Annotated in this window: 27 protein-coding genes; 6 read left to right on the top strand and 21 right to left on the bottom strand. The window is 35.4% G+C overall.

What is annotated here, in order from left to right:
- Window positions 1-86: 86 nt before the first annotated feature.
- The 18 genes from KO493_RS00870 to tssD form a co-directional block, all read right to left on the bottom strand.
- On the bottom strand, window positions 87-1,067 hold the full coding sequence (locus tag KO493_RS00870) for a PorP/SprF family type IX secretion system membrane protein (protein ID WP_216066072.1): 981 nt from the start codon (window positions 1,065-1,067) through the stop codon (window positions 87-89).
- A 35-nt stretch (window positions 1,068-1,102) separates the two neighbouring features.
- Window positions 1,103-15,211 carry a T9SS type B sorting domain-containing protein gene (locus tag KO493_RS00865; RefSeq protein ID WP_216066071.1) on the bottom strand — a complete coding sequence of 4,703 codons (14,109 nt, stop codon included), beginning with the start codon at window positions 15,209-15,211 and terminating at the stop codon, window positions 1,103-1,105.
- 391 nt (window positions 15,212-15,602) lie between these two features.
- Window positions 15,603-18,491, bottom strand: coding sequence for a PorP/SprF family type IX secretion system membrane protein (locus KO493_RS00860; RefSeq protein ID WP_216066070.1), 2,889 nt, complete (start codon window positions 18,489-18,491; stop codon window positions 15,603-15,605).
- A gap of 1 nt (window position 18,492) precedes the next feature.
- Window positions 18,493-19,869 carry a gliding motility-associated C-terminal domain-containing protein gene (locus KO493_RS00855; protein ID WP_252723123.1) on the bottom strand — a complete coding sequence of 459 codons (1,377 nt, stop codon included), beginning with the start codon at window positions 19,867-19,869 and terminating at the stop codon, window positions 18,493-18,495.
- Between the two features lie 301 nt (window positions 19,870-20,170).
- Window positions 20,171-21,487: a hypothetical protein gene (locus tag KO493_RS00850; RefSeq protein WP_216066068.1), complete on the bottom strand. Its 1,317-nt coding sequence runs from the start codon at window positions 21,485-21,487 to the stop codon at window positions 20,171-20,173.
- A gap of 371 nt (window positions 21,488-21,858) precedes the next feature.
- On the bottom strand, window positions 21,859-22,302 hold the full coding sequence (locus tag KO493_RS00845) for a hypothetical protein (protein WP_216066067.1): 444 nt from the start codon (window positions 22,300-22,302) through the stop codon (window positions 21,859-21,861).
- Window positions 22,303-22,456: 154 nt separating this feature from the next.
- A complete protein-coding gene (gene ccsA, locus KO493_RS00840; RefSeq protein WP_216066066.1) occupies window positions 22,457-25,600 on the bottom strand; it encodes a cytochrome c biogenesis protein in 3,144 nt (1,047 codons plus the stop codon).
- Window positions 25,601-25,694: 94 nt separating this feature from the next.
- Window positions 25,695-27,191, bottom strand: a complete 1,497-nt coding sequence (gene nrfA, locus KO493_RS00835; RefSeq protein WP_216066065.1) for an ammonia-forming cytochrome c nitrite reductase — start codon at window positions 27,189-27,191, stop codon at window positions 25,695-25,697.
- A 14-nt stretch (window positions 27,192-27,205) separates the two neighbouring features.
- Entirely contained in the window at window positions 27,206-27,805 is a 600-nt protein-coding gene (gene nrfH, locus KO493_RS00830; protein ID WP_216066064.1) for a cytochrome c nitrite reductase small subunit, read from the bottom strand.
- A gap of 276 nt (window positions 27,806-28,081) precedes the next feature.
- On the bottom strand, window positions 28,082-29,908 hold the full coding sequence (locus KO493_RS00825; RefSeq protein ID WP_216066063.1) for a type VI secretion system Vgr family protein: 1,827 nt from the start codon (window positions 29,906-29,908) through the stop codon (window positions 28,082-28,084).
- Window positions 29,909-29,934: 26 nt separating this feature from the next.
- Window positions 29,935-30,444, bottom strand: coding sequence for a type VI secretion system TssO (gene tssO / locus KO493_RS00820; protein WP_216066062.1), 510 nt, complete (start codon window positions 30,442-30,444; stop codon window positions 29,935-29,937).
- Window positions 30,445-30,481: 37 nt separating this feature from the next.
- Window positions 30,482-31,630: a hypothetical protein gene (locus KO493_RS00815; RefSeq protein WP_216066061.1), complete on the bottom strand. Its 1,149-nt coding sequence runs from the start codon at window positions 31,628-31,630 to the stop codon at window positions 30,482-30,484.
- A gap of 2 nt (window positions 31,631-31,632) precedes the next feature.
- Window positions 31,633-32,622, bottom strand: coding sequence for a PKD domain-containing protein (locus KO493_RS00810; RefSeq protein WP_216066060.1), 990 nt, complete (start codon window positions 32,620-32,622; stop codon window positions 31,633-31,635).
- Complete coding sequence (locus KO493_RS00805; protein WP_216066059.1) at window positions 32,615-34,438, bottom strand: type VI secretion system baseplate subunit TssF; 1,824 nt, start codon at window positions 34,436-34,438, stop codon at window positions 32,615-32,617. Before KO493_RS00805 ends, KO493_RS00810 begins: the two co-directional genes overlap by 8 nt.
- Window positions 34,439-34,479: 41 nt before the next feature.
- On the bottom strand, window positions 34,480-34,911 hold the full coding sequence (locus KO493_RS00800) for a GPW/gp25 family protein (RefSeq protein WP_216066058.1): 432 nt from the start codon (window positions 34,909-34,911) through the stop codon (window positions 34,480-34,482).
- 108 nt (window positions 34,912-35,019) lie between these two features.
- Window positions 35,020-36,372, bottom strand: a complete 1,353-nt coding sequence (locus KO493_RS00795) for a DUF5458 family protein (RefSeq protein ID WP_216066057.1) — start codon at window positions 36,370-36,372, stop codon at window positions 35,020-35,022.
- A 13-nt stretch (window positions 36,373-36,385) separates the two neighbouring features.
- The gene (locus KO493_RS00790; RefSeq protein ID WP_216066056.1) at window positions 36,386-36,838 is read right to left on the bottom strand and encodes a hypothetical protein; all 453 of its coding nucleotides are present in this window, start codon (window positions 36,836-36,838) and stop codon (window positions 36,386-36,388) included.
- Window positions 36,839-36,990: 152 nt separating this feature from the next.
- Entirely contained in the window at window positions 36,991-37,380 is a 390-nt protein-coding gene (tssD, locus tag KO493_RS00785; RefSeq protein WP_216066055.1) for a type VI secretion system tube protein TssD, read from the bottom strand.
- 281 nt (window positions 37,381-37,661) lie between these two features.
- Between tssD and KO493_RS00780 the strand changes: the two genes are divergently transcribed.
- The 3 genes from KO493_RS00780 to KO493_RS00770 are packed head-to-tail and all read left to right on the top strand — an operon-like array spanning window position 37,662 to window position 44,730.
- Entirely contained in the window at window positions 37,662-40,112 is a 2,451-nt protein-coding gene (locus KO493_RS00780; protein ID WP_216066054.1) for an AAA family ATPase, read from the top strand.
- 37 nt (window positions 40,113-40,149) lie between these two features.
- Window positions 40,150-43,272 (top strand): carboxypeptidase regulatory-like domain-containing protein, encoded by a 3,123-nt coding sequence (locus KO493_RS00775; RefSeq protein ID WP_216066053.1) that lies wholly within the window; start codon window positions 40,150-40,152, stop codon window positions 43,270-43,272.
- Between the two features lie 12 nt (window positions 43,273-43,284).
- Window positions 43,285-44,730, top strand: coding sequence for a DUF5689 domain-containing protein (locus KO493_RS00770; protein WP_216066052.1), 1,446 nt, complete (start codon window positions 43,285-43,287; stop codon window positions 44,728-44,730).
- 92 nt (window positions 44,731-44,822) lie between these two features.
- Here KO493_RS00770 and KO493_RS00765 read toward each other — a convergent pair whose 3' ends face one another.
- Together KO493_RS00765 and KO493_RS00760 are read right to left on the bottom strand one after the other, a co-directional pair.
- Window positions 44,823-46,118: a DUF5458 family protein gene (locus KO493_RS00765; protein ID WP_216066051.1), complete on the bottom strand. Its 1,296-nt coding sequence runs from the start codon at window positions 46,116-46,118 to the stop codon at window positions 44,823-44,825.
- A gap of 1 nt (window position 46,119) precedes the next feature.
- Window positions 46,120-46,578, bottom strand: coding sequence for a type VI secretion system contractile sheath small subunit (locus KO493_RS00760; RefSeq protein WP_216066050.1), 459 nt, complete (start codon window positions 46,576-46,578; stop codon window positions 46,120-46,122).
- A gap of 599 nt (window positions 46,579-47,177) precedes the next feature.
- On the opposite strand from KO493_RS00760, the gene KO493_RS00755 reads away from it, so the two are divergent.
- The 3 genes from KO493_RS00755 to KO493_RS00745 all read left to right on the top strand — a co-directional run bounded on the left by KO493_RS00755 (window position 47,178) and on the right by KO493_RS00745 (window position 50,456).
- Window positions 47,178-48,599, top strand: a complete 1,422-nt coding sequence (locus KO493_RS00755) for an L-serine ammonia-lyase (protein ID WP_216066049.1) — start codon at window positions 47,178-47,180, stop codon at window positions 48,597-48,599.
- A gap of 167 nt (window positions 48,600-48,766) precedes the next feature.
- The gene (gene panB, locus KO493_RS00750) at window positions 48,767-49,585 is read left to right on the top strand and encodes a 3-methyl-2-oxobutanoate hydroxymethyltransferase (RefSeq protein ID WP_216066048.1); all 819 of its coding nucleotides are present in this window, start codon (window positions 48,767-48,769) and stop codon (window positions 49,583-49,585) included.
- A gap of 166 nt (window positions 49,586-49,751) precedes the next feature.
- Window positions 49,752-50,456 (top strand): RluA family pseudouridine synthase, encoded by a 705-nt coding sequence (locus KO493_RS00745; protein ID WP_216066047.1) that lies wholly within the window; start codon window positions 49,752-49,754, stop codon window positions 50,454-50,456.
- Window positions 50,457-50,618: 162 nt separating this feature from the next.
- Here the strand turns inward: KO493_RS00745 and KO493_RS00740 are convergent, their stop codons facing one another.
- A complete protein-coding gene (locus KO493_RS00740) occupies window positions 50,619-51,437 on the bottom strand; it encodes a sensor histidine kinase (RefSeq protein ID WP_216066046.1) in 819 nt (272 codons plus the stop codon).
- Between the last annotated feature and the right edge of the window lie 457 nt (window positions 51,438-51,894).

Genomic DNA, 51,894 nt, shown 5'->3' with positions numbered 1-51,894 from the left:
ATAAGTCATACCAACTTTTTTAGTTTATACTGCTCTAAGTACTTTTATTTCCTAAGCGTTAACTTTAACAACTCATTTATATAATACTAATAATGAATCGGACTTTGTGTACAAGGACAATTACTAATACCTTGTAAAAAGTTTATCCCCAAAGTGACTAAATGCGTTCCTGAGTTATAGGCTCCAATATCATTTGTAGTAACTTGATAGGCGTAAGCAAAATAAAACATACCTTTTTGAAAACCAGCCATTGGCCCTATACTTAATGGTTTTAAGAATTGATCATTTAAGAAGCGGTATGAAACACCAGCCCAAATGTAATCTTCCTTTCTGTTATAACTTCTAACTTTAAAGTTTACATCTGTACTTGAACGCTTATCTGAGCTAAACATCTGGTAATATACGGAAGGCTCATACTCTATTCTTCCATATTTTTTTCCTAAAGTAATACCTGTGTATATCTGATAGTTTAGAAGTAAACTTGGTTCTAGTGTTCGAATGGCCTCATCAATATTTTTAGGCAAAATATTATTGGCATTGAAACTTAAAAAATAGCCTTTGTTTCTATATAATAATCCGACATCAAAGTTATGATTTGTAGTACGCCTGTCATCTGTAACATACGAGTCTAAAATTGGATGTTCATAACCGCCATCAAAATTATCAATGTTAATTTTAAAACTATTCATGTTATATGAAAGTCCAAAAGAAAGGTATTGCTTAGAATAATAATCTAATATAATATGATGTGCAAAGGATATTTTTATACCCGACTGAAGCGTATTTCCATTTCTGTCATTATATAAGGTTAAACCTACCCCTGTTCTATCTGCAATTCTTACATCGCCATAAAAAGCCTGGTTGTCTGGAGCATTCTCAATACCCACCCATTGAGTTAAACCATTAAATCTAAGTTTTACATTATCACCAATTCCCGCGTATGTTGGCGAAATAACAAAAGGATTATCTGCTAAATATTGCGTGAATACAGGTAAATTTAACTCTTGGCCATAGCTTTTTACTACGACCAAAAGTACTAGATATATGATAAATTTTCTTATTTGCATAATTTTTAATTCAGCGGTTATTGCTACTAATTATTCTACCTGTAAAGTGTAAAGTGACCAACATAATCTTTATCATAAAGCGGATCATTAAGATTAATGACATACCAGTAATCACCAGAAGGTAACTCTTCATTATTATAGGTTCCGTCCCAAGTTTCATTCACGGCTAACTCTGCTAGTTTACGACCGTAGCGATCAAATACTTGTACAGTTAAATCTTTATATTGCGTTGCACAACCAGGTCCCCAACCGTCTAAAGTACCATCACCATTAGGCGTAAAGTAATTAGGAATACATACGTCGATAAACTCGAAGTAGCGTGTTCCAGAGGCTTCACATCCATAGAAATCCCTAACAGTAACGGTATAATCCCCTGACTCGTAAATCAAGAATTTATCAGTTCCGCTAAAGGCTCCACCATTTAATGAATATTCGTAAGGCGCTACACCTCCAGTTGCCGTAACAACAATTTGATTTAATACACCATCTTCTAAAAGCACTTGCATTTGTGTAATGTGATCAACATCAAATAATCTTGTTTGTTTAATACAACCATTAGCATGTCTCACATCAACAAATTGATCGAAACCTCCTGGTGCATCAATAAAAATATTACTAGCTTGATACGGACCACCATTAAGCGAGTATTCAACTTGAGTTAAATCTTGAATACTATCATCAACAGTAACAACCACTCTATTAGTAGATGTGTTGTTTAAACAATCGTATTCAACAACAACATGAGGGTCTAAGTTTACAGATTCCGGTAAATCAATATACCATTCCGATTCACAACCTTCTGCATCAACAACAAACACGGTATGGCTACCACCTGTTAGACCTGTAAAATCAAACTGTGTTTGTGTAGCACCACCTGTTACATAGCTACCGTTAATATCATCTAAGGTTACGCTGTAAGGTGCTGTTCCTCCAGTAATATTCACACTAAATTCACCGTTAAGATCACCTGCACAAAGTTCTGGTATTACCGAAGTTGGTATTTCAGTTAAAATTACAGGAGTAGGCTCACCAATTTGGAAATCAATAATCACAAAACAACCTGCTTCATCTTGTACAACCGCTTGATAATTTCCAACAGTTAAGTTAATAAAAGATCCAGAGTCAAAGAACTGATTCAATTGAGGTGAAATAGCATATTTAATAACCCCTGTACCACCAGTTGCGATAATTTCAATACTCCCATCGTCTCCACCATTACATGCGACATCAGTAACAATAAAAGGTGCCGTTAATGGAGCACTTGGCTCACTGATAGTTACTGGTAATGAGGTTACCTCGCAATCACCACTAGTTACAAATACTTTATAGTCTCCCGCAACAAGTTCTGTAAATACACCTGGGCTATTTTGAACAACTGGTGAGATGTCATTACCTAAATTATCTTGTAACGTATAAATATAGTTACCCAATCCACCTTGAGCTTTAGCAACAATAACACCTGTATTATCTCCATAACAGTTGATACTCGCGCTAGTCGCGTCGATAGCAACGGTTAATGTTGGTAACGGATCAATTCTTATCTCATTTGATATACCAGACGCACAATTATTCGCATCTTTTATGTAATACTGATAGGTTCCAGGATCTACATCAAAAGTAATCGAAGTAGTAAAACTACCTATTATGCTTCCGAAGTTTGGATCATCACTATATTCATAAGCTCCTGTTCCTCCTGTAGCACTAAGTGTCAATGATGTTTTATCAATACAGGTTTGTGTACTTGCGATTACTAAGTTACTTGTTATCGTTGTTGGTTCATTTATTACAATATCCGTAGAGGTTGCAGTACAGTTCCAACCGTCGGTAACAGTTACATTATAAGTGCCCGCACTTAATTCTGTAAAATTAGTAGCTATTTGAGGCCCTGTCTGACTTAAAACAGGGGCAATTTTATTTAAAGTATAAGTGTAATTAGAATTTTGACCACCAGTAGCAATAACATTAATGATTCCTGTTGCATCACCGTAACACAGTAAAGCAGACGCTGGATCTAATGTCGCAGTTATTGATATTGGTGTAGGATCAACTAATTGCACTAAGGTTGATGCAATACATCCACTAGAATCTCTAACGTTTACATTATAATCGCCAGCATCTAAATCTAGGAATGTAAACGTAGAACTAAATGCGGTTGTCGCACCTCCTATTTTTTCCAACTGATATTCATAACCTCCTGGCCATCCACCTGTAGCACTAGCAGCAATTGTACCGTTTGCTAAATCACATGTTATATCAGTATGCGTTTCTAGCGCTGTTAAGGCTGTGGTTGGCCCAGCAATAGTAAATGCTTTACTTACCTCACATTCTGGAGTGTTCGTTAAAACAGCTGTTAAAGTAAAGATTCCCGCTTCTAACCCTGTAATTGTTTCTGGTCCTGAACTAGCAACACTTCCAGTTAAAACGGTGTTTCCTAAAGCATCTTCAATAATATAACTAAAGGCTCCCGATTCATCTGTTGGTGTTGGTACACGATCGATAAAAGTTACATTAACTTCTCCATCATTATTACCAAAACAAGTAACGTTTATAACATTATCAATTGTTATATCGAAAGTATTAGGATCATCAACATAATGGAATTTTCTTAATGAACATCCGGTATTTGTGTTTCTAACCGTTACTAAATAGTTCGCAATATCTAACCCTGTGAAAATCCCAGAAGTATTTATTGCTGTAAATCCTCCTGATATTGGTGTACCATCAGATTCTACCTCGGCAATATCATATTGTAATGCTGGTGTTCCAGTACCTATAGGGTTTACAGAAACAGAAATATCTTCTCCAGAAACACATGTTATTGCATTGGTAACAGTAATATCCAAATCATCTATAGCTACAAATGGAGCTATCGTTGCAGAAGTACTTCCTACACAACCTTTATCATCGTATACATTAATTGTATATAGTCCACCAATGAGGTCTGTTTCAGTATATTCTGGGCTATTACTACTTTGCACCTTTGTTGTTCCACGGATAAACTCGTAAATAGCGTAATTCCCAGAACCACCAGACACGCCAGAAATTAATGAATTATCTATCGTAATTGTCGCATAATTAGATGTATTAGTATCTGTAATACAAGCATATTGAATTACAGTAGGAAGCGGTACTGAAATTTCAGGTGCTTCATTTACTATTATATCCTGAGTCACGACACAATTTCTTCCTGAAGTTACTTGAACCGTATATGTATCTGCTTCAAGACCGCTAAACACATTAGATGCCTGAGCTGGTACCATAGTTCCATTATTAAGTGAACCTATAATTTCGTAACTATAAATTGGATTATCTTGAGTAGCATCTAAGTTTACTGTTATTTGTCCATCGGTACCACCAAAACAAGTCACATCAATAACATCAGTGGTAAAGCTTACTGGGGTAGGCTCTTCTAAAGTCACTTTAGTATCTAAAGCACAACCTGTGTCATTATCAGTTACTGTAATTGTGTATTCAATAGTATGTGTTAAGCCTTCAAATCCAGTTGTCGTTTGTGTAATCCCTGCTGAAGGACTTATTGTATAAGTATAATTTGATGAACCGCCAGTAGCATTTACATCAATCACACCATCATTATCTAAACAAGTTGGATGTGAAACAATAGTTGCGTATAAGTCCAAGTTCTCATAAACAGTTACCGAAGTACTTGTTCCTTCACAACCATTAGCATCTTTAATAGTCACAGTATAAGTTCCAGCCGTTAATCCTGTAAAGGTAGGACTTGTTTGGAAACCGTTACCAATAGAATATTCGTAAGGTGCTACACCATCTGCTCCAGTCGCTGTAAACCCGTAAGTTCCACCAGCAGTAACACATGTTGCAATAGCAGGCGCCATTACTGTTGGCATGGTTTCTAGAATTACATTTACGGTTGTAAACTCGATACAACCATTGGCATCTTGAACGTATACATCCCAGTCTAAATCAGCGCCAGAATTTGTATCCACAACCAATACATTAGTATTTGGAGTAAATACAGTTGGTGCAGTAGCACCACTAGGCACAACCGCATAGCTATAACCTGGTGTACCATCTGCTGGAGTCACTGTAATTGTTGAATTGTATTCATTACAATGTACGTTGGTAGCAATTGCAGTCAGATTCAATGCTGCTGCTGGTTCTGTAATAGTCACATCGGTATCTGCTGTACAACCGGTATCATTATCTGTAATCGTAAGTATATAAGTAATAGCATCTAAACCTGTAACTGTTACTGTATTTCCTGAAACAGATACTGATTCTGTACCTACTAAAGGACTTGTAGAAGTTAAAACGGGAGTAAATGTTGTTGGTACGTTTGTCACTGTAAACACAGCTTCACCATTAGTTCCACTATAACAAGACACATCGCTAGTCACCGAACCAGAAACATTAATATCTACAGCAGGGTCAACAGTGAAACTTTCGTCATAATAACAACCATTAAAATCAATGACTCTAAACGCATAGGTATCTGGCAATAAACCAGTGAAAACGCCATTACTCGCACCTGTTACGTTTGAAGTTGCACTTGCTGGTGCTATAATTTCATAAGTAAATGGTCCAAAACCATCTATTATATTTGAAATCGTTACCTCACTAGTTAGATTATTACAAGTAACTATTGAACTTGAAATGTCCATATCACTAGGAGGTGTCAGGTTTGTTATCGTAAACGAATTATTATCTGTACAACCATTAGCATCTTTTACTGTTACGCTAACTACCCCTGCAATGTTAGTGCTATAGGTATCACTAGTAGTAAAAGGGCCACCATTGAAACTGTACAAGTAAGGTGCAGTACCATGGGTTGCTACTGCAGTAATTTCAGCACCTTGGGTGGTATTATTTACACCACATTGAAGAGGGCTTGAACTTACCAAATCAACATCTAATAATACTGGCTCTGTAATAGTAACTGTTATTGGCAATGAAACACAGCTTTTGCTATCGCGAACAAACACATCATAATCTCCTGCTATAAGTCCATTAAAGATATTTGAAGGTTGATAAACTATTCCTGATCCATCATCAATACCATATTCAAACGGTGCAACACCATCTCCTGCGGTCACCACAATTTGTCCGTCATTACCTGTAGTACAGGTTACATCTGTATGAACTTCAGTGAGTGTTGGTGTAACGGTTGGCGCTACTATTATTTCTGAAGATACAGCTTCGCAACCTGCACCATCAGTAACTCTAAAAATATAGTTTCCTGGAGTACTTGTAGTATACCCTGTTGTTATTGGAAAATAAATAGAACCTCCATTTGTACTTACTTCATAACTACCATAAGTACCATCACCACCATTAGGTGTAAATGTGAAACTTGCATCTGTAGGAACACAGTCTAATTCTGTTCCAATAACATCTAACGTTAATTGAGCATTTACAATATAAGTAGTCGTAGCAACACAGTCATTGGCATCTTTAATAAAAAGATCATAAGTTCCTGCGGCGGTTATTGAAAAAGTATCATTTGTGGTATAGGCTCCTGCTGCACCACCTGTACCTATCGCATAGGTTGCGTTTGTATCAAAAGTAGTACCTGATAATGTTATATCAAACGAGGTGCCATCAAAACATTGTTGCGCAACAGCATTGATTGTTGGCTCAGCATCTTTTACCACTGAAACATCTACTTCTTTAATACATCCATAGGCATCTTTTACGTAAACCGTATAATCTCCCTCAGCACGCTCATATGTAGAAGCGGCATCCCATCCTGTAGTTGAAGCAACTGGTGTAGAGGCTGTATTTACTAACACTAAATACTCATAAGGCGCTGTACCATGTTGCGCTGCCGCGGAAATAATACCCAACTCATTACAGTTTTCATTTCTTGTTGAAGACGCTGTGAGGACTAATTCGATTGCTGATTCTGAAATATTAAATGGTAAATCAGTAACACTACAACCAGCATTTGGGGCTCCTATTGCTTCTTCAACAATAATGATATAATTTCCAAAGTCTAGAAGACCTAAATTAGTAATAGATAATGTACCATTTGAAGGAACTGTTCCTGTACCTGAAACACCTGTTGACACTAGTGAAAGCGCATCAAATACTTCATAAGATACATTGGCATCAGTTCCGTATGTACTTACAATATCAAAACTTACACTACCATCTGCACTGCCTGTACAAGTAATATTATTTGGCGTAAGATTATCTATGGCCAAAGTAGAATCTGAAGGAGTTGGCGTATCAGCCACTTCATAATAATAACACCCAGTAACTGTATCGTAAACAACAAAGGTATAAGTGATTCCAGAAATTAAACCTGTAAATGTCGCTGATACTGGAGAACCTGTACCTAATATCCAATCAGGATCACCAACAATATATTCTGTAGAAGGTCCAGTGTACACAGCAAAATAGAAAGGACCAGCACCTGTGATAGTAGACGAGGTTCCAATACTAACATCTACAGTAGCACCTAAGGCACAACTACTAGCAGCGGCATCAATAGCAATATCTAAATCATCTGGTGGTGAAGCTACAAGAACATCTTGTTGTAAAACTGAACATCCATTATCATCTGTAATGATAATTTCATAAAGACCAAAGTCAACAACTTCAAACACTGCAGTTGAACCATCTTGACCTGTAATAGACTTATCAAAACCATTACCTGTTACGTGGTAAGTATATGAACCAGTACCTCCGGAAACAGAGTTAATAATCACTTCTCCTAAAGAAACATTTGTTCCAGTACCAGTTCCATCATCCACACATCTCACAGGCGTCGTATCATGAACCAAAACCAATGGATCAGGCTCACCTATAATAATTGTTTCAGTATCTGTACAGCCTTTAGCATCGGTTACTGTAATCGTATAATCACCAGCAGCTAAACCAGAAGTTTGTGTGCCATAATCAGTGCCTGTAGTTGTATTTGTAACGTTAAATACAAAAGGCGCTAAACCTAATGAAGGATCATGAGTGATATCAATCGCCGCCGTTTCTTCTCCATGACAATTAATAAATTGTGTTTGGAAAACATTTGTAATATTAGGAAGCACAGTAGGATTTACAGTAATGACCTCTGTTATAACCTCACAATTATTAGCATCAATAAACTTAAATTGATAATCCCCTGCTAAACTTGTTGAATATGTTGAAGTTACAGTAATATTAGAATAAGTTAAACCTCCATCAGTCGAAACTTGGTATACATAAGGTGCACTAGTATCTCCTCCCGAAACAGAAAGTTCTATTGTCGCATCTGATGGTACCGAGCAAGTTAAATCTTTAGTTAAACTAGCACTACCAGTCAATATAGGGTTTAAAGTAGTCGTCGCTGAAGCGATACAACCATTAGCATCTCTAATTGTTACGGTTTGAAGTCCGTCAGTATTTACAGTAAATACAGGATTCGTTGTATAAGCGCCTCCGTTTAAGCTATATTCAAAAGGTGCTACTCCTCCTAATGACGAATCTGGAATAGCTTCAATTTCGAAAGGTAATGTACATCCATTATTAACAGCGATAGAAAGTGCAGGTGTACCATCACTATCCACTGTAACTTGAATAACTTCTGTACAATCATTAGCATCTTTCACATAAACATCCCAAACCGTAGCTGTTGATGGATTTAGGTTAGCTATAGCACTAGATGTATAATCACCAGTGGTTGGGCTTACACCAACTTGAACAAAGGCATAGGTATAATTTGGTGTTCCACCTGTTGCTTCAACAGTTACCTGTGCTTCTGCATTATCGCAATTGGCATTTACATTATTAATTTCTGCTAAGCCTAATGCCGCCGTTGGCTCACCAACAGTCACATCATCTGTGGCAGTACATCCTGTAACGTCATCAGTGACTGTAACAGAATAAGTTCCCGCCGCATAATTTAGTAAATCGATAGTTGCCGCTGATTGACCTGTTATAGGAGTACCTAAATCTACTGAATAACTATATGTTCCTGAAAACCCAGAAACTTCTAATTGAATAGCTCCTGTAGTGCCACCAAAACACAATACATCACTAGTTACTCTAGCAACAAGAGCTATTGGTGTCACCGATCCTATGGTATAGGCTTCAGAATAAGAACAACCATTAGCATCGGTCACTTTAAAGATATAAGTATCTGGACCTAATCCGGTAAAGTTCCCATCCGTATTAGATACTGCTGAACCAGTTGGATCAATAATTTCAAAAGTTAATGGCATAACTCCTCCAACAGCTGTAACAGAAACTCCAGTTGCAGGTGCTGTACAAGTTAATGCATTAGAGGAAAAGCTTAAATCTGTAGGTGAGTCTAAAGGATCAACTGTCACGCTACCTCCTAATGTACATCCGTTAGCATCTCTAACCGAGTAGTTAATAGTTTGTGTTGTTCCGTCATCAAAAACATCTAAGGTTCTTGTATTACTAAAGTTCGTACCATCAAAACTATATTGGTATGGTGCAGTTCCTGTTGTAGGTATATCAATAGTTACTACCGCAGGTTGTTCTACATTACTTGTATCACAAGATAAATCTGTAACGCTTGCATTTACTATTAATTCGGTTGGTTCACTTAATGTTATATCACCAGAGAATTCACATTGATTAGCATCACGAACACTATAATTATATGTTACACCAGCCGATAAGCCTGAGTAACTCGCATTATTTGTAAATACGCTACCATCAAAACTGTATTCATATGGCGTTGCTCCTCCAACCGCATTTATAACCACAGAACCATTTGTATCACCAAAACAACTTGGGTTGGTATCTGTAGTTGTTGCCGTTGGGTTACTAATGGTGCTCACTGTAATCTCTGGAGATAAACTTGTACAACCTTCGGCATCGGTTACCTCAAATTGATAAGTTCCAGCATTAGCCGTTTCTAAAGTAAATGTTGAACCCGTTAAATTCACAGTTCCTGTACCTTGAGCTAATGTCACGGTGTAAGGCGCATAACCAGCAGTAATTGTCCCTGAAATTTCCGCATCTGGTGAAGCAGAACAATCTAGTCCTTTATCTAATTGTGCAGAAACTCCTATTCCTCCAGCAATTATGTGAGTCCCTAAATTCGCCTCACAATTATTAGCATCAATCATCCAAACCACATAAGAACCTGGAGCTAAACCAGTAAGTTCTTGACTTGCTTGGTAAGTTATGTTACCATTGGTACTATCATATCTATAGCGGAATGGTCTTTTACCATCAATAGGGTCAATTCTTATCGTTGCTCCCGTGCCTAAATCTAGACAAGGCTTTGTGATGTCAATATCTGCAGTCGGTGTACCAACAGATTCAATCTTTACATCAAACGTTCCGGTAGGTGTACAACTATTAGCGTCTGTTACACGCACTGAATAATCTCCTACAGCTACATTACTTAAAATGCCACTATTAGGAAAAGTATTTACTACTACACCCGCGGTATCTAATAGCTCCATTGTGTAAGGCGGTGTTCCTCCTGTAACAACTGCCTCTATACTAGCTCCTGTAGTACAGGTTGCTTGCGTGGGCGTTAGACTTAACTGGATTTCACTCGGCTCACTAATCGTTTGAGGTATAGAAACCTCACAACCTGTTGAAACAGCATCGTAACGAATTTGTACGTTGTATGGATTTCCGCCATTATCATCTAAACCTGTAATGTCATACGGTGATGTGGTAACTGTATTCCAATTTGTTCCACCATCGATAGAGTATTGATAACCGTTAGTGGTGTCAAAATTAGAAGCAGAAATGGTTATCGTTGCATCGTCAGCTCCATTACAAGTTACATCAGTTGCGCTTACCGCATCTGCGCTAAATGCCCTATCAGCATCAATAATAATAGGGAAATCTACTTGATCTATACAGCTTATTGGTAATTGATATATTTTAATATCATCTATAGCTACATCATTACCGCTAGTTTGTCTCACAGTTGAGCGTACCAAAAATTCTAAAGTTGTATTATTCCCTGGATTTAATGTTATAGGTGTTTTGGGATAATTCTCCCAGCGTTCAGTTTTAGGCACATCTCCAGTGGCAAAGCTCGAAATTTCAGTTCCTGAAGCATCCACTAAGGCTATTGTTAAATTTGGATCGAACTTCGTTGTATGACTTTGCATCAAATTATAAACAAAAAGCTCAAAATTAATAGGTTGATTAGGAATAATATCATTAATCGTCTTTTTGTAAAGCACATCATCTTCAGGTAATTGATCACCAATATTTACGACTAAAGCACGTCCGTTAGGATCAGTATTATTAGACGTATGATCTCCCGGTTGACTCCAGTCCCCATAAGGCGACTCAATGTGTGAAGTTACTGAGTAATCTCCATCTTGAATGTTTTGACTCCCTTTACAATAAGGTGGAGCTTGTTGATATTCAAAGCAATAAAATGCTGTATTAATACCTGGAGATTCTGTATCGTCACCCGAACCAAAAGTTTCTAGTAATAAATTACTATATGTAGGTGCATCTAAAAGTTTGTAAGTTACACTTATAGTATGGTTTCCGTTAGGTACATTTAAAAACGTAGTTGGATCGGCAGTATTTGTATTTTCAATACCATTAAGTAAATAAGTATATTCAAAATTTGCACCTCCATTGTTGGTTACTTGAACAGTAGCATTTGCCGTACCGTCACAATTGTATTGTGGGTCAATATTATCATCAATAGTTGGAGGCAAAGGTTCTTGATCAAGAACAATTCCTGGCATTGGAAAAATACATCCCGAGGAATCTCTAATATATAAATCGTATGTTCCTGGTAAAACTTCAGCACTATTTGAAGAAATCCAAGTTGATTGATTATCAAAACTAAACTCATATGGTGGAACGCCACCTTGCGGATTAGTAATCCTTAAAGTTCCTTCCCCATTAGCACCGCAACCTGCCAATTCTGACACCCCTGCTGAAGCTGTTAAAGCGTCGTCTGGTCCATCAATAATAACATCTGTTGCTGGACTTAAACATTCAACACCATTTAAAGAATATTTAATCATAGTAGGATAAGTACCTACAGCTAAGTTTGGAAAAGTTGCATTACTAGAATAACTCGCTCCATTATCAATACTATATTCAATAGTATAACCATTAGCATTAGTTAAATTGAATACTATTTGAGCTGATACTTCTCCGTAACAATTTAAATCTGAACCAACTACTGAAAAAGTTGGTGGAGCTAATTCATCAACCTCGACACTAACATCTTTAATACAACCATTTACATCTGTTACCCTGTAATTATAGGTTCCAGCTGTGGTTACTACAAAATCACCATGATCTTGTATATTATGAGGTTCACTTAAATCAACAAACGAGTAATCGAGGGTACCCCCCGTAGCGCTTATACTAACAGCACCATTTCCACAAGTTATTGGTGAGGATGAAGCACTTATCACCAAATCATCTGGCGCAATAATATCAACACTTTCAGTAAACTCGCAACCATCCTCCAATGAAACTTTAATATCATATGTTCCTGATGTTAAATTTATGAATTCATGGGATTTATTTGAAACCCAGCCCGTATCTCCTTTAATATCCGATCCCTGCGTTATCAGATAACTGTAATCATTATTATTTCCACCATTTACACTTAATTTTATCCGGCCATCTATGTCTCCATAACATGTAGCGTTAAAAGCAGTAACCTCTAAAGTAGGTTCAAATTCATCAACTAAAACTTCATACTCAAAAACACAAGGGTTCACATTTACACCCTTTTGCTTAATTTTTACATTATGAAAACCTGGGCTTGTTACTTCATAACTATTTTCATCAGTGTAAGCTCCTCCATCATAACTAAACTCGTAATCAGAAGGAATATTATTTACCGTAATTTCACCTTTAGTATTACAAATAATATCCTGAGTTTCAATAGTTGGGTTTAATAAATTGGTGTAAGAATTAAAATAAAATTGATTAAAACATCCACCATCATACTCAATAGTTAATCGGTATTCTCCAGATTGGGACAAATCAAAATCAGGACCAGATGATAAAAAATCCCACTGACAGCCAGGATCAGTATTAGCACAATTTACTTGTGTAACTGCATTACAGCTTGTTTCATTAAGTTTTTCCCAAATTATACTTTGGTAATTTGTTAAAGAGGTTTGAATATTTCTAACATCATTTAAACCACATAAGTAGAAATTAGGTAATTCAGATCCATCATTACCACAGATTACGATTTCATCTGCAAATGAGGACACCGGATTACCAACATTACCACCAAAATATGCGACGTTAAATTTCTTTTCAGTAGACTGGCAAGGTGCTATCGCCGAATTTCTAACATAATAAGACCCTGGATTAGTTACATATATATTTTGGTCACTTCCTAGCTCTTGGCTACTATCGCTAAAAGTTGGATCTGTAGACCATAAATAAGCATCGTAACCATCTGGAGCAATAATTTCTGTACGATCCCCACATAAAATAACATCCTCCTCAAAAATACAGTTATCAATATCTGCTAAAAAGTTAGTAGCTTGCGGAGCTAATAAACAATTGTTCCCAGCATTAAACTCGTAACTTGGTTCATCTGTGATCTCATAGGTATCATTTGTGACCCCTTTATAGGTTGCAAAAGCCTGATTTTGAATAATATTAGAACAAGCATCACTTAATTCATTACAGGTTTGAACGACCTTAACACTAAAAATGATTTCTGAAATATCAATATCAGTAGGACCTTCCTTTTTGGTTACTAAACTCTGAGGTACTGTAAAAACAATTTCGTTTGTTACAGCGTCGTAGGTATGTGTAATCCCCGGCGTAACAAAATCTATATCCCCAGGATAATTAAAATCGACATTTATAGGAAGTGCATCTCTTATTGTTAGATCCTTCGCATCATCATTACCAATATTTTCTATTGAGATAACATATTTTAAGTCGTCACCTAAATTAACAATTCCACCTCCGATATCTGTACCTTGATCATCCTGAACGGCTTTAGTTAACACCACTTTTGGCTCAATAATATCAACAGCAAAAGTGGTAAGAAACGGACCTATACCATCACCTGATGTTGTAAGCTTTAATGTTCCACCGGTTTCATCATTTGGAAGAATGGCATTTCCGTTATTTGGTAATACTATATTTTTAATATCGAACCCTAATGAATTTTCACTATTTGGGTTCCTATCCAACATATAGGCCCCATCGCTAGTAATTCTAGAATTAAAGAAATTAGTACTTGGATTTAACGCATCAAATAGTGGCGTAAAATTAGAATTTGAGTTTGCCTTAAATTGAAACGTATCACCAGATATACCAACATCTCCTTCCAAAGAGGCTACACCAATTTTAGCATTAACAGGCAAAGGAGAAGGTAATGTTTGAAAACCTAAAATATCAATATCTACATCAGCCTGAGAATTTTGTACTACAGCATACCCATCAAAAGTTGAGATAAATTTACTCGGTAAATCTGGACTTTCATAAATAACCACTAGCGTCCATCCGCCGGCACAACCTCCATTTCTTTTTCCTTGAGTAGCTCGTAAGTTTGCAACCGTATAAGTTCCATCCGCGTCAGCCAACCCTTGTAGTAAAGTAGTAACATTTTTATAGCATACAATTGGCCCATCTTTCACAGGACCACTTCCTGTTAAATAATTGGCATTTAAACCATCTAGAATAATCTCACTTCCCGTTGCTTCTAAATCAATATAAGCACCTGTAGGCAACTTGAATTTAATTTTATTCCAATCATCTTCACGTGTTGTTCCACCGAAGGCTGAACCGTCACCAACACCATTTGGGTAAGCAGAAGCCCAATATAAACCAGCATAAATTATTTTTTTACAAGTAATATTAGTATTTAATCCTGCAGAACTTGAGCTGAATGTACTAGAATCCCCATCTATATCTATGTATTCAGCATCAACATTATTATTATTAGTACTCCCATTATAAGGGAGGTCATAAGTACTTCCTTTCCCTTTAATAATACTATTACCAATTAAAGCAATATCCCCTTTTACACGAATACTAGTCTCGCCTGGAGCTAATTCACGTGGGGTAAATGGCACAGCAACCTGAGCAATTACCTCTTGACCAATAAGAGTTATAAAAAACAATAAAACGAAAGTGATATTCCATTTTTTTATATCGCAAAGCGGAGTCATCAATTTTGACAAAAATGCACGCAATACAAGTATAAATGTAGAAAAAGTAGTTTTTTTCATGTTGGTTAGGTTTGGGGCGCTTACTTGCTTTATTCCAAAGAATAAGACAATATAAACCTAGTTTAATCATGGCTCCAGGCACTTATAATGCATGAATACATGTATTTAAACTGTGTTTTTTGGTTTTTTAACGGTTTTTAACGTCATAAATATCGTAAAATATTTCGGAACAGAACATAGACTTCAATAAAATTATGCATTTTATCGATAAAATAACACCTTTAATATAGGATTTAGAATTTGGTGTAAGATTTAACCTTCTTTTTGTGGGAATTTGAAATTTGTATTTATAACAATCTAAAATCTTAAAATAAAATATCTCAAAAATTAACATAAAAAAATATCGGCTAGAAAGCCGATATTTTTAAGATTTATTTAATAATTTAAAACTCTATTTTTCTATTTTAACAATAGACATCTTACCATTGAATGATTTATTTCCTTTATTTCTCAATGCATTCTGAGCGTTCCCCATAGAGTCATAGTTTTCATAATAAATATAGTACTTACTCGTATTCACATCAAAGAAGAAATTAATATTCTTTTGCCCCGCAGCAACTGCCTTTTTCAGAAACTCATTTCTTTTATCAATGTCTGAATGCACGGCTACGACCATATAATAGCCTTCTTCAATATTTTTAACCCCTTTAACAATTTGAATATTACTTAACTCCTCTCCGTAATCAAAATCATCTGCTGTTAATGGTTGTGAACTTACTGGTGTATTCTGCCTAATCACATTGAGTGCTGCCCTATCTTTTTGGTAACGTTCCTCGTCATTATCATAAAGCGCTCGTTTAATTCTACGTTTTCTTTCTTCTTTAATTTCTTCTTTTAATTCTTGAATTTTAAAGATCGATCCTTCTCTAATTTGTAATACTTCAACTTGTTGCGTCTTCAACTCTTCTATTCTACGTTTATAGAATTTGTTTGTGGCATCATTAGCATCAGGAACTTCACTTAAACGTTCTTTATAAATTCTATCTAATCGACGAATCTTATTATTTTGAGCGGCAACTATATTGTCTATCTCATTAGTAAGCTCTTCTAGTTCTCGATTTTCAGCCGAAATACTCTTAAAGGCTTTAGGCGCTTTTACAATACCTTGCTCACTTAAATTATTCTCTTCAACTAAGTCATCAAGATCCTGCTGCTTGATAGCAACTTTTTCTTTTAACTTATCTATAAGCTCTTGCTGCTCTTTACTCGATTCGTGTAAAGACCTGGCTACATCATTCATCATTTTCGTAGCTTCATCGGTAGGAGCAATAGCTTTTAAGTCTGCTTCTTTCTGTGCCTTAAGTCTGGCAGCTTCCGCTAATGCAGCCGCTTCTTCATTTTTAAGTCTTTCAGCTTCACTTATTTGATTAGCTTCTTGTTCTTTTCTTAATCGTTCCGCCTCTGCCAATTCAGCCGCTTCTTGTTCTGCCTTTATTCTAGCCTCCTCTGCTAATCGTGCTTCTTCGGCTTTTCTCAATTGCTCTGCTTCAGCTAAGGCCAATGCCGCTTGTTCTTCCTGAAGTCGTTTTTCTTCTGCTAAACGAGAAGCTTCTTGTTCTTTTCTTAAACGCTCTGTTTCTGCTAATGCAGCCGCTTCTTGTTCTGCTTTTATTCTAGCCTCTTCAGCTATTCGTGCTTCTTCGGCTTTTCTTAATTGCTCTGCTTCTGCCAAGGCTAATGCCGCTTGTTCTTCCTGAAGTCGCTTTTCTTCTGCTAAACGAGAAGCTTCTTGTTCTTTTCTTAAACGCTCTGCTTCTGCCAGTTCAGCAGCTTCTTGTTCTGCTTTTATTCTAGCCTCCTCTGCTAATCGTGCTTCTTCGGCTTTTCTTAATTGCTCTGCTTCAGCCAAGGCTAATGCCGCTTGTTCTTCCTGATGTCGTTTTTCTTCTGCTAAACGAGAAGCTTCTTGTTCTTTTCTTAAACGCTCTGATTCTGCCAATGCAGCAGCTTCTTGTTCTGCTTTTATTCTAGCCTCCTCTGCTAATCGTGCTTCTTCGGCTTTTCTTAATTGCTCTGCTTCAGCCAAGGCTAATGCCGCTTGTTCTTCCTGAAGTCGTCTTTCTGCTTCTAAAACGGCCTCTTTCTCGACTTCCTTTGCACGTATTTCCGCTGCAATTCGGTCAGCTTCAGCTTTTTCAGCTAAACGATCTGCTTCGACTACACCATTTAAAGCCGCAGCTTCTGATGCCCTTTTTTCTTCAGCCAAAGCTGCTGCAGCCGCAGCTTCTGCCGCTCGTTTCTTTTCTAGAGGATCCGACTTACGAGGTAAGTTTTTCGGTGTGACACTTTTTGTTACTTTACGAGTGTTTTTATTTTTCTTATCAGAGATAAATAATCCTTCCTCGTCTTCATCACCAAAGTAATCATAATTGTCCTTAGATTTAAATCTATATGCTAATGTTATATCGTGTGAATTACCTAAAGCGGAAATGTCGCCTACCGCTCTTTCAAAATTATATTCAATAGCAATTTGAGGTGAAATATTTAAGCCAATACCAGCTGACAATCCATAAAATGAGTTATATCCGGCTTGCCCCCAAAAACCCTTAGGAACGGTAAACATCATAAGTCCTGAAAATACTATTTGCTCTTTTTTAAATTCAGAACGTATCAAAGTAGAAAATCTGCTATCTCTAAAATAACCATAGCTACTCACATAGCCTGTATACATGCCATGTACCTGTATCCCCTGCTCCGGATTTTCGGCTATCATTGCCGTTGAAGTCAAATTATAAGCTACAATATTATTTAAACTAACACCAAAATCAAAAAACTCTGTACCATAATTAATCCCAGGATTAATGGTAATAATTGAGTTTGAAGGTATATTGTCTAATGAAGGATCTGGCGTATTGGAAATAATAGCACCATCATTAATAGTACTTCTATAAAATCCAAGGTTCATTCCAAAGGTCAAGTTGCCTGAACGGTTAACAACCACGTTGTAGGCGAAATTTGCCATACCTCCAAATGTTGTTAAGGCCCCATAATTTTGCTGAAATAAACTCAATCCAGCTCCAATACTTTCTCTAAAACGCCCAGAATAACCAAATAAATATGTTTGTGGTGCGTTCTCAAATTGCGTCCAATCTCGTTTATTATTGAAAGAAACATAGCGATGCCCCTCTCTTACAAAACTAAAAGTTGGATTTATAAATGTTCTATTAAATTTTAATGAATTTCTAACGGGTATATTTAAAGCCACAACGCCATCATCCTGTGCAGAAGATTGGTAAATGGTGCTAAAAAACAACAGAATATAGAATAAATATTTTTTCATGTTATTTTATTACCGTTATAGAACCCTTTCTTGTACTGCCATCTGAACTTGTTATAATGTAATAATAAACCGGATTTACATTCTCAAAATTAAGAGTATCTTCTGGCCAATTATTCAAATAATCTTTACTTTGAAAAACGACTTTTCCTATTGAACTTATAATGAGAACTTCAGTACCTGTTCCTGATACGTACTCTTTTGGTACAATCCACGTATCATTAGTACCATCACCATTTGGACTCACAATATTTGGGATTTCAGGAACATCTGGAAAATAATTTTCACCTCCGGAAACTGTAAAAGTAAACTCTGTAGATGCGATACAACTTCCTGATGATGATGGTTGAGACACTACTCCTCTATAGTTTCCAAATTGATCTATAAATAAACTATCGCTAATTTCTCCTGAAATTTGAGAATCATTTTTGTACCACGTATAAGTTGGATTTGTAGCATCTGTTACAATTGAAGCTATAAGAGATTCCTCTTCTTCTAAAATATTGTCTTCATCTAAACTCACACCTTCAATACTACTATTAAATCCAGAATTATCTAAAAGTAGGGATGCCGATGAAGTACAACTGCCTAAATCTACATTTACTGTATATTCTCCAGATTCATTAGTTGTATAAGTTTGATCAGTTGCAGTATCTATAATTAGTCCATCTTTACTCCATTGATAACTATTACCCTCAGTAGCAGTTAAAGTAGTTGGTCCGTCACTCATGCAATATGGATTTCCTAAACTAGAGGTTACACTCACTACAACCCCTGTTGCTATTTCATTAACCGTAACTCTATTTGAATAAGAATTTGAAGTACAGGTACCATAATTGGTTTCTACAAAATACTTTCCTGGACTAGTCACTTCTAAACTCTCACCATTAGCCACAAATTCTTTAGTTGTAGCACTTGTTTCTCGATACCAATTATAAGTTAAAGAAGGGTATTGTAAAGGCGAGTCGTTATTTTCATCTCCAGGATTATCGATCGTTAAAAGATAACTTCCACCAGAACAGAAATTTGCAGAGGCTATTAAATTATTAATTGTAAATGGACTATTTTGAAGTCTATAATATGCTGGAAATGCATTAGAAGCCTGACTTGTCGCTGCTGGGGAAGTACTTTTTACTCTAACTTTATAGTTTTCACCTGAAACTGTTTCTGGAACTGAAAATTTAATAGTAGCTGGAGAAGTTACTATGGCACCTGCGCTAGACGTATAAACAACTTGACTATTAGCAAAACTACCATCGGCATCTGAAAGTTCTAAAATAAATTGATTTGACCCTGTTATTTCTGCTTCTGGACTAAATGAAAAACTTACATTATATTCATTATAACCCGAATAAGCACAAGCCTGATTAAAATTAACCAAATTGGGTTTAGTGATTACCACTTGTCCTTGAACTATATTCGAAAAAATAAAAAGGAAAAAAGTAACAATATATATTAACGAGAAATTTTTCATTTGTAGTCTTCCCACAGAAAAGCCATAAAACTTAAGCGAAACTTTTGAATAAAGAATAACGGTAAATCTTACATAATATAATTTGTTAATAACAAATTATATTATGTAAGTTATAAGTTTTAGATAAATGTGTAGAATAATTGATTTGGTTTGTTAGTTTGTAATCTACGAAATTACCTTAAGGAATATTTATATGATATACTATTTATTAGTTTGCATCTACTTCATTTGAGGCAATAATTTTATTGATACGTAACCTGTAATCTGGTCTTCTAGGATTGTTAATCTCAATAAATGTTTCGGCATCATGTCCTTTAGAGTATACATTAAAAAACGCATGATTTCCATACCAGTTTTCTAAATCCTCGTTGTTAGCACTATTTTCAACAAATATATTCCCATTACAATTATTGAAATACATATTTGTAAACTTAATTTTATCTAAACTTTCTTGATTAATTCGAATTTTATTTTCAAAAATAACAGCTGGATTAAAACCAGAAATAACACTTTTATTCATGTCGAGTGATGCATGCTCTCCTACAAATACACCTTCTTTAACAAGCCCCATTCTAATATCTTCTCTTAAATCTTTAGAAGCATTTAAAATTGTTAAATTTTGAGCCTTAACCGAAGTAGATGGTTTAGAGAAATCAACTTCTTGTCTTTCGCTGTATGCAACAACTTCTAAACATCTTGCACCGCTACTACTAGAAACATATGGAGACCTAACAGCTAACGAGTTAATCAACTCACCTTGTACACCGTAATTAAATTTAAAGTCTGTTTGATTCGATTTATAAGAAACGAATTTATGTAAATTTACATTTCCACCCCAAACTTCAACTGAATTCCCTGCCGAGTTACTAACCATGACATTCTCTAAAACAGTTTCTCTTCCAACGCCAGCCAATAACAATCCATTAAAATTTAATCCGGTTTTTACACGACTACCAGCATATTCAATTCTAACATATTTTAATAAGCCTGAATTAGCATTAGGATTTTCACCGCCAAAATTTGTAAAAGCATAGTTTGCAGGTGCAAGTCTTGTATAATATGGAGATACTGATCCATTTCCGAATCTATTAGTTGCAGCATCACCTAGGATAATTAAACCTCCCCAGTCTCCTGCTTTTTTAACACGCCTATTGGATGTAAAAATAATTGGATCTGTTTCTAATCCTGAAGCTACTATACTCGATCCTTTTGCAATAGTTAATGAAGCTTTACTAGCGTAATCTCCAATAATCACTGTTCCTGGCTCTATAGTTAACACAGCATTATTAGTAACGAATATACTACCTACCAATAAATACACATGTCTTTTTACTAATCTTTTATCCTCGGTAATGTTCCCAGTTAGAATTTGTGTGGGTTCCATATGATCAGCCTGACTTCCTGATTGAAAATCCGTCCAATTATTAAGCCAGTTATCTTTTCCTATAATTCCTTTCTCTTGTTGAGCAACAACATTTGCCAAGGCAAATAGGAATATGAAAACAGTAAGGGTAATTTTTTTCATAGTTTAATCAATTTGGGGGTTAGAACCTAAAGTATAGTTTTTGAATCAATAATTAATCAAATTTAACAAAAAAATCCACGAAATACCAATTATTTCGACTAAATACACAAAATAAATACTTTATTAAGAAAAATCTATCGATGAAATGCATACTTACACCACTCAAAATTATAATAATTATCGTTCCTAACAATTTTTAAAAAACACCTTCACAATAACTAATGCAGCCTTTTGCTTTTTTAGCAATTAAAAAACATTATTAAAACAACGCCTTTAGTCATAAAAAAATGCTATTAAAGCACTTCAAACTTAAAAGTTCAAATACTTAATAGCATAAAATTAATTCAATTATATTTTAACGAGATTACTCCTTAACGGTATTCATTAAACGTATGTAATGACTTCATAATTTCTTCGTAAAATAAAATACCCGAAATTAAGTTTCTAGTATCTGCATACGGTAAATATTCATTCAGGAAAAAAGTTGTGCTGTTAACATAATCATCCGCCGCTTCTAATTGGTTATCCAGCGCCTTTATATTATCACTATTAGTTGGGATACCTAATGTAACCATAGTAACCCCAGGCTTAGTTGCAAAAGCAATATAAGGTAAGATTCTAGTTAAAACTGTATTTCTCTCTCTATAAAGCGCTAACACCTCACCTTTTGGCATACGTTCTAGCTCTTCTATATTATGATATTTCTTTATCTTAACTTTATCACTAATAATACTTTTTGCTCCATCTTTTTGAGCAAAACTAATACTAGATACGAGTGAGAGACAAAAAACTAATAAAAATAATTTTATTTTCATGCTTAAGATTTTAGGGTTAGTGCAACAAATTTATGTAATTAACCGAAATTAACAAGCATTTTGTCGATTTTTTTTATTTTTTTTTACGACTTATAGCGCTCTATTTCAATAATATCGCTTAAATCTCAATAATTATTGATGATTTACATTTTAATTAAATTGAATCTGATCTTTTAAATTTTTCCTTTCTAATGAATGCCAATGCAGATACAAGAACTACCAATACTAAAAGAACATATATAAACTTCGGTATCGGTAAAGGATCACCAGCCGCATAACTATGTAATCCTGATAAATAATAATTTACACCAAAGGACGTCATAATTATAGATCCAAAAGCAAAAACACTGGCTGTATTCAGCACATAGTTACTTTTTAAATTAGGTATTAATCTTAAATGCAATACCATAGCATACACTATAATACTTATTAGAGCCCATGTTTCCTTTGGATCCCAAGCCCAATAGCGTCCCCAAGATTCGTTTGCCCAAATACCACCTAGAAATGTACCTACCGCCAACACAAACAAACCAATAGTCATAGAAATCTCATTAATATATGTTAGCTCTTTAATTCTTATATCTATTTCTTTCTTAGTTTTTTCAGTTTTGAAAATCGTTAATACCAAAGCCATAAATCCTAATACTGCTGAAAGCGCCAAAGGAGCATAACTACTAACTATGGTTGCTACGTGAATCTTCAGCCAATATGATTTTAAAACTGGCATTAAATTTGTAATTTCTGGGCTTAACCAATCTAGGTAACTCACAAACAATAACGCTCCAGCAAATAATGTAGCTAGCGGCAAAGCGAAATCTGACTTCCTAAAAGTTAATAGTCCACATAACAATAAAACCCAAGAAACAAATACAAGCATTTCGTATCCATTACTCCAAGGTGCATGTTGCGCCACATACCATCTTAATATAATATTCCCAGTAAATCCTATAAAAGTTATGAGTGTCAATAAAACCCCCATATTCCATAATATATCTATTGTTTTCTTTTTAAGGAAAATTTTAGACATTGCTAAAACTAATAAAATTAAACCTAAAGCAAAATACACTTGAAATAGCCAAAAATTTAAGTTGAGTTGATTATACCAAAGTTCCGCTTCTATTCTTTTTCTTGAGGGAATGATATCCTTTCCTAAAACATCTTGAAAGGTTTTTATATATTCTAATTTTTCACTAGCAGCTACCCAGTCTTTTTTATTAACATCATTAAAATAAGTTGGTATTATTTGTTGAGCAAACTGCGCGTCTTCAGGTGGGAAATCTAAAAAATCATGTGTTTGACTGTGCCATTTATTATTTTCATCATTACTATTTGGAAATATTTTTAAATAGTTACCGGAAAACACATTATACAATATATTAAAACGTTCATCAACCTTTATAACCTCCTTGTCGAATTCATTACGCTCGGCTGGCTTCTTTTTATTTGCTTTTTCAACAACTTCACCTAATTTATATTTTCCAGCTTCATCTAATAAACCCACAAAAGACACCAAATCATCTTCGCTCACTTTTAAGTTTCTAAACAACTCCCCGCCTTTTTCAACATCTACTTTAATTAGCGGAATAAACTGCCAAATATTAGAAGCCGATTGCATCGCAAGAAAAGCTTGATTTGCATTAAATTGAAGTCGTTGTCCATTCTCGGTAAACTTAAAATATGGCTTTCGAGTTAGTTTTCTTAAAAACTCAGACGCCAATGTATTCATTGGTTTTATTCGTCCGTCTAAATCCTGTACCATTAATCGCCCAAACATTTCGGCATGCTGATCATCAACACGTAATCGTTCAATCGTATTAAGATTAATTTCTGGAGTTTTATTTTGAGAAAATCCAACGGCTGAAAAACTCAACAATACCAAAATTACTGCAGCAGTTTTCAATTTCAACTTTTTAAGTTTTTTATTAACCAATGTAAATCGTGATGATTTACTGAAAAGCGTAAAAAACATGCCTATCATCATTAAAAAATAGCCTAGATAAGTAATATTCGTACCTAGAGCGTCGTGGTTTACAGCTAAGACCGTTCCTAACTCATCAGTATCATAACTGGCCTGAAAAAAACGATACCCTTTATAATCTAATACATTATTCATATAGATTCGATGCGGAATTTCTTCTTCACCGTCTATAACAGTAACCTCACTAGCATAAGCAGATGGGCTTGTAGAACCAGGGTAACGCTCTAATTGAAAATCATTTAGTTTCACTGAAAATGGCGTAATTATAGGTTCCGCTCCATAGGACAACGTCATTTTCACTCCTCCTAGCTCGATATCATGAGTCGTTGGCAAAAATCCTTGTCTATATAATAAGGTAGAAGTTTCTTTTTTTTCATCTACTTGAACATTTACAATAAGGGCATCATCCTTCTGATCGTCATTGTCTTTTGGTTTTTCTGAAACACTAACTAAAGAAATTTTTCCTTTTGGATGATATGATAATGGCACAAATGACGCATCACCATCACGATACAATGTTCGTAAACTAATCGTATGTAAACTATCTTTAGCAATAGTACCAGCAGTTTCGGTAGCCATCACAAAAGTGCTCAAATTTCTAGGAGATAATATTTGAAAAACACCATTATTTTCAATAATATTTATGACACCTTCCTGTTCAACATCAAAACCAATCTTATGTTGATGTTGCCCAATAGACTCGATCTCCCCTTTTTCTAGATAAACCGTTTCTCTCCCATTCCCGGCAGAAACAACCATTTGAATAAGTGGTTTGCCGTCTTCAACATCATCAATAATTTCAGGAACGGCATCAGCTATAAACTCGTTAAATGAAACAGAAACATTTCTACCTTCAAAATCTGTATTAATCTCAAAATTATTATTACTCAATGGGGAAAAGTTTATTTTTTTCCGAACTGTTTTTGTTTCAGTTCCTATAGAAAGATGCACATGTAGGTAATTATTTGTTGAGATAATCATGTTAGAAGTCGCGCCTTCTCTAATGCGCATTATCCCGCCGTAGGAAGCATATCTGGTTATTCCAGCCCCTAATAATATAATTATAAATGCTAAGTGAAAAGTAAGCAGTGGCCATTTTTCCAATCGCCATAATTTATATTTATAAATATTCATTATAAAACACAAACCTAAACCAAGCATGACTAGCTCAAACCACCAGGTATCATATATCATTTTCCAAGCGGTGGCCGTGCCAAAGTCATTTTCAACGAAAGTGGCAGCCCCCATAGAAACCGCAAAAATGAATAAAAGTAATACAGCTAATGTAGGAGATGCGAAGAAGCGATATAATTTATTCATATAGAGTTGGGATGGCTTATTAAAGTAAAAGATACCTTATTATATATATAAGGTATCTTTCTCGTATTCAATTATTAAATATTTCGATGATCTTTTAATTCACTGAAGAAACCGTATTAATTGGCATTTTATCTTCACGTTCTTTAGCGGCCTCTAACCATTTTGGCAATAAGTTCTTTTTAAACTCCGCTTTTTCAGCCTTAAGTTTTTCCATATCTAAACCAATATACTCCTGCGCTTTAGCTTTGGTTGAAATATCAGGCATTTCAACAGGACTATTATGCCCCAAATTGGCCAATAAACGTGCTAATTTTACACGAGCTTCTTGTGCAATAACTAGACCACCTCCAATAACTCTTGCTGTTTCAACTGGTGAATGGAAGGATGCCCCATGAGCTGCTGCTGAATAATCCCAACGCCATTGTCCGTGACGAATATCAGTTAATATCGGTTTCATTTGTTCTTCAGTTGCACCTAAATCCCAACATTTTTTAGCCTCAACATGTGCTTTAACTAATAAACCTTCTAGTTTCAAGCGATTTTCAGAAGCTTTCTTTTGGCGCTCATAAACATTTGCGATTAGCTTACTAGATTCTTCTCTATGACAAACCTGACACGCATTTGATGTATTATTTAAAGGCGATTGAATATGGTGGTCTGTGAATTTCTGTCCACCCTCACTCTTATATGGCATATGGCAATCGGCACAAGATACCCCACGGTCGGCATGCACACCTGTAGTAAACGTTTCGTAACCTGGATGCTGCGCTTTTAACATTGGTGTTTTACTTAACTTATGCGTCCAATCTGAAAATTCAATATTATCATAATAATTCTCCATGTCTTCCACTGTCGTACCATCTTTCCATGGGAATACTAAATAAGGTACGCCTTCTTTTCCTGGAATCGTTTTGTCAAAATAATACTCTACGTGACATTGCGCACATACTAATGAGCGCATTTCATTATGTGTAGCCTGATTAATATCTTTCCCCATCGCATCAAAAGCTTCAACTAAAGCTGGTCTAGTAATTCGAAGTTTCATGGTTTCTGGGTTATGACAATCGGCACATCCAATTGGGTTTACTATTTCTTCACCTTTATCTGCCCATTTACCACTATAAAATTCAGCAACCCCAATTTCATTCATCAAACGTGGCACATCCGGACTTTTACAAGTCCAACACGTTGCAGGCATTGGTCCATCACCTTCGCCTTTAGGTCCACCTGTTCTTAAGGTATTGTGAATATCATCAATGGCATAAGCATGACCTCTACCTTGGTTGTAATCTTTAGAGAATCCATAACCTGCAAATAGAACAACAAGATTAGGATCATCCTCAAGAACATCATGAGTTGCAGAACCTCCTTGCATAGAAGCAAATGTGGTATCTAAAGTTTGCATATAAGATTGATACTCCAAAGGAAAGTTCTCTCCCCAGACTTCATTTCTTGGTTCATTTTCAGCAATGTTTACCTGAGGCACGTATTTGTATTTCGCTTCAGATTTTCTATTGACAATACTTGAAGCTAAAAGCCCCAAAAGGAATACGACAATAATGGTTACGATAAATAAGACTTTGTTTTTCATCTGCTGTACTTTTATTATTCTTTAATCTGCTCTTGCATCCACTCAGGAATAACAAGTTCGTCCTCGCGATCTGTGGGTATTGGTGCTATATTAAACTTTATGGTTGATAATCCGTGAACCTTTCCATGTGGCACTTGCTGATGGCAGCTCCAACATTGTCTTCCGGTTCTATTCTCTCTATGCCCTTCAATCCAGCCATCATACTTCGCTTGCGTGACCTGTTGAACGTGGCATCGAATACAATTGCTTTGAACCACTTCCTGTGAAGCTGGTTGCATTTCTATCACATCAGGTTCTGCGCGCATGGTAAAAACCGAAGCGTGATACAAACCATCCTTAGCTTTAAAATAATATTTGTTGAAAACGTTATCATGCGGTACATGACAATCATTACATTTTGCCCATTCACGATGCGAACTGTGCATCCAACTATTATAAACAGGGGTCATGACATGACAATTCACACAAGCCTGAGGATCATCAGACATGTATGAAACTATTTTAGACTCTCTAGCCATGAAAAGCGCTAAACCAATAATTACAGCAATAAAGAACACTGCCGTTGTTCGCCATTTGGAACTCTTTGGAGGTAATATATTCTTTTTACGTATCAATTTAAAGTTGGTCTAGAAATTAATAAAAATAAATTCCAATTTTATATCAAGCTAATATTCTATTCGAAGAACAAAAAGATTCATAAAATTGCACTTTTTAAACTGTGTTAAATTTAGTTAAATTCTATTTCTACTCAAACTTTAATACGTAAAAAACTACACAGGCGCCTTTATCAAGAATCATTTTAAATAACTCACAAATAAAAACACCATAACTAACTATATATCAAATGAATAAATTTGTTTTTTTTTGAATACAGAAATAATTTTAATCCATTATATAATTTCCACCTTCCCTGAAGCCCCTTGTAACGCGGTAATTTGTCCCTGCACTACAGTTTGCTGCCCTTTAATTTCAGTTGCAACCTGACCTTCAGCAGTGACGTTTTGCCCTTTTAGTACCGCATTTGTGTTTGCTTCTATTGTTAAATTAGCTCCACTTTTTACATTAGCATCACCATCAGCCTGAATGTTAGCAAGTCCTTTAGAAATTATCGAAGTGTCTCCATCGGAAGCTGTTTTTATTTCACCTTGAGCTTCTAATTCAATATGCTCTTCAGCGATCATTTTAATATTTTTAGCTTGAAATTCTAAATTTTCAGTTGCTGAAATAAATAAAGATTTTGCCTGAGTATCAAATGTGATAATACTGCCTTCGTTATCATATATACTAATTTTTTCCGCACCATCAGTGTCATTAAACTCTATGGTATGTCCGCTACGTGTACGAATGGCCTTAATATCATTTGCATCTGTTTTCCAAGATTCAGTTTTATTATTTCCGTTATACAAACTACCTAACATATAAGGTCGCTCTGCATTTCCTCCTTCAAAACCTACCAAAACCTCCTCGCCAATTTCAGGAATAAAATGAAACCCTTTTTCATTTCCACTATGCGGTGTAACTATTCGAATCCAAGGTGTAGTTTCTCCTGTTATTTTTTGCCAAGAAAACTGAATCTTAACGCGTGATAATCCCTCTGGATCTGCATTTTCTATGACTACCCCAGTTTGTGTCTCACTTTTAGGGATCGCTTCAAAATTGGTATGCGGAAATACATCGGTATCGGCACTTAACGCCTCAAAAGTATTATGATATTGACCATTTTCGTTATTAGAATGAGTCACTCCAATTACGCGATATCGACCTTGACTTCCAGATTCATCTTTGATATCTATAATCTTACCTATTCCAACTCCTGGATTATCGCTTTCTCCTTTAAGACATACTTGTTTACTCTCTACTGCCCTTTTTTGCTGTTCTGCTTGAACATCTATACGTTGTTTCAATCCCGGAGCATCAAAGCCATTTATCCAAACACTCGTTTCTTTAGCAAACAAAATTTCACTTCGCTCGCTTACAAAACTATGATACCCAATTGCTCCCGTATTAATTTCGGATGTTTTTTTCTGTTGATTTTCATCTAAAAGATAATCATTAGAGAAATAACTAAATTTATTGGCTAAAGGCACTAAATCTAATGAAAAACCTTGTAAATCGTGGCCATAGGTGAGCGTCAAATCTTCATCTTCTTCTGGTGTTCCAAAAATCAATTTCTTCCCGTCATAATACAACCATTCGCTATATTGCATAGCCAATCTACTTAAATAAGACCAATTACTTTCCTTGTGCTGTACCGAATAATGTAAAGTCGCTGTGTTTTTCGGATTTATTACCACACTTAATTTTGAGGCATCATAGCCTTGTAAGGTTTCCGAAATGATATCTGATAGGCTATGGTCTAAATACGAGTTATAATGTGGCCCATGATCACACAAAATTGTGGGGCTTTCCGCTTTTACAACCACTATTTGCTCACTATTCTTCCCTCTTTTATTACCAACTGAAGTTACCACACCTTTAAACTCTAAAGTTCTATAGGCTGAATACTCTGAAAAAGAAGAAAGTTGCAATGTTAAAGTCTCTCCTAAATAGTTTTTTGTAGTACTAGAAATTTCACCCTTAATATTTTCTAAAACATCAGTTCTACACTCTAAATACAATGTATGGTGTTCATTAATACTCTGGTCTAGCGTTAAACGCTTAAATGATGTTATGGCCGTATTGCCAATATAAATTTCTGTAATCGATTGTAAGGCCATAAAATAATTGCGTTTAAATAGGATTATTAGTTTCTAGAAATCCTTAAAATATCAAGATCTCGCTTGGTTTGCTCCAGTTCGTTTCTAGTTTGTTCTAGTACTTCTTTATATTCAGCAATACGTGTTTTAGCATTATCCAAACTGTGCAGTTCATTTTTTGTGGCTTGTAAATCTACCAAGGTCTCTATGATCCCTGCATACATGTTATAACGGTATGTAGAATCTTTTCTCGGAATAGACCTTTGTAAATCAGCAAGTTTACTATGAATTAATGTATTCGTAAATGGTAAGTTTTGCCCAGGTGCATCTAAAGAATCAATCATAGCTTGTACATCACCAACTTCAATAGCAAATTCCTTTTGGTAAGACATTTCTCTTTCAATATTTTCAGCGCGTTCTTTTAATAAAGCATTTTCTTTTTGAGGCACGCTGAAATTAAAAAAAACAGCCATAACCACCGTTGTCGTTGTTAGTATGAATAAGAGTAAAAACTTGATAAAACTAGATCTACGATCCTTTATATTTTTTGGTTTCATTGTGGGCTTTATTTTAAGTAAGTTCTTTTTTATTTAATTATTCCATAAAAAAACGACGGCGTTTTTTTACTTGCTCTTCAACAATTACATCTTCTTTTACAAAAATGTTAGAGTCAGATTTCTTTCCTATGTATTCTAATTCATTTAGCTTTTTAAACAAAGCACTCATTAACGCTGTAAATCCAGATACCTTTTGGAGCGCCACATTTATATCATTATGCAAATATTCTAGGCTAATCATGTCATCTAAAACCTTTTCAAAAGCACCTTGATTTACATCACACCAATCTGTGAGGTAGTTTAGAAGATGCTCCTTGCCCGTTCCTGCATGCACATCCAAACTCCCTTTAATAGTTCTCGCCAAACTAACAAGCTTTATAATCATTTCAACTGGAGAAGCATATTTATCCTTTATACGATAAGTGGTAATCACAGCTCTTAAATAAGTTAACACATCGTTAGATAATGCTAGAACCATTTTAGCTAAATCATTGGCTTGTTTTTTTTGATATATTTTTTGAATAACCTGCGTACAATAAAGTTCCATGCCATTTAAAAAAGTATCTACTTCTAAGAATGCGTATCTCAAATCGGGATGACTTTGAATAGACGTGCATGGTGGAATAAAATCATCAACTAATCGAGCTTGACCGCTATCTGTAATTAGCTTACCTATCGTGATACTATTTAAACTAATTTCTTGGTTAGGCATGGCTGTTTCGGACACTAATGAAATTTGATATGCACCTATAACAAATGGTTTTCTAACAGGCTCCTCTTCTGGATTTGAAAAACCAACTGGTATTCGCTTAAAAGGGTTTACAGACAGTACAATATAACATATCTTATTTTCAGGATTGAGCGCAAATTTATTTTTGATAATGTGTCCAGATTGCTCTAAGAAGGCATTAACTTCATCATTAATTACGATCTGATACCCCCCTAAAGTTACGGCCAAACATTTGCTTACGGTCACCAATAAATTTTCTGGTCCATCCATAGAAATAGACAATTTCACCGGCAATTCACGATCTCCAGGGCTAGGTAATAATCCATAATTATTTTGATGCACGTAATTGCTATGCATCACCATTAATTGTTGCATCATAGAATCCTCAAAACCAACAAAATGATCTTTATTGATTTTCATGCCATCTACCCAGTTTAACCTGTGTTTATATTCCATAATTAAAGAATTTTTCTATTATATTCTAGATTAATATTCTCAATACAATTAGAGCCTTCATTTCTAAAAATAGTTAATCGTTTAATTTTTATATTCTTCCCTCTTATTTTCTGACAAAAGACTAAAAACGTGGTGTTTTTACCGTTTACGACTATAGATTTATTAATGCTTCCGCAGAAATATATTTCCAATTGCTTTTCCGTAATCTTTTCATCTGACACTTTTAAAATTTCTACTTTAAAATCTGATTCACTAATAAAGGGAATTTTTTTCTCCACATTTTCTTCAGCAGCTTCAACTTCAGGTTCATAAGGAATATCCCAACCCAATTCTCTTTCTTTAGGTTTGATTCGCTCTAAAGGCTTTTCTTCAATTGCTTCAGCATAAACCCTTATACGCTGTTTAGCCATATGATTAATATCTCCATTAACTACTAATGTGATCGTTTTTAAACCAAAATCGGTATAAGTATATTCAGCCGTTTTCGTCGTCGCATTGGCGTTTGCCGTTTCACCAAAACGCCATTCCCAGCTATAAGCTCCAGCAGTGCTATCGGTTAGAATTAATTTTTGCCCTACTGTAACACTATCTGGCACAATTAAATTGGGGATTTTATTAGGATCTAATACAAACTTTTTTTTCTTTATAATAACAGTTTGAGTTGTTTCACAGCTATTATTCACCTTAAGTTTAACTTCATATTTACCTGGTTTCGAATAAACATGCAGGGCCTCTCTTTTAGTAGAAACCGCAGAACTGTCTCCGAAATGCCATTGCCAACTTTCACTTTGTTCCGTGAGATCTGTAAATTTCACCAACTCACCTACGCGATAGGCTCTAGAATTAATATCCATTACAATTTGCTCACATGGAAAATCGGTAAAAATCCTATATGCTAAAGCGGTTCCTGATGCTAGGAAAACACATAGAAAAAGCACTATGACATTCTTATCAAGATATTTTGTTATAGTTTCATTACTTTTCTTATTCATACTTTAATTGACTATTAAGATGCTTTAATTTAATTTTATAAGGAAAAATATTTACAGATTGTTTTTTTAGAACAGCTAATAAATTTTCATTTAAATAATCCCATTCATAAGCTTTCAAAGCACTGTTTTCACTTGGTGTAAGAACAATTTCGATACACTGTAACACCCCTTTGTTTACGGATATATCTGTTATGACCCCCTTTTTTATTTCAATAGACTTGACATTTTCGGTGTACAACTCATAACAAAGCGCTTTTAAATCTTCTTCTGTTACAATCCGGTTTTTTGTTAATGTTATGCGCCTGTAGGCTTGAAGGCGCTGCGCCATTGATAAACTGTTGCGACCTCCAAAAACAGGTCTAATAAAATAACTGCTTTTAGGTTTTAAATGGGAACCTTTATAAATTTCAAGGCTTTTACCCGACTTGATATGGTTTGCTTCTTCCCCATTAATCGTCCAGTAAGTCACTTTGACATTCTCATTGCCAGTATAAGGGTTTAAATAAACGTAATTCGTATAAACACCATCATGCACCACTTCATTAACCTTCTTTTCTATAGAAGCAATGGTTTGATTTAGAGTAGTTAAGTTATTCTGTAGAAATTCGTGATTAAAAAAAGTAAAGGCGGCACTTTCATCTTTAAGTAATTCTAACAAATGCACGATATAGTCCTGAGCTTTTCTAGAATCTAATTTACCTACATTGTCACTTCGTAAAAAATAACTCCCTTGATAACCATCTGCTGTTTGGGCACCTTCATTTTTATAGATTTGCCCTGAAGTGTTTTCAATGGTCTGAACATCAAAAAACGGATCTTCAGAAAGAATAGGAATAATATCAATGAAATTTCTCATTTGATAAGTAAACCGATTCCTTTTTCTATTTATCACAGGAAAAGCATTAATCGCGCAGTATAATTGCTCTAATGATTTTGAACTAATAATACTCGAAAATTGCACCTTAATCCATAAAATATTTGTTGCTAAAAATGCCTCTTGATCTTCTGCTTTTAATTTTTCTAATTCCGCGTATTTTGGGAAATTGCTAATCGAATTTTCCAATTTCAAGGTTACAAAATGCTTTTGATAATACTGATTAACATCCGCACATAACGTATCAGACTTGCTTACCACACCATTAATAATACGATCGAGTTCCGCGTTATTATCGACATCACCATTATGATAACCATTAACTGTTTCTATTTTTTGTTCACCTAAATACCATGTAGCATTACGTAAGTGATGATAAAAAAGTTCGCTATTTGAAACGCCTAAATACTCAAAATAAAATGAAATATCTTTCAAATCAATTTGCTTATGGTCACTTTCAATACCTAGAAATAATGTGGTCTGATCAGGATCAGATTTTGTATTTAATCTACGCGTTAAGTCTTTTGATTTTCGACCAGAAAAAGTAAATAATTTTTGACCAGAAACCATGTACTTAAGCCTTGCGTCTAACAGATTCGTTTCTTGGGTTGGTGTGAAAAACACATCTTTATGCCCCTCACCAATATTCGAAGAAGCCTTCCTTTTTTTATAAAATAATTGATGCTCTGGAGTGATTATACTTTTAGGTTCTACAGACTCACAATAGGCAATGGCATGGGCTGGTTTTACATCGAAAGTTGATGATGGTGTCATGAGCTGAATAAGTCGCTCGGTAATTCTATTTTGAGAATCATTAATATCTCCAGAGAGCTTTTCTATCTCTGAAGCACAAGCTGAAAGTAATAAAGAAATTAATGGATCGAATGAATCGGAAACCTCATTATTAGGGATGTTCCAAAGGCTAGCTGCCTTTTTCATCATGCGGTTTTTTATATCCTCTTTAGTGCTATAACTCATAACTATTAATAGGATAATGGCGCGATGAAAAAATGTTCTTTATAACTAAAAGCTTCATTGATTTTTTTTATAACCCCATTAACTGAAATGGATACACCTTTTTTAATTCTACTTTTTTCACGGCGAAGGTTTATTTCCTCCTGTGCTATATGAACGTCAAATTCAATATTTGAAAGTCGTGTTTCGTATGTTTTTAGTGATTTTATTAAAGATTCTAACACCATGGTCCTAAGCTTATTATCCGACCCAATATTATTGAAGTCCACATCCCATATCGCACTTCCAAAAGAAGGATCGAAGTGGCACTCTCCAAAACGCGTTGTCATAATCAAATGGATATAATTGGCTATTGACACCTCGATATTTGATTTTTCAATCGACCTATTTTGGATTAATGCTGTAGCATTTAAAGGAAACTTATAATAATTATGTTGCATCAGTTAAGGAAAAGAAAGTGTAATGAAGTCTGCTGTATTTATAAACTTTAAACCAAAAAAGCTCCCTAATTTATTATAGGCAGCTATTTTGGTTTTATCACCTAGTTATTATTGCTCCGCATAATCGGTATCCCATTCTGCGCCTTCATCTCCTTTTTGTCCATCCATAGAAATAAGGAAGTTTTTAGCTGGAAAATATGGTTTTAAACGGATGTCAACATGTATTTTATCCTTTTGAAATTGATCTTGTTCAAATCGTTTAATATCAAAGTTTTCAATAAGTTTATCTGGTCCTGTGACACCATCTAAAAATTTTACGATTTGCTTTAAAATTTCATTTCTCGTTTTAGTATTGAAGTTTTCAAACGCACGACGGTTTAAGAAATCCATTAACACTTTAGATATGTAATCAAACACACGAACTACAGAGTACGTTTGTAACCCAATATTATCCCCGTTAAATAATGTTTTAGCAGAAAAGGCCATAACTTTACCATATTCGTTTACCATGGGCACCAATCCTAGATTTTCCAAAACGGCGATCTCACTCTTTTTTAAGTCAAAACTTACAGCCTCCACTTCGCTTAACCCACCATGTTTTTTACCAGCCGTAACCTGAGACATTAAGGTTTTATACATGGTTCCTGCTAAAGCCCCAGAAGGCGGGATAAAAAGATCTTCTTCTTCACCTAACTCCGTTTCCTTTGGTCTTCCAACTAACCAATTACAAGTCATAATTGTATTAGAAAGATATGCATCACCACTGGCCAAATTAGCACTTTCAAAAAGCTCCATAACATCATCTGCCTCATCTAGGTGTGCAAAATCAGTAACCATAGTTACTTTATTAGCATGTGCCATTTTAGCCCATTTGTCCACTACCGACTTACTTCCTAGGTACCCAGGAACAACTAGTAAGGCGTAATTATCTCTTAAATCTAAACGGTCGTAACTGGATACAATTTCTTCACGGATATAATCAAAAAATCGCGTATTATCCAAATCGGCTAATTGCTCTAATTCAGCATTTACAATCGTCGCATTTTTTATAGCAGATTCATCTGTGTTCTTATAAAATAAAGCTACCGAACGGTAAGAAGCTTCTAACTCTCTTGTTGAGTTTAGAGCTATTTTTAAATTCTTTTTTAATACCTGCTTCGCCTGAACTTCCTTTTCATTCGTTTTTTCAATAAGATCGATTAAATCGCCCTCAGAACTTAAGGTCTCCTTCCAAAGTTTTAAAACCTTAAGTAGTTCGGTGCGGTCTTGCTTTTTATTATTCTCTGTTAGGAAGATTTTACGACGGGCTTTACGATCAGGGTTTAAATTTTGAATATCATCAATTGCAGATTCCAAAAGATCAAACCCGCCAAATTTAGCTAATGCATCAGATTTCTCTAATATTTGCTCTACATATGGTTTTTCAAGTAAACCTTGCTGACTATTTTCTATTTGTGCCATAATTTGTATTTCTTTATTTAGAAGCGCTCAACTCTTCAATTAACAATTCCAAAGTGCTAATTAATCCTGCTTTTGATGTTTCATCTTGCAAAGCCTGTTTTAAAACTTTATTGGTTTTAAGTTGCTTAATAACCTTGTTGTATTGCTCACTTTCTATCTCAAGTCCTTTTAAAAAATCACTACTTTCGGTAATGCCTTTTTTTCCAAAATCACCTAAATTAGTAAACCTGGTCACTTCATTAATTGTTCCCCCCTCCTTGTCTTCGTACGCGATATTTATCTCGGGTTGAAAATGTTCGAAAACTGCGTCTACAGACCTTAAACCCTCAACAGCTACTGGTTTAATAGGAGTATTAGGTGTGAGTTTCCCAGCAATTAGTGTTCTATTTTGTGGAATTTCATTTAATGCTTCACCAGCATCAATATCTGTTACATTACCACCTAGTCCTACTTTATTGGATGCCATAATTATATATTTAAAATTTATTTTTTTACCTCGCCAAAACGGCTTCATGTTTAACTAAAAAAAGAACAAAAAGAGCATGCATGAAAAAACATAAACACCCCCTTTTTGTAAAATCATTTCAATAGACTTTTAAAAAGGTCTAATCACTGAAATTAAACAGGCCACTCATTTTCATGAATTCCTCCTCCACTAGAAAGTACTTTAGCAGAGATTGTAAATGTTTGAGTAAGTGGATTGCTTCCGTTTGCATCAAAATCTTCTCTGTAATAGGTTAAATACCCTTCTTCGAAAGTAATTTCTTTGAGTTTGGCGTCGGTGTCTCTTTTTGTAAATTCAATAGAGCCATCTCTACGCTCAAAACTACTGCATTGCCACTCGAATAATTCGGTTCCTCCAGTCGATTCGATTACAACTTTAACTTCACCACCTCTAGTTACAGAAGAGGGTCTACCCGTTGCATCAGTTTCTTGTTTAAGCGCATAACTACAACTTAACACGTTGTACTCGTTTCCGCCTACTTTTAACTTTGTTTTAAAAGCCATAATAACTTGTTTTTGTGGTAAATACTACCTGATTAAATATATATAACGGCATAAAAGCCAAGCACAAAACTATAAAAAATTACAAGTTTTGCAAGAATTTTATTTCATTATATGTAAATAAATACTTAACATTCTGGTATTCAATAAGTAGGAAAAACATTTCATATGTAGGATTTTATAATTATAATATATAGGGTTAATTCTTACAAATTAATCTTACATTTGGCAAATTTTAATTTTTAATTCATCAAAATAAAGGTGAATATTAATCATTTATATACATGCCAGAACTCGATAAAGTCATCCATATCGCCACCCAGATTGCTAAGGAATATCAGCATGAAAACTATGGACCTGTTCACTTAATAAAAGCACTGTTACACAAAGATTTTTCAATTTTCAGATTGTTATTTAATCATGATATTGATGTATACTTTATCGAAGAATGGGCCACTGTCCATTTAGAAAACTATCCCAAACGTTCAAATCTTAACCATACCGTTTTAGCTGATAGTCAAGCGCTAACGCTATTAGAAGAAGCCGAAGACTTAAACCTTACGCTAACCACCGATAACCATCCACTCCTACCAATTTTTATTGCCGCGATAACACCGGGAATAGGTTTTAGTTTTGACCAACTAAAATCCTTACCGCTTACGCACACACAACTCATGGCTCTTTTTAATGAAAAGTTAGCCCCAAATCATAAGAATAAATCTGAATTAGAACCGCTAACAAATACCAACAACCTAACTACATATACAAAAAACTTAGTTTTGGATGCTTCAGAAGGTGCTTACGATTTTATAATTGGTCGTGATCGCGAGATCAAACAGGTTTCTGAAATTTTAAACAGAAAATCGAAACCGCATGTTATTATTATAGGGGAATCTGGTGTTGGAAAAACAGCTTTTATAAAATGCTTTGCAACTGCCATACACCACAAAACAATTGTAGATAGCTTGAAGTGTGCTAAGGTTTTCGAAATTAACACCGCAGCATTACTTTCTGCTGCAGCATATAAAGGGGAAATTGAAGACCGGTTAGTAAGTCTATTCAAAGATTCAAGACACTATGAAAAACCCATAATTTTTATTGATGATTTCCATACCCTTTTAGAAGATAAAACCACCAATAAAAGTATAATCAATACCATTAAATCGGAACTTAACACTGGTGGCATCACACTTATTACGGCAACAACTTCTGAAAACTACCGAAAACTCATTGCTATAGATGAAGCTCTAGAACGCCGTATGGAAACGGTTAATATTGAAGAACCCGGTGATCCACTAGCTTTTAAAATGATTAAAAATCATGCTGAAATTTATACCAAGCACCATGAGCTTAACATTTCAAATCATGCGATAAAAGAAATTATACGATTAGCGAAACGTTATTTAAAGGAAAAAAGTCTCCCCGACTCTGCCATAGACTTAATCGATAGAACCATGTCGGCTGTTAAAGTCTCAAAACAATCCCTTCCCAAAGAAATTACTGCTTTACAATTAGAATTTGAAGCCATTCAAAAAAAGCATACCGAAAACGCTAAAGCAAATACACTGGAAGCTCTTGATGCGTTTTACCTCAACCTCAGCCATAAAATTAGTCCTATTGTATTGGATCAATATTTAGAAGAAGATCATAAAAAGCATAAAACCTTAGAAGCCAAGACTATTCATATTCTTTCTGTATTAGAGAAAATTTATGTGCATTCCCAAAAAGACATCACAGCGATCACAGAAGGTGATTTAGCGGCCATGGTTTCTATTATAACAGGTATTCCTGCTGGAAAGGTGCAAACTCAAGAAAAAGCGCGCTTACTTGATATGGAAGCCATTCTAAGAAAACGGGTTATTGGTCAGGATTCGGCTATAAAAACCATTGCCGATGCCATAGTAGAATCGAGATCTGGTTTATCAAAATCTGGACAACCTATAGGCTCATTCTTTTTCTCTGGCCCAACAGGAACAGGTAAAACGGAACTTGCGAAATCCTTAGCCGAATTTTTATTTAACGATGAAAATGCCATCATTCGTTTTGATATGTCTGAGTTTAAAGAAGAACATTCCGCAGCGCTTTTATATGGTGCCCCTCCAGGATATGTGGGTTATGAAGAAGGTGGTGTTTTGGTAAATAAAATTCGACAAAAACCTTATTCTATTGTCCTTTTTGATGAAATTGAAAAAGCACATCAATCGGTTTTTGATGTCTTTCTACAAATTTTAGATGAAGGAAAACTACATGATCGTTTAGGCAAAGTAGGAGATTTTTCCAATGCCGTTATTTTATTCACTTCCAACATTGGTTCCGATTTTATTTCTAAAAGCATGAAAAATGGTAACATACCAACATCTCATCAACTTACTGAAATCATGGCCAATTATTTCCGTCCGGAGTTTTTAGGGCGCATTACTGAAATCGTTCCCTTCGCCCCTATTTCTGAAAATAATGCGGTTTCCATTTTCAATTTACACTTGCAAAAGGAACTGCTCAATACTGCCGAACAACTGGGCATTACCATAAATATTGATGATGACACTAGAAAACATTTGGCACTAAACGGTTTTTCTCCTGTCTATGGCGTTCGACCACTAAAAGGCGTGATTCGCGATCAACTTAAAAGACCATTGGCTAAAATGATCATTTCAGACACCATAAAACCACCACAAGTGGTCGAAGTCAAATTAGAAAATAATCTAGTTGCCTTTATTCCTCAGTCTTCATACTAATTTAATAACAAAACAAACCACATCTTAAAACCTACAAATGACAAGATTTTTTTACACCCTTTTGTTTGTGAGTATATTTTGCTCCAGCTGGTCACAAGAAGCTTCAATAAAAGGAAATATCATTAATAACACCACTAAAAAACCAGTTGTTAATGCGCTTGTACTTATTGAAAACAGCACAGTTAACCAAAAAACCAATGCGCTTGGAGCATTTATAATAGAAGAAAATGTCCCTCTAGGTAAAATAACAGTTGTTATTGAAATGCTGGGCTATTCCTCTCGAAAATTTGACATTAACATCCTGAAAGGCAAACAAGCGACTATAAAAAACATTAAACTATACCCTAAAAAAAAACCTAAAGCAAAAAAAGAAGACTTAACGCTGCTAACAGGAACCTCTCTCACAGGAATTATTATCCATAAACAAACAAGGGCTGTTATTCCAAATGCCAGAGTAAGTATTGTCGATGCTTACATGACCACTAAAACAGATGAAAATGGTAGGTTCGTTTTTAATGGTCAAGTACCCGATGGTCCTGTAGTACTAAAAGTATCTAAAGACGACTATACTACAAAAAAATACCATGTATTTATTAGTGCAGGAAAAATTACAAACATTGATGGCCTAACTTTAGGAAATGATCTTTATGATATAGAAAATCAACAAATAAACACCTTTGCAGAAGATCAATTGTACGATGGTGATCAAACCTTAACTAATAACGCCGCTTTTTACCAATCGTCAAGCACAACCTTTCTAAGAACAGCGTCTTATCAATTCAGTTCGGCTTTCTTCAAAGCACGAGGACAAGAATATTCAGAAGGCGATGTGCTCATTAATGGTGTGACTTATAACAGTCCGTTAAACGGTTCGGCAGACTGGAATGGTATTGGTGGCCTCGACGAGGCTCTTCAGGACAATAATTTAAGTTATGGTTTAGCATCCTCAAACTACAGTTTAGGTGGCAATTTAGGCGGTCTAAACATGAACACAAGAGCTTCAGCTCAAAGACAAGGCGGTAAAATTTCCTATTTGTCTGCAAACAGATACTACTCACATGGTGTCAATGTAACATATGCTACTGGAGTTTCAGCCAATGGGTTTTCGCTAGCTGTTTCAGCAACAAAAAGATCTGCTTTTAATGAAGGGTATTTTGACGGAACACCATACGACTCTAACGCCTTACTTATCAGTGCAGAAACGAGATTAAACAGTAGTAATTGGATTAATTTTACTGGTTTTTTCAATAGCACCAGTCGCAGCGGAAGATCTGCAAACACCAACGAAGTATTTCATCTAAAAAACCACAAATACAACAGTTATTGGGGCACGTTAAATGAGGATATTACAAATTCAAGAAAGCAGAAATTTTCACAACCTTATTTAATGTTGAACCATTATCTTAATGTTGGCGCCCGTGTTAAAGTACAAACAAACATTGCATATAATTTTGGAAGTAAATCAAGAAGTCAAATTGATTTTCAAGGAGCCAGTATCGATGGTGCAAACCAAATTACACCTTCAAATGGAAAAAATCCAGACCCCACATTTTACACAAAACTTCCTAGTTTCTTTCTAGCCGATGAAAACAACCCTGATTATAAAGGCGCTGTTTTGGCTCAACAATCATTCCAGCAATATGGACAAATTTACTGGGTTGAGCTATTTCAGCATAATATAAATAGTGGACTAAACACTTCAACATATACCCTATTTGATGACATCGTCGAACACTCTAATTTCAATGTCAATTCGATAGCGGATATTAGAATAACCAATTTATTCAGCCTAAATACTGCTTTCGGATATTCTAGTTACGTTACCAATCAATACGCAAAAATGGGTAATCTATTAGGTGGATCAGGGTATTTAGATGTAAATACGAGCGATGGTACAGGAGATATGATACAATCCGATTTATTGAATCCTTATAGAGTTGTTCAAGCCGATGAAACATTTAAGTACCATTATGCATTAAATCGAACGGCCTTTAATGGTTTTATCCAAGGTCAATACAAAAACGAACATTTTGATGCTTTTTTAGGGGCAGATATCACACATTCTAACAACTACAGAGTGGGCAAATATCAAAATGGTCGATCCCCTTATTTATCTTACGGAAAAGGGAACACTTACACGTTTTTAGATTACAATTTCAAAGGAGGTTTTAGTCTAAAACTAAATACGAAACATAAAATCAGCTTTCGAGCACTATATGGCAACAATGCGCCTATGTTAAACCAAATGTTTTTAAATGCAGCGGAAAGTGAGAACCCAAGAGATCTCCAGGGTATAACCACTATATCTGAAATCAACCAAGCTCCTGAATTGATAGAGATTAATCAATCTACTAACTTATCTTCAGAATTAAATTACACATATAGCAGTCCGAAATTCAATGCTCAAATAGCAGGTTATTTCAACATTCAATCGGATGGTATGTCAAACAGACCTTTTGCGGGTAATACCATTAACAACGCATCCTCTTCAACCATACAAGAAGTCCTTACCGGCATTGACAAAAGGTACATGGGCTTAGAGTTTGGTGCTTCATACAAAATTCATAAATCGCTAAGTATAAAAACAGCTGTGGCTATGGGTGATTTCATCTATACCAATAATCCTAATCTTCAGTATATCATGTCGGAAAGTGAAGTGGTTAATCTTAACGAGGTATTTTTACAAGATTATCATGTACCAAACACCCCTACTCAAGTATTTTCACTTGGTTTCGAGTACAGAGATGAAGACCATTGGTGGTTTGAAGTCATGGGTAACTATTTCGCCGACAACTATCTAGATATTAACCCCTATTTTAGAACCCGTGATTTCTTTTTGGACACAAACAATACCATTTTCTCCAATTACAATCCAGAATACGCTGCTATTCTATTAAAACAAAAAAGCCTTGAAAACTACCTCACTTTAAATCTTTTTGGTGGAAAATATTGGGAAATTAAAGAAAATCACATGGGTTTTAAGGCCGGCGTAAATAATGCCTTAGGTCAAAATCATGACATCGCAGGGTTCGAGACCCAAGGCCAATTAAAATACGACACCCTTTTAGAAGACGCTAAACGCCAACAACCTATTTATGGAAATCGTTTCTGGAAAGGCTATGGCGCCACCTATTTTGTAAACATATATTATAGATTTTAAATAAACATAACAATGAAAAACAACCTTTTAAAACCCATTATTGCCTTTTTTATTATCGCATCCACCGTTTATTCATGTGCGGAGGACGAAATTTCAATCCCCGATTTAGATAATGAAATTGAAGAAATTACCAACGATGGCATGGATGATGAAAAAGACGCAGAAATTACTAATTTCACGGTTACCGAACTGTCTCAAATAGTGCCTTTTTATAATGGAGATGTCATCGCTTTTGCCGATACCTCAATATTACCTGAAGCGTTAATGACCAAAGGATTTGTGATTTCTAATGACTCTAAAAAAAATATTAACCACGAAATTTACATTCAAGATAAAGCCCTGAATCCTACCGGTGGTGTTGTTATCGACGTGGCAGTTGATGATATTTACCGTACCCTTGGTGTAGGTCAAGAAATTCAAGTTAAACTGGCCGGTCTAGGCATGCAAAAAATTGGTAGCACCATTCATATTGGAACTTATGATAAAGTTAGTAAGTCAATAACCCCTATTTCTAGCGATCAATTTGATACGCATATTATTAAAACAGATATTACTGAAACCATAGTACCGAAAGTACTAACTATTCAACAGGCGCTAGAATCTACCGATCCTAATGCTTTAAATACCACCCTTCCAACAATTTTAGTAACTCTGGAAAACATCCAATTAAGGGAAGACCAATTAGGGAGTACTTATGCGGATGTGGACAATACAATTAGTGTGAATGGAAGCCATGTTATTAAAGCCTTGACTGATTGTGACTCTGGACTTTCAATCGATTTACAAAATAGTATCAGTTCAAATTTTAACTCTAGGGCATTTCCTAACGAACAAGGTACTATAACAGGCATACTTTCCTCGAACACCTTAATTATAAGAGAGATAGATGATATTGTTTTTGAAGAAACTAGGTGTGAAATCGTAGAAAATGTTTTAGATCCAGGAGTCCTACTTTCTGAAGATTTTCAGAGTATTTCAAAAATTGGCGAAATCATTTCCCTTAACGGATGGGAAAACATGAATATATCAAATCCTCAACTTCTAAAATTCTGGATTTCAAATATGACGGATACTGATGCTTTTGCAGAAATAGAACAAGGGGGCGCTACCACAAATTATGATGCTTGGTTAATTACAAAAGAAATAGAAATTGACCAAGTGCGTACATTAAAACTAACCTTCGATATTAACGTTCATAAACACAACAGTGATAATCTAAAACTATTTATAATTGATAATGTTACAGGAGATATCATTGATTTTGATGAAGCCAATGAAATTGAAGACGTCGTGCCTTTAAATAACACTGAAGGGTTTAATACTCAAGAATTAACCATCACGATTCCTGAAAATTTAGATCAATTTAGAATAGGTTTCAGATACAAAAAAGGCAGTACTGCTGCGACAACAGAGTATCAAATTGATAATATCATACTTACGGAAGATCCTGTTCAGTAATGGTATAAAAATTAAACCTCCTGTCTATTTAGATTAGGAGGTTTTTAGTTTATTAGTTAGAATAAGGTTTTTATTAGTGTGTCCTACAATCCCTACCCCTGCTCATAAGCCGCTTCCCATGTATTAGCTTTTCCAGAATCTCCAATTTTCCCATCCATACGAATTAAGAAATTTTTAGCAGGAAAATAAGGCTCCATGTGCAATTCCAAATGCACGCGGTCCTTTTGTTGTAAATCTTGCTCCAAACGTTTTATAGCAAAGCTTTCAATAAGTTTTTGTGGTCCCGTGTTGCGATCTAAAAAATCTACAATGTCTTGCATGAGTGCCCTACGGGTACGTACATTAAAGTTTTCAAAAGTTTTCCTATTAAAATAATCGATAAGCACCTTACTCACATAATCAAACACACGCACTACGGAGTACGTCTGTAAGCCTAAATTATCACCATTAAACAAGGTTTTTGCAGAAAAGGCTATAATCTCACCATTTTTATAAACCATAGGTATTAAACCAAGGCGTTCCAAAACGGCCAAGTCATTTTTCTTAAGATCAAAGCTTACACCTCCAACCCGACTTAAGGCTCCAAATTTAATACCTGCACTGGCTTGCGACATTTTATTACTGTAAATTTTCCCAGCTAAAGATGGCGATGGTGGCAGAAACAAATCATCAAGCTCTCTTATCGCGTCATATTTTCCGCGCCCCACTAGCCAATTACATGTCATAATCGTATTAGACAAGTAGGTATCTGCACGAACATGATCTATAGTCTCAAAAACCTCAACAACATCGTCTGGAGTGTCCAAATGCGCAAAATCGGTCACCAATAATACTTTATTGTCATGAGCAATTTTAGACCATTTATCTAAAACCATCGGACTTCCTAAATAGCCTGGAATCACTAAAAGCGCATAATGATCACACAAATCTAAACGATCGTAAGCATCAACAAAAGCATCACGAACGGCTTCAATAAATATCGGGTTATCTAAATCCTTCAGCTGATCTAAATCGGCATTAAGAATACTTAAATTATTTATTTTTTCAGCTTGAGCGTTTTCAAAAAATAAAGTCAGCCCCCTATAAGCAACCTCCAGATCCTTCGCTCGGTTTATAACACGCTTTAAGTTCTTTTGGTAAATACTTTCAGTGCAAATAATTTTCTCTTTTGTAGAAGCTACTAGATCTTCAAGTGCTTCATGACTTTCTAATACATCTTCCCACAAGTCTAAAGTTTGTAAAAGTTCCGCTCTAGTGGCTTGATTCTCACTTGAAGTTAGAAAATGTTGTTTCTCCAAAGGCTTTTCAGTATCCATATATTTCAAATTAGGAATAAGCGTTTCCAGAAATTTGAAATTGACTTCTTCTAAGTGTACGTTTTCAATCATGCTATTCGTAAGTGCTTTCAGGGTTGCCGCCCTTTAATTCTACTTTAACTGCTTTTAACCGCTGAAGAAGCATATTTTTAGAAGCACTATCCTGAAAAACCTGCTTTAGAGTCTCATCACTTTGCAGTGCCTTTAACATATCAAAATAGTTCATTTTTTTCTGTTCCAAATTATTAAAAAAAGGACTTCTTGAAGTGATATGGGATGGTTCGAAATCAGACAAATTCCTAAAATCTATCCTTTCCTTAACCTGCCTACCATTTAAATCTTCAAAAACCATATGAACATTTGGTTTATAATAATCAAAAACAGCTTGTGGAGTTTGTAGTCCTTCTACAACCTTAGGAAGTAGCGGCGCTAAATCTGTAAAATTCTGTACCAACAGTGTTCTATTTGGGGGTAATTCTTGAACCCCGTCTTTATGTTTAGCATCACGTTCTAAACCGTAACCTATCGCCATATGTTTTAAATTTTTAAACGCTAAATATAAGGCATTCGCAACATTAAATAAATATTTTCCTACTATTATAGTTAACTTTTCTGTAATAGAGCGAATGCGTTATAAAATTTAACTACAGCAGCACAACATTTAACTTTATATCAACATTACCTTCTGGAATATACATTTTACAAATTGCAGCTTTAAACAAAGCAATTAAGATTGTGAAGAAATAAGCAACTTAATAATTAACAGAATTTAGTATGAATTAAATTTTTAATACCATGTCAAATCGTAACCGAGTTGTCAGGCCGAGCGGAGTCGAGGTCTAATTCTTGACACCAAAACGTTCTCGACTGCGCTCTGAACTGACAATACTAAATTAATATTTATACAAAAGAGACTGTCTATGGAGTAACGAATCACGCCATTCTGAACTTGTTTCAGAATCTCATCATACTGATTACCAATCATTATGAGAACCTGAAACAAGTTCAGGTTGACGAAAGTTTTACTTTCTAGACAGTCTCTTTCTTTTTTCACAAATTTTACAAAACACAACAAATTTTACAGATTCAAATCACTCTAAAAAACAATATCTTTACAGAAATTCTTGCCCTATGGAATGTATTTCTGTGTTCGACATGCTTAAAATTGGTGTTGGTCCTTCTAGCTCCCATACTTTAGGCCCTTGGCGTGCTGCCGAACAATGGCTGGCCGAGCTAAAAAAAGACCATTTATTTGAAAACATAGACCGCATAAAAATTGATTTATACGGTTCCTTATCCCTAACTGGAAAAGGGCATGCCACAGACCTCGCGGTTATGTTAGGGCTAACTGGTGCTAACCCAGAAACCATGCCTACCGAAAATATCAATCAAATCATTGCAGATATTAAAAGCAGCAATACCCTAGCTTTAAACAATGAAAAAACGATAGAATTCAACCCGAGTACCGATATCGTATTCAATAAAAAGTTCCTGCCATTTCATGCTAACGGACTTACATTTTCAACAGTTATAAATGGTAAAAAACACCGCTCTACCTTCTACTCCATTGGTGGTGGATTTGTAGTGAAGGAAACCAAAAACAATTCAAAAAAGAATTTCGAAATAAAATGTAGTTTTCCTTATCCTGTCGATAAAGGCACCGAACTGCTTGCGTTTTGTAAAATCTGGAATAAATCCATTTCAGAAATAGTTTTAGAAAACGAAAAATCCATTCGTCGCGAAGAAGCCATTGACTTCGAATTAAAGCGCATTTGGGATACCATGCTTGAGAGTATGTATCTGGGCTGCCATACCGAAGGGAAACTTCCTGGTGGTTTAAACGTGCAACGTCGCGCCTTCGATATGCATAAAAACATAAAAGGCAGTGCACCTTACACAACGCCTGTCGAATGGATTTATTCCATCAGGCAAACCGAAGTCAAATTTCGTCAAATCCTAAAATGGGTGAGCTGTTTTGCTTTAGCGGTAAACGAAGTAAATGCCGCGCTAGGGCGTGTGGTTACAGCACCAACAAACGGAAGCGCAGGTGTGATTCCGTCGGTGCTCATGTACTATTTGGTTATCGAAAACCACGATGGTAATTTTGAAGACATCAAACGTTTTTTACTCGTTGCCGGCGAAATTGGCAGCATCTTTAAAAAAGGTGCGACCATAAGTGCCGCCATGGGAGGTTGTCAAGCCGAAATAGGTGTATCATCAGCCATGGCTGCTGGCGCTTTGTGTGAACTTCTTGGCGGATCACCCGAGCAAGTGCTTGTGGCTGCCGAAATTGCTATGGAACACCACCTGGGCCTTACCTGCGATCCTATTGGCGGCCTTGTACAAATCCCTTGTATCGAACGCAATGCCATGGGCGCCATAAAAGCCATTAATGCTGCCGAATTGGCTCTAGACACCAACCCCGACAACGTAAAAGTGCCTCTAGATAAAGTGGTTTCAACCATGTGGGAAACTGCCAAAGACATGAGCAGTAAATACAAAGAAACTAGTGAAGGTGGCCTAGCCGTGGGTGTTCATTTAACCGATTGTTAGCAGTATTTGGGCGCAACCACAAGGGTCGGGCTATACGCTGCAAGTCCGCGGTCGTGCCTCCCTGTGGGCTTTCCACTGCTATCCCTTGCGCGACGAGCTTTACCAAGAAAAGTTTAGCCATATCTGCTTAATTTAGTATTTTTACATTTCATAAAATTTATAGAAAAATGTCTACAGCAAAAAAAGAATACAAACGCGTTACCGTAAAAACATTGGTAGATATGAAAACCCGTGGTGAAAAAATATCGATGCTTACTGCATACGATTACACCATGGCCAAAATTGTTGACGGCGCTGGCGTTGATGTTATTTTAGTTGGAGACTCTGCAAGTAATGTCATGGCAGGTTACGAAACCACCTTGCCCATTACTTTAGATCATATGATTTACCACGCCTCTTCTGTAGTGCGTGCCGCAAATCGCGCCTTAATTGTAGTCGATTTACCTTTTGGAAGTTACCAAAGTGATCCTAAAGAAGCCCTGCGCTCTGCCATTAGAATCATGAAAGAAAGTCGTGCGCATTCTGTAAAACTAGAAGGTGGTAAAGAAATTAAAGAATCTATAAAACGTATCTTAAACGCCGGTATTCCTGTAATGGGGCATTTAGGTTTAACGCCGCAATCTATATATAAATTCGGAACCTATACCGTACGTGCCAAAGAGGAAGAAGAAGCCAAACGCCTTATCGCCGATGCTAAAATGCTTGAGCGTATTGGTTGTTATGCCATCGTTCTAGAAAAAATACCTGCAAGTTTAGCCAAAGAAGTTGCCGAAAGTGTGAGCATTCCAATTATAGGTATTGGTGCTGGACCAGATGTTGACGGACAAGTATTAGTCCTTCACGATATGTTAGGCATGACCCATGAATTTCATCCAAGATTTTTACGTCGCTATTTAAATTTATACGACGACATGACTTCGGCAATCGGACAATATGTTGATGATGTAAAAACTCAGGATTTCCCTAATGATGAGGAGAAGTATTAGTGGCTTTAGGCTTTAGGCTTTAGGCTTTAGGCTTTAGGCAAAAAAATAAATTGCCATAGGCTATATATTTTTGCAATAATAAATAATCATTAATAAATTTAAAATTGTTGTTGGTTTTCACACTTTTAACTTTTAACTTTTAACTTTTAACTTTTAATATCTAAAATTGACCGCCACCAAGCAACTTTCTAACAAAAATAACCTTCAAGTACTTTTCGAAGACAATCACATTATCATCGTTAACAAGCGTGCTGGCGATATTGTACAGGGCGATAAAACGGGCGACAAACCTTTAAGTGATGTCGTTAAAGAATACATAAAAGACAAATACAACAAACCTGGTAACGTGTATTTAGGCACCGTGCATCGATTAGACCGTCCAACAACGGGATTGGTTATTTTTGCAAAAACGAGCAAGGTTTTACCCAGGCTTAATAAATTATTCCTTTCAAAAGACATTCAAAAAACCTATTGGGCAGTGGTAAAAAATGCCCCCCCTAAAACGACAGATACCTTAACCCATTGGTTGGTAAAAAACAAAAAAAACAACAAGTCTAAAGCACATCGTAACGAAGTAACAGGCAGTAAAAAAGCAATTCTTCATTACGAAATGATTAAAAAACTAGACCGTTACTTTTTACTTGAAATCAATTTAGAAACCGGAAGGCATCATCAAATCCGTTCGCAATTAGCAACCATAGGCTGCGCCATAAAAGGCGATTTAAAATATGGTTTCGACCGCAGTAACAAAGACGCCAGCATCCATTTACACGCGAAACACATAGAGTTTGTTCATCCTGTAAAAAAAGAACCCATAGCCGTTGATGCACCTTTGCCAGACGACGTAATTTGGAAGGCGTGCGATAATTAGTTGTTAGTTGTTGGTTTTTAGTTTCTAGTTTCTAGTTTAAGGTTGTCTTTCCGACGTTAGCAGGTCATCCGTCAACAGTAAACAGTAAACAGTAAACAGTCAAAAGTCAAAGGTCAAAAGTCAACAGTCAACAGCCAATGGTCAAAAGTCAACAGTCAAAAGTCAACAGTCAAAAGGATAACGAATCATCAACTCCACACCATTTCCAGGTTCGCTATGAAGTTCAAGTTCAGCTTTTATAAGTTTCGCTCGACCTTTCATATTTATTAAGCCAGAACCTTTTTCTATTTTATTAATATCAAAGCCTTCACCATCATCAAAAGCCCTAACAACTAAAAGCTCGGGTTCATAATCTAAAATAATGTTTATATTTTTAGCCTTGGAGTATTTTACAGAGTTAGACAAAAATTCTTGAATAATTCTAAAAAGCACCACTTCATCCTTGCTTTTATTCATTGGTATTTGTTTACCAATAACATGTAATCTGGCTGTATCAAAACGCATTCTTTCAAGGCGATCGAGCTCATTTTTAATAGACTTTACAAAACCAGCATCTAAAACCACCTCACCATTTAAGCTTTTTGAAAGCGAACGTACTTCTGTTAAACTAGTTTTTAAAGAATCTTGTAATTCAGCAACATGGTGCTGAAATTCCTCGGGCATCTTCATTTTAATAGGTCCCATTTGTATATTGGCTAAAATGAGCATCTGCCCCACACTATCGTGTAACTCCCAACCTATATCTTTTAAAATTTGTTCTTGTGTTTCCGCTTTAGCGTTTGCTATTTCCGATTCTAAAGCTTGTTTTTGGCGCAGTTGTTCTTGAAGTAATTTGTTTTTTCGGATGTTAAACATCACAAAAAACGTGATAAACAGCATCATGATAATAGCAATAACGTTAACCATATAGATTAACAGATAACGCTCTGCAGAGGTACTTCCTAAACGTTCTCCAGCTTCGGTAATGACTATTAAGAGCATAAGTGTTTCATTTAACGTGTTTTGCTTAACTTTTTAAAAACATGTGGTTCTGCTGTAATATCGATTTAGTTATTTAGGGGTTTTAATAACGCTTGTAAATATATCGAATAAAAATGGTTATTATTAGTTGTTGGTTTTTAGTTGCTCATTATACTATTACACAGAGATACACAAAGATTTCACAGAGGAGCACAAAGAGTTTTCCTGACACAGATTACACAGATTATCACAGATTTTTTTTAGTTGGTGGTATTTTGACCAAAGACGGATGACCTTGAAATTGATTATTGACTAGTTATTATTGATTATTGACCGATCACGGCAAAATTGTTTAGTTGTGGAATTGTTTAATCGTGTAACCGACGTTAGAATAGCGAATTTTTAACTTTTCCTTTTTAATTTTTAATTGTTAAAACCTACGCTAGCGCTCGTTTTTACCTTAAATCCGTATGTTTTC

The sequence above is a fragment of the Pseudotamlana agarivorans genome, from assembly GCF_018860245.1.
Lineage (GTDB): Bacteria > Bacteroidota > Bacteroidia > Flavobacteriales > Flavobacteriaceae > Pseudotamlana > Pseudotamlana agarivorans_A.
The sequence above is the reverse complement of the archived record's forward strand: the minus strand, read 5'-3'. Positions and strand labels throughout refer to the sequence as shown.

Bases quoted from the DNA above. Each gene is read 5' to 3' on its own strand.
- KO493_RS00810 (WP_216066060.1), bottom strand. From the start codon at position 32,622: ATGAATAAGAAAAGTAATGAAACTATAACAAAATATCTTGATAAGAAT.
- panB (WP_216066048.1), top strand. From the start codon at position 48,767: ATGTCTACAGCAAAAAAAGAATACAAACGCGTTACCGTAAAAACATTG.
- nrfA (WP_216066065.1), bottom strand. From the start codon at position 27,191: ATGAAAAACAAAGTCTTATTTATCGTAACCATTATTGTCGTATTCCTT.
- KO493_RS00770 (WP_216066052.1), top strand. From the start codon at position 43,285: ATGAAAAACAACCTTTTAAAACCCATTATTGCCTTTTTTATTATCGCA.
- KO493_RS00765 (WP_216066051.1), bottom strand. From the start codon at position 46,118: ATGATTGAAAACGTACACTTAGAAGAAGTCAATTTCAAATTTCTGGAA.
- tssD (WP_216066055.1), bottom strand. From the start codon at position 37,380: ATGGCTTTTAAAACAAAGTTAAAAGTAGGCGGAAACGAGTACAACGTG.
- KO493_RS00845 (WP_216066067.1), bottom strand. From the start codon at position 22,302: ATGAAAATAAAATTATTTTTATTAGTTTTTTGTCTCTCACTCGTATCT.
- KO493_RS00740 (WP_216066046.1), bottom strand. From the start codon at position 51,437: ATGCTCTTAATAGTCATTACCGAAGCTGGAGAACGTTTAGGAAGTACC.
- KO493_RS00850 (WP_216066068.1), bottom strand. From the start codon at position 21,487: ATGAAAAAAATTACCCTTACTGTTTTCATATTCCTATTTGCCTTGGCA.
- KO493_RS00860 (WP_216066070.1), bottom strand. From the start codon at position 18,491: ATGAAAAAATATTTATTCTATATTCTGTTGTTTTTTAGCACCATTTAC.
- KO493_RS00815 (WP_216066061.1), bottom strand. From the start codon at position 31,630: ATGGAATATAAACACAGGTTAAACTGGGTAGATGGCATGAAAATCAAT.
- KO493_RS00760 (WP_216066050.1), bottom strand. From the start codon at position 46,578: ATGGCGATAGGTTACGGTTTAGAACGTGATGCTAAACATAAAGACGGG.
- KO493_RS00795 (WP_216066057.1), bottom strand. From the start codon at position 36,372: ATGGCACAAATAGAAAATAGTCAGCAAGGTTTACTTGAAAAACCATAT.
- KO493_RS00870 (WP_216066072.1), bottom strand. From the start codon at position 1,067: ATGCAAATAAGAAAATTTATCATATATCTAGTACTTTTGGTCGTAGTA.
- tssO (WP_216066062.1), bottom strand. From the start codon at position 30,444: ATGAAACCAAAAAATATAAAGGATCGTAGATCTAGTTTTATCAAGTTT.
- KO493_RS00825 (WP_216066063.1), bottom strand. From the start codon at position 29,908: ATGGCCTTACAATCGATTACAGAAATTTATATTGGCAATACGGCCATA.
- KO493_RS00780 (WP_216066054.1), top strand. From the start codon at position 37,662: ATGCCAGAACTCGATAAAGTCATCCATATCGCCACCCAGATTGCTAAG.
- KO493_RS00790 (WP_216066056.1), bottom strand. From the start codon at position 36,838: ATGGCATCCAATAAAGTAGGACTAGGTGGTAATGTAACAGATATTGAT.
- KO493_RS00775 (WP_216066053.1), top strand. From the start codon at position 40,150: ATGACAAGATTTTTTTACACCCTTTTGTTTGTGAGTATATTTTGCTCC.
- KO493_RS00865 (WP_216066071.1), bottom strand. From the start codon at position 15,211: ATGAAAAAAACTACTTTTTCTACATTTATACTTGTATTGCGTGCATTT.
- KO493_RS00805 (WP_216066059.1), bottom strand. From the start codon at position 34,438: ATGATGAAAAAGGCAGCTAGCCTTTGGAACATCCCTAATAATGAGGTT.
- KO493_RS00755 (WP_216066049.1), top strand. From the start codon at position 47,178: ATGGAATGTATTTCTGTGTTCGACATGCTTAAAATTGGTGTTGGTCCT.
- KO493_RS00800 (WP_216066058.1), bottom strand. From the start codon at position 34,911: ATGCAACATAATTATTATAAGTTTCCTTTAAATGCTACAGCATTAATC.
- ccsA (WP_216066066.1), bottom strand. From the start codon at position 25,600: ATGAATAAATTATATCGCTTCTTCGCATCTCCTACATTAGCTGTATTA.